Source organism: Pseudomonas sp. D2002 (genome assembly GCF_013385735.1).
Lineage (GTDB): Bacteria > Pseudomonadota > Gammaproteobacteria > Pseudomonadales > Pseudomonadaceae > Aquipseudomonas.
In genome coordinates this window covers 57185-114855 of the sequence record NZ_JACAPL010000013.1, presented here as the reverse complement: position 1 = coordinate 114855, position 57671 = coordinate 57185, and the positions used below count along the sequence as shown (strand labels likewise).

The window sequence follows — 57671 nt, the reverse complement described above, 5'->3', positions numbered from 1 at the left end:
TGAGCATGGCGCCGTGGCCGACCGGTGCGAGCGTCGCCAACAGCAGCGCAGTCAACGGCAGGCGCAGTGCGGGCCAGGGTTTGATCAGTACGATCACCAGCAGCAGGTTCAGCACCAGGTGCCAGACCCACACCTGGCCAAAGAAGGTTTTGCTCAGCACCAACTGCACGGTGGCCGGTTGCAGGGCCGCCGCCCAACTGCCGGCCATGCTGGCGGTGATCAACAACAGCCACGCCACGCCGGAGACCAACCCCAGCCAGGCCAGTACACGGGTGATACGTTGCAGGTGCCGGTCCAGCGCCGGCTGCGGTTCAGCGCCGAGCAGCCAGGGCCTGAACGCACAGGCCCCGAACATCAACAACACGACGATGAAATGCAGGAAGCGGCACAGAACCAGCAGGGTCGCCATGGGTTATTGGCCGACCTTGAAGCTGTATTCACCGTTGCTCTTGTGGGTGTCGACCGACACCGCGTTCCACACCACTTTGTAGGTGCCGGCCGCCAGCGGTGCGGCGGGCGTGACGACCAGGGTTTTCTTGTCGGCGTCCGGGGTTTCCAGGCCCTTGATCGCGACTTCGGTGCCGTCTTTGCTCAGTGACACCTTGGTGAAGGTGGCTTCGACGCCTTCGCTGAAGGTCAGGCGCAGGTCGGCGGGCGCGGCGACCGTGCTGTCAGCCGCAGGTGTTGAGCTTTTAAGGTGAGCATGGGCAAACGCCGCCGAAGCGCCGAGCAGGGACGCCAGCAGGGCGACGGTGGTCAGGGTTTTCTTGATCAACATTGTTCAATACCTTCAGGTTTAGAGAGTCGGTAAAGCCATGTGCAGCAAGGGAAAGGGTTTGCCTTCGCCATCCAGCGGCGAGCGCGCGACCTGGATAAAACCATAGTGCAGGTAGAAGCCCACGGCTTGCGGGTTTTGCTCGTTCACATCCACCGTCAGGGTGTCGTGGCGGGCGCGGGCGTGGTCGAGCAATTGGCGGCCAATGCCCTGGCCACGGCGGTCGGGGTCGATAAACAGCATTTCCACGTTGTGCCCGCCGGTGCCGATAAACCCGGCGATGCCTTGGCTGTCTTCGAACACCCAGACATCCAGTGCAGGCATCGGCAGGTAGGCGTCACGCACCAGGGGCAGCAGGCGCTGGATGTCATCCTCAGGGAGGAAGTCATGGGTGGCCCGCACCGAACGCTCCCACAGTGCTCCCAGCACTGGGTCGTCGGCGGCCACGCGAGGTCGGATAGTCATGGCAATGATCCTTCATGGGGATCGCGATCCTAACCAATCCGTTTTGCAGGGGAAAGGTTCGCGTAAGAAGTTTCATTATGCCCTGTCGCCGCGATCTAGAGCCGATGGTAGTCTTGAGGCCATGTTGTTGTCAGGGAGCCCTTATGGGCAATCACAAAATCGGAATTCGTCGGGTCAACGTCGAAAAGATCCTGCTGGCGGCGGAGAAAATCTTCGCTGAAAAAGGCTATGGCAGCACCGCCATGGCCGACATCGCCGAAGAAGTGCAACTGCCGCGCTCCAACCTGCATTACTACTTCACCACCAAAAGCGAGCTGTACAGCGCGGTGCTGTTCGACTTGCTGGAAGTGTGGAAGCAGGACGCCCTGAGCTTTGAAACCTTCGATGACCCACGGGTGGTGCTCAGCAGCTACATCCGCGCCAAGATGCAGCGCTCGCGCACGCGGCCGTATGGCTCGAAAGTCTGGGCCAATGAAATCATCCACGGCGCGCCGACACTCGGTGAGGCGCTGGATGAAAGCCTGTACGACTGGGCCAAGATGAAGGAAGCGAAAATTCGCCAGTGGGTGGAGGACAAACGCATCCTGCCGGTGGAGCCGTCGAGCCTGCTGTACATGATCTGGGCCTCGACCCAGCACTATGCGGACTTTGACCACCAGGTGAAGATTTTGAATGACCACCAGCCGTTGTCGGACATGCAGTTTGAGAAGGCGATTCAGACGGTGACGGGGGTGATTTTGCGCGGGATTGGCTTGGAGCCGTAATGATCGTTCCTACGCGTGATCGTTCCTACGCTCCGCGTGGGAATGCCTCACTGGACGCTCTGCGTCCGCTCTTGGGACGCGGAGCGTCCCTGGCTGCATTCCCACGCGGAGCGTGGGAACGATCAATCAAGCGCTACACCGCCTCCCGATACGGATTGCGCGGATCCTGGGTCCAATTCAAAAACGGCTTGCCCGTGTCCATCGGCACCATCTCAATGCAATCGGCCACCGGGCAGGTGATCTGGCACAAATTGCAGCCCACGCACTCATCGTCAATCACCTCGTATTTATGCGTGCCATCCGCCTGCTTCAAGCTCGCGATCGCCTGGTGCGAAGTGTCTTCACAGGCAATATGGCAACGCCCGCAACCAATACAGGCCGCCTGGTCGATCTTGGCGATCACCTGATAATTGATATCCAGGTACTTCCAGTCGGTGGTGTTGCCCACCGCGCGCCCGGAAAACTCCTGCAGGCTTTTGTAGCCTTGGCTGTCCATCCAGCGCGACAGCCCATCCTTCATTTCTTCAACAATGCGAAACCCATGCAGCATCGCCGCCGTACACACTTGCACTGCGCCGCAGCCCAGGGCGACGAATTCCGCTGCGTCGCGCCAGTTGCCGATGCCGCCAATCCCGCAGATCGGCAAGCCTTGGGTCTGCGGATCGCGGGCGATTTCCGCGACCATGTTCAAGGCGATAGGCTTCACCGCCGAGCCGCAATAACCGCCGTGGGTGCTTTGGGTGCCGACCACCGGCAGGGCGACCATGCGCTCCAGGTCCACGCTGGTAATGGAGTTGATGGTGTTGATCAGCGACACTGCGTCCGCGCCGCCGCGATACGCCGCACGCGCCGCCACACGGATGTCGGTGATATTCGGCGTGAGCTTGACGATCACCGGCAGCGAGCAGTACGTCTTGCACCAGCGCGTCACCTGCTCGACATATTCCGGCACCTGGCCGACGGCCGCGCCCATGCCGCGTTCCGGCATGCCGTGAGGGCAGCCGAAGTTCAGTTCGATGCCGTCGCAGCCGGTGGCTTCCACCAGCGGCAGGATGTTTTTCCACGACTCTTCCACGCACGGCACCATCAGCGACACGATCAGCGCGCGGTCGGGCCAATCCTTTTTCACCTGGGTGATTTCGCGCAGGTTGATCTCCAGCGAGCGGTCGGTGATCAACTCGATATTGTTGATGCCCAGCACTTCACGGTTGGCGCCATAGTGCGCGGAATAACGCGACGACACGTTGACCGCCGCCGGGTCTTCACCGAGGGTTTTCCAGACCACGCCGCCCCAACCGGCTTCGAAGGCGCGGACCACGTTGTAGGCCTTGTCGGTGGGCGGCGCGGAGGCCAGCCAGAACGGGTTGGGGGCTTCAATACCGGCGAATACAATCGAGAGATCGGCCATTACGCGGCCTCCACATTCAGCATGAGTTGGGCGTGCATGGCTTCGGCGGCCAGCTTGCCGTGTTGCACCGCCTGCACGGTGAGGTCCTGGCCGAGGCTGACGCAATCGCCGCCGGCGTAGACCCCTGGAATGCTGGTTTGCAGGTGTTCGTCGACGAAGATGCGTTCGCCCACGCGGTGCAGTTGTTGCGCCAGCGGGTCGTGCAGCGCTGCGTTATCGAAACCTTGGCCGATAGCCTTGAAGATCGCATCGGCGGCCAGTTCGAAGGTTTCGCCGGTGGGGTGCAGGCGACCGTTTTCCATGCGCGTGCGGGCGAAGCGCATGCCGCGCACACGGCCCTGGTCATCCAGCAGCACCTCTTCCGGTTGAGCCCAGGTCAGCAGGCGCACCTGATTGGCCTTGGCAATCTCCTGTTCATGCCCAGTGGCGCCCATGTCGGCGAGGCCACGGCGGTACACCAGGTTCACATCACGGGCGCCGAGGCGAGCCATTTGCACGGCCATGTCGATGGCGGTGTTGCCGGCGCCGAGCACGATGCAGCGGTCGGCCAAGGGCAGTTGAGTGAGGTCGTCGGCCTGGCGCAGTTCGCGGATGTAGTCGGTGGCGGCGAGCAAACCGGGAGCGTCCTCGTGCGGCAGGCCGAGCTGTTTGCTGGCGGCAAGGCCGAGGCCGAGGAACACCGAATCGAACTGCTGGTGCAGTTCGCTCAAGGTCAGGTTGTCGCCCAGGCGCTGGCCGTGGCGGATCTCGATGCCGCCAATCTGCAGGAGAAAATCCAGTTCCTTCTGGGCAAAGTCATCCACCAGTTTGTACTTGGCGATTCCGTATTCATTCAGGCCGCCGGCCTTTTCCCGCGCTTCGAAAATCACCACGTCATGACCGTGCAAGGCGGCGCGATGGGCACAGGCCAAGCCGGCAGGCCCGGCGCCGACCACGGCAATGCGCTTGCCGGTGGGCGCGGCGCGCTGGAACGGGTGTTCGCTGAAGTGCGCGTTGTCGATGGCGTAGCGTTGCAACAGGCCGATCAGTACCGGCGCGCATTCTTCGGCGTTGTTACGCACGCAGGCTTGCTGGCACAGAATCTCCGTAGGGCAAACCCGCGCGCAGCTGCCGCCGAGGATGTTCGCCGAGAGGATCTTTTGCGCCGCGCCTTGCACGTTGTCGGTGTGGATATTGCGAATGAACGACGGGATGTCGATTTCGCTGGGGCATGCATTTACGCACGGCGCGTCGTAGCAATACAGGCAGCGCGAGGCTTCCAGTTGTGCCTGGCGGGCGTTGAGTGGCGGCGCCAGGTCGGTGAAATGGCTGGCGAGGGTCGGCCCATCTTCATGGGGATGGGGGAGGTGGTTCAGGGTCTGGATCACGGTGTGGGCCTCACGGTTTTTTGGGGTGATCGTTCCCACGCTCTGCGTGGGAATGCCTCACTGGACGCTCTGCGTCCGCTTTTGAGGCGCAGAGCGCCCCTGGCTGCATTCCCACGCAGAGCGTGGGAACGATCATGTGCGCTGTATGTTCAGCGCTTTACAGCAGTGGGCCTGGAATGCTCCGCCCGCTTGCTCAACTGCTCAAACACCGCCGGGTACGCCGGCCGTTCCACATACCGCCCGGCCCCGCGTTCGGCGCGCAGGTCGCCATCGGCCCAGACCAGCTTGCCCTGACTGATGGTGTGACTCGGCACACCGCGCACGGTCTTGCCTTCGAAGATGTTGAAGTCGACTTTTTGATGGTGGGTCTTGGCCGAGATCGTCCGCGTGCCCGCAGGGTCCCACAGCACCAAGTCCGCATCGGCGCCGACTCGAATCGCACCTTTGCGCGGGTAGAGGTTGAAGATCTTCGCGGTGTTGGTGGAGGTCAGCGCAACGAATTCCTGCATCGACAGACGCCCGGTGTTGACGCCTTCGTCCCACAGCAGCGCCATGCGGTCTTCGATGCCGGCAGTGCCGTTGGGGATCTTGCTGAAATCGTCACGGCCAGCGGCTTTTTGCTCGGCGCAGAAACAGCAATGGTCGGTGGCGGTGGTGTGCAGGTTGCCCGATTGCAGGCCGTGCCACAGCGCTTCCTGATGCCCGCGCGGGCGGAACGGCGGGCTCATCACGTAGCCGGCAGCGGTTTGCCAGTCGGGGTGTTGGTAGACGCTGTCGTCGAGCAGCAAGTGGCCGGCGAGCACTTCGCCGTACACCGGCTGGCCCTTGCCACGGGCGTAGGTGATTTCATCCAGCGCTTCCTGGGTGGACACGTGTACCAGGTACAGCGGCGTGCCGATGGTCTCGGCGATTCGAATCGCCCGGCTGGCCGCTTCGCCTTCGACCTGGGAAGGGCGCGACAGCGGGTGCGCTTCCGGCCCGGTGATGCCTTGGGCCATCAGCTTGCGTTGCAGGTGATACACCAGCTCGCCGTTTTCCGCGTGCACGGTGGGCACTGCGCCCAGTTCCAGGCAGCGTTCGAAGCTCGCGACCAAGGTGTCATCGGCGGCCATGATCGCGTTCTTGTAGGCCATGAAATGCTTGAAGCTGTTGATGCCATGATGGCTGACCAGCTCGGCCATTTCCTCGCGCACCTGCTCGCTCCACCAGGTGATCGCCACGTGAAAGCCGTAGTCGGAAGCGGATTTTTCCGCCCAGCCGCGCCACTGGTGAAAGGCTTCCATCAAGGACTGCTGCGGGTTGGGAATCACAAAGTCGATGATCGAGGTGGTGCCGCCCGCCAGACCCGCCGCCGTGCCGCTGAAAAAGTCTTCGCTGGCCACGGTGCCCATGAAGGGCAATTGCATATGGGTGTGCGGATCGATGCCGCCGGGCATCAAGTACTGGCCGCTGCCATCGAGTATTTGAGTGCCGGCGGGAATATCCAGATTCGCGCCAATAGCGCGAATTAGACCGCCTGCGCATAACACATCGGCGCGGTAACTTTCATCATGGGTAATAACGGTGGCGCCACGGATCAACAGCGACATGTCGAGTTCCTCACAGGCTTGACCGGCTTGTGCCAGTTCTAAGTGTTGTAATGCGGCTTGCCGATGGTCGGTTAAATCCTGTCATCGGTGACAGGAATAGAAGCTAGCCCGAGTTTTTAGATTGAGCAAGCAGATTTTTCCTAAGCTTATAATGATTTTAACTTCATGATTTTTAACGATAAAAATAGTTAATCACCAAAATGTAGCGACCGCTCACCATTTTGACGCACTTGACAGGTTCTCGATTTGAGCAACATTTCTTATTGCAAATCAGACGCTTGAGACATGCCTCTTGACGGGGCCGCTAAATAAAAATAATTGTGTTGCACCAGATTGAGTCCTGAGGGTTCGGGAACTTGCGCGTTATTTAGCCTGAGTAAGGCGACAAGTACTGTAGGCACAATCGGAAAGCTGATTAACATCAGCACGTTAGTTAAGCGGTGCGGGTTAAAGTCGGGTGGTCGGCACGGTTATTGAGTGCAGTGGCGGCTGGCCGGGCCCGTGATGTCATGTTGTTTACGAGGTACTCCGGCCACCCTGCGCCAAGCGTTGGGTGAGCAACAATAATTCAAAAAAACCGTGGAGCGGCCATGCAACAGAACAGATCGCAAGTCATCGAACGCAACGGCCTGTACGAACTCGACGCCGGCCCCGACGTCCTCGACAGCCCTCGCTATAACCACGATATGGCACCCACCAAGGTGCACGAACGCACCTGGAACAAGTGGCACATCACCGCGCTGTGGGTCGGCATGTCGATCTGCGTGCCCACCTATACGCTGGGCGGGGTGCTCACCGCGTACTTCGGCTTGTCGGTGGGCGAGGCGCTGATGGCGATTCTGCTGGCCAATATCGTGGTGCTGATCCCGCTGACGCTTAACGCCTTTCCCGGCACCAAGTACGGCATTCCGTTTCCGGTGCTGTTGCGCTCGTCCTTCGGTATTCTCGGTTCCAACGTGCCCTGCCTGATTCGCGCGCTGGTGGCGTGCGGCTGGTTTGGCATCCAGACGATGTTCGGCGGGCTGGCGATTCACCTGTTTCTGGGCTCGATTTTTGACGGCTGGAAATCCCTCGGCGGCACCGGCGAAGTGATCGGCTTCATGATCTTCTGGTGCCTGAACTTGTGGGTGGTGTTGCGCGGCGCCGAGTCGATCAAGCGCCTGGAAACCCTGTCTGCGCCGCTGCTGGTGGCGGTGGGCATTGGCCTGCTGGTGTGGGCGATGCCGAATGTGTCGCTCAGCGAGTTGATGGCGATTCCACCCAAACGCCCCGAAGGCGCGAGCCTCACCGGTTACTTCATGGCGGGCCTCACCGCGATGGTGGGTTTCTGGGCGACCTTGTCGCTGAATATTCCCGACTTCAGCCGCTACGCCAAAAGCCAGAAGGACCAGATCCTCGGGCAGATTTTCGGCCTGCCGCTGACCATGTTCCTGTTCGCCGCCCTCGGCGTAATCATGACTGCTGCGTCGGTGAAACTGGTGGGCGTCAGCGTCTCTGACCCAGTGAGCTTGATCGGGCATATCCAGAGCCCGGTGTGGGTGGCCATCGCCATGGCGCTGATCATCGTCGCCACCTTGTCCACCAACACCGCGGCGAACATTGTCTCGCCCACCAACGACTTCCAGAACATCGCGCCCAAGCTGATCAACCGCACCACGGCGGTGATCCTCACTGGGCTGGTCGGGTTGGCATTGATGGGGCATGAACTGCTGAAAAAACTCGGGCTGATCGTCTCGGACGTGAGCCTGGAAACCGTGTATTCGAACTGGTTGCTGGGCTACTCCAGCCTGCTGGGGCCAATCGCCGGGATCATGGTGGTGGACTACTTCATCACCCGCAAACAGCAACTCGACCTGGCCGGCCTGTACCGCGATGACGTGTACCCGGCATGGAACTGGAGCGGGTTTATCGCGTTCGGCGTGCCGGTGGTGCTGACCTTGCTGTCGCTGGGCAGCGATGCGTTCAGTTGGTTCTACAGCTATGGCTGGTTCACCGGTTCGGCGTTGGGTGGGGTGTTGTATTACGGGTTGAATGCCAAACGCAGGGCCTTGCCGCTCGCAGTAAAAACACCCCTGTAAAAGGTTGAAATGCAATCCAAATGTGGGAGCGGGCTTGCTCGCGAATGCGGTCTTCCAGCCGACATTTGCAGCGACTGACACGGCCTCTTCGCGAGCAAGCCCCTTCCCACATTTCAGACCCCATTCCAACCGTTGGAATCGAGTCAATTCATAAGAACAGTAGCCTGAGGAGATCTCCATGAACGCTGCCACCGACGTTCTGCAATCGACCCATCAGCACATCAACCGCGACCGCCTGTGGCAGTCCCTGATGGACCTGGCCAAACTCGGCGCCACGCCAAAAGGTGGCGTGTGCCGCCTGGCCCTCACCGACCTCGACCGCAAGGCCCGCGACCTGTTCGTCAAATGGTGCGAAGACGCCGGTTGCACCGTGACCATCGACGGCATCGGCAACATCTTCGCGCGGCGCCCGGGGCGCAACCCCAACCTGCCACCGGTGATGACCGGCAGCCATATCGACACCCAGCCCACCGGCGGCAAGTTCGACGGCTGCTTCGGCGTGCTGGCGGGTGTGGAAGTGCTGCGCACGCTCAACGACCTCAAGATCGAAACCGAAGCGCCGCTGGAAGTGGTGGTGTGGACCAACGAAGAAGGCTCGCGCTTCCCGCCGTGCATGATGGGCTCGGGCGTGTTTGCCGACAAATTCACCCTGGCGGATACCTTGGCCAAGGTCGATGTGGACGGCGTCAGCGTCGGCGATGCGTTGAATGCGATTGGCTATGCGGGCACACGACCTGTCAGCGGCCACAAGGTGGGCGCCTATTTCGAAGCGCATATCGAACAAGGGCCGATTCTTGAGGATGAGAAAAAAACCATCGGCGTGGTGCTGGGCGCTCTTGGGCAGAAGTGGTTCGATCTGAAGCTACGAGGCGTTGAGGCGCATGCGGGGCCGACGCCGATGCATTTGCGCAAGGATGCGTTGGTAGGGGCGGCCGCCGTGGTGGCGGCGGTGAATGCGGCGGCGTTGGGGCATCAGCCGCACGCGTGCGGCACGGTGGGTTGCCTGCAAGCCTATCCCGGCTCGCGCAACGTCATCCCCGGCGAAGTGCGCATGACCCTGGACTTCCGTCACCTGGAACCGGCACGCCTGGATTCGATGATTGCCCAGGTGCGTAAAGTGATCGATGAGACCTGTGCCAAGCACGGCTTGAGTTTTGAAATGGAACCCACTGCGGACTTCCCACCGCTGTATTTCGACAAAGGCTGTGTGGACGCCGTGCGCGATGCGGCGAATGGGTTGGGCCTGTCGAACATGGACATCGTCAGCGGAGCAGGGCATGACGCGATCTTCGTCGCTGAACTCGGCCCGGCCGGGATGATCTTCGTGCCGTGTGAAGGCGGCATCAGCCATAACGAAATCGAGAATGCCGCCCCGGATGATTTGGCGGCGGGCTGTGCGGTGTTGTTGCGGGCGATGGTGGCGGCATCCGCTGCAATTGCCAGCGGAAAACTGGCTGCCTGACGATCATTGCCTGACGATCGTTCCCATGCTCTGCGTGGGAATGCCGCCCCAGACGCTCCGCGTCTGCCTTGAGGTCGTGACGCAGAGCGTCACAGGATGCATTCCCACGCGGAGCGTGGGAACGATCAGGTCAGGCGCCGGGTTGCCAGCCGCCGCCGAGCGCTGTCACCAGCCCCACGCTCGCCTGCAACTGCCGCGTCTGCACCGCCTGCAATGTCCTTTGTGCCTGCAACGCTGCTGTCTGCGCCGTTACCACATCCAGGTAACTTACGGCCCCGGCCTGGTAGCTGTTCATCGCCAGCGATTGCGTGTGCTGCGCCGCATCCGCCGCCGCCTGTTCGTCCTGCGCTTCCTGTTGCAAGTCTCGCAGCTGCGCGAGGTTGTCTTCCACCTCGCGCACGGCTTTGAGCACATGGCTGCGGTACTGCGCCGAGGCTTCTTCAAATTCGGCTTTGGCCTGGCGTTCATTGGCACTCAAACGCCCGCCGTCAAAGATCGGCAAATTCACCAATGGCCCCAGCGCCCAGTACCGATTGCTGGCGGACAGCAGGTTGCCAACTCCTTGCGTCTGCCCGCCGAGCAACCCGGTCAAGCTGAAGTCCGGATACCACGCCGCTTTCGCCACGCCGATATTCGCATTGGCGGCAAACACTCGCCGTTCCGCCGCTGCAATGTCCGGGCGACGTTGCAGCAGGTGGCTCGGCAACTGCGACGGAATCGCCGGCAGCGCAATCAATTGCTGGCTTGGCGGCAACGTAAAGTTGCTGGCTGCCACGCCGACCAATTCGCCAATCGCATGCTCGGTCAGGTTGCGCTGCCCGCGCACTTCATCCAGTTGCGCCTTGGCTTCGGCCAGTTGGTTTTGCGCGCGAGTCAGGTCCAGTTCTGAAGCGATCTGGCCTTCGTAACGGCTGCGGGTCAGTTGCAATGCCTGGCTGAAATCATCCAGTGAGCTGTTCAGAATCCGGCTCTGTGCATCCAGCCCGTTGAGCTGCACATACAGCGTCGCCAACTGGTGTTGCAGGCTCAGGCGCGCTACCGCCAAATCATCGCCGGAAGCTTGCGCCTGGGCATCACCGGCTGCGACCTGGTTGCGGATCTTGCCCCACAGGTCCAGGTCGTAGCTCAGCGAGAAACCTGCGGTATTGCTGTTGTACACCGACGGCTGTGTGTCGCCGCGCAGTGGTCGCGAGTCCGACTGCCGTTGGCGCAGCGGCTGCGCACTGGCGGTGATCTGCGGGAACAACCCGGCGTGCAGTTGGCTGGCATACGCCTGGGACGCATCGAAGTGCGCCAGTGCCGCCGCCAGGTCCGGGTTGGCCTTGAGCAGTTGCTGTTGCAGGTCGGTCAGGCGCGAATCGTTGTAGAGCTTCCACCAGTCGGGCGCCAATGGGTCGGACGGCTGCGCGCTGTGCCACGGGCCGTCGCTGGTCTGTTCGCGGTAGCCGGCGGGCAGGTCAACCGATGGCACCTTGTAGGTCGGCGCCATCGAGCAGCCCTGCAATAGCAGCAGCATCAACGCCGCCAGGGGTTTAAGCCTTGGGCGCATGCGCACCTCCGGCGTCGGCCAGTTGCACGGGGTCGCCTTCGCGCAGGGCGTCGGGCGGGTTGTCGACCACGCGGTCGGCAGGTTTCAGCCCCTGGTCGATGACCAGGCGTTCGCCGAGGTCGAGGCCGATGTGGATGGCTTGCAGGTGCACGTGGTTCTGCGCATCCAGCACCGCGACTTGGGTGCCTTGGGCGCGGAAGATCAGCGCGCTGGCCGGGATGCTCACGCCGTGGGTGTCGGCCGGAATCGGCAGGGTGGCTTCGGCGTAGTCGCCGGGCAGCAATTCACCGTTGGGGTTGTCGGCGACGAACTGCGCGAGCAGGGTGCCGGAGCGGCGGTCGATGGCAGTGGAGTCGCCGATCAGGCGCGCCTTGAAGTGCTCGCCGGGGTGCTCGGGCACGGTCAGCTCGGCTTCGAGGCCTGGGTGAATCACCGCCGCATAGTTCTGCGGCACCGGCACATACAGGCGCAACTGGTGGGTGTCGGCGATGTTGAACAGTTCTGGGTCGCTGTCGGTGTCGGCCTTGATCAACTGGCCGATATCGGTGTTGCGCGCGGTGATGGTACCGGCGAACGGCGCGCGGATGGTCTTGTAGCCTTCCAGCGCCGACAGCCGTGCGTAGTCGGCGGCGGCGGCTTCGGCGTTGGCCTTGGCAGCGGCAGCGTTGGAGGTTTTTTCATCCGCCTCCTGGCGCGACACCGAGTGGCTGGCCAACAGGTTTTGCCAGCGTGTGGCGGTGGTCTCGGCCAGGCGTGCATTGGCCTGTTCCTGCACCAGCCGGGCGTGGGTTTGCGCCAGTTGCTGGTCGAGGTCGGGGCTGTCGATTTCGGCAAGCACTTGCCCGGCTTTGACCTGAGTGCCGATATCGGCTTTCCAGTCCTTCAAGTAGCCGCTGACCCGCGCGTGGATCGGCGCCTTGCTCCACGCCTCCAGGTGCGCGGGCAGGCGCAGGGTGTCGCCGGCCACGTTCTGTTTCGGTTGGAACACCATCACTTGCGGGATGGCGGCGGTTTCGGTCCAGGCGCTGACCGATTGTTCGTGCATCGTGCGGGCGTGCAGGCCGTTGGCGACCAACAGGGCGGCCAGTGTCAGGCCGCCGACACCCATGAGCATCAGACGCTTGCGCGAGGGTTTGTGATCAGACGACATGTGAAGTTTCTCCAGCAGCTGCGCGAGTAGGGTGACGACCGTGGACCAGGCTGAAGACCACGGGTACAAACAACAGGGTGGCGATGGTGGCGAAGATCAAGCCGCCGATCACCGCCCGGCCAAGGGGCGAGTTCTGCTCTTCGGACAACGCCAGCGGCAACATGCCGATGATCATCGCCAGGGCCGTCATGCACACCGGGCGGAAACGCGTGTAACCGGCCTCCATCGCGGCCTTCAACGCGTCGCCATGTTCGGCCAGGCGTTCACGGCAGAAGCTCACCACCAGAATCGAGTTGGCCGTGGCCACGCCCATGCACAAGATGGCCCCGGTCAGGGCGGGCACCGACAGTGAGGTGCCGCTGAGGAACAGCATCCACACGATCCCCGCCAACGCTGCGGGCAACGCGGTGATGATCACAAACGGGTCGGCCCAGGACTGGAAGTTGACCACGATCAGCAGGTAGATCAGCACCACCGCACCGAGCAAACCAAAGCTCAAACCACTGAAGGCTTCATGCAGCGCATCGATCTGCCCATGCAGGCTGATCACCGCGCCTTTGGGGCGCATGGAAGCGGTGTCATCCAGCACTTTTTGCACGTCGCGGGCCACGCCGCCGAGGTCACGGCCTTGCACGTTGGCGTAAAGGTCCAGGGTCGGTTCGATGTTGTAGTGGGTTACCACGGCCGGGCTTTGCACGCGTTCGATGCTCGCCACACCGCCGAGGATTTGTGACTGCCCATCGGCGCCGGTGACCGGCAAGGCTTCCAGCGACGGCAGGCTGTCGAGGCGGTATTGCGGGGTTGCGGCGACGATGGAATATGACACGCCGTTGGCCGGGTTGAGCCAGAAAGTCGGCGCAGTCTGCGAGCTGCCCGCGAGGGAGGCGACCATGCTATTGGTCACGTCACGCTCGGTAATGCCCAGGCCATTGGCGCGCATGCGGTCGACGTTAACTTGCAGCGACGGGTAGCCGGTGGACTGCTGAATGCGCAGGTCGGCAATCCCCGGAATGTGCGACAGGCGCCGCTCCAGTTCCACCGCATAGGCGCGGTTTTCTTCATCGCTGCGCCCGGAGATTTTCACGTCCAAGGGGGCCGGTGCGCCGAAATTGAGGATCTGGCTGCTGATGTCCGCCGGCAGGAACGCGAAGTGGCTGCCGGGGAAACTTTGCGGCAAGGCTTCACGCAATTTTTTCACGTAGTCGGCGGTGGGCGCGTGGTCCTTTTTCAGCGTGACCTGGATGTCGCCATCCTGCGGGCCGATGGTGCCGCTGCTGCTGTAGGCCATGTCGATGCCGCTGAGTGGGATGCCGATGTTGTCGACGATGGTGTCGAGTTCTTCGGCGGGGATCACTTCGCGAATCCGCGCTTCAATCCGGTCGAAGGCGGCGGCGCTTTCTTCAATCCGCGTGCCCAGCGGCAAGCGTACGTGAAGGGCGAGGGCGCCGGCGTCGGTGGCCGGGAAGAAGTCCTGGCCCAGGCTTGGCAGCAGCAGGAATGAAGCCAGCACACAGGCCAGGAAACCGACGATAAAGCGCTTGCGATTGCCCAGCGCGAGGATCAGCAAGCCATGGTAAGTATCTCGGATATTTGAGAAGTGCCGCTCGAAGCCCTGCTGGAAATTCAGCACCGATTGCAGCACGGCATTGCGCGGTTTCTTGTGCTGCTCACCTTCATGGTGGTTGATGAATGCATCTTCCGGGTGGTGCCCCGCGCCTGGCTCCGGCGTGTGCGGCTTGAGCAGGAACATTGCCAGCGTCGGCACCAATGTCCGCGAAAGGATGAAGGAGCTGGCCATGGCAAAGATCACCGCCAGCGCCATCGGCCGGAACAGGTAACCGGCGATGCCTTGCAGCAGGAACATCGGCACGAACACGATGCAAATGCACAGCAGCGAGACGAACGCCGGGCCGACGATTTGCGCGGCGCCGTCGAGGATCGCGGTCTTCACCGCCTTGCCTTGTTCCAGGTGCCAGTTGATGTTTTCGATGGTCACCGTGGCGTCGTCCACCAGAATCCCCACCGCCAACGCCAACCCGCCGAGGGTCATCACGTTGAGGGTTTGCCCGGTAACCGCCAGCAGTGCGATGGCCGACAGCACGGCCAGCGGAATCGAGGCGGCAATGATCAGCGTCGAGCGCCAGCTGCCGAGGAACAGCAGGATCATCGCACTGGTCAGCAGTGCGGCAATGATGCCTTCCTGGGCCACGCTGCCCACCGATTGCTTGACGAACACCGAGGCGTCACCCAGCAGCGAAGTCTTCAGCGACGGCGGCACGGTTTCGTTGATGCGCGGCAGCATCTGGCGGATGCCGTCGATGATCGACAAGGTCGAGATGCTGCCGTTTTTCAGCGCCGGCATCAGCACCGCACGGTGGCCGTCGACGCGCACGATGTTGGTCTGCGGCGGCGAGCCGTCACGCACGTGAGCCACTTGGCCGATGGTGATCAACGCGCCGTCGACGGTCTTGATCGGCAGGTCGTTGAGCTCATCAATCGCCTTGGGGCTGTTGTTGAGCAGGATCGTGTATTCGTTGGGGCCGAGTTTGGCGGTGCCCACCGGAATGATCTGGTTCTGCAGCGCCAGGGCGTTGCCCACGTCCTGCGCCGACAGGCCTTTGGCAGCCAGGGCTTGGGGGTCGAGGTCGAGGGTGATCTGGCGCTGCTTGCCGCCCATTGGCGTGGGCATGGCCAGGCCGGGGAGGGCGCTCAACGGCAGGCGGATGTTGTTCTGCACCAGGTCGCGGATCTTGGCTTCCGAGAGGCTGGGGCTGGAGAACGCCATTTGCAGGATCGGCACCGTGGAGGCGCTGTAGTTGAGGATCAGCGGCGGCGTAATGCCCGGTGGCATCTGCTTGAGTACGGTCTGTGACACGGCCGTCACTTGGGCGTTGGCGGTGCGGATGTCCACGCCGGGCTGGAAGAAGATCTTGACGATGCCCATGCCGGGCAGCGATTGCGATTCGATGTGTTCGATGTCGTTAACGGTGGTGCTCAGGGAGCGTTCGTAGGTGTAGATCACCCGACCGGCCATGGCGTCCGGTGACAGGCCGTTGTACTGCCAGACCACAGCGACGACGGGAATGCCGATATCGGGGAAAACATCCGTAGGGGTTTTCAGGGCCGCCATCGGCCCGACGATACAGATGAATATGGCCAACACGATGAACGTGTACGGCTTTTGCAGTGCGGTCTTTACCAGCCCGAGCATGCGTGAACCTCCGGAGAACACAGGATTGCAAACCCCGGCAGTCTTGCCCGACCCACCTAACACGCACCTTTCAGCCAGGTGAAGGAACATTTAGTTAGCGGCTGAAGATCGTTTCATATGTATTCATTTGTTCTACAAAGGGTGGCTCTCCAAGCTTGTCATCCATCGGACGCGACACATTTGAACGTCGTCCAACGCTTTTAACCGATGCCCTTTGGAGCCCTGCCATGTCACTGAAACCCTTGTTGTTGATCCCTGCCCTTGGCGCTGTTTTGTTTTTGTCGGCGTGCGCCGGCCCGATCCCCAAGGCGGACCCGAGCGAAGCGTGGATTGGTTTGAAAGAAGAAGCGCCAAATGACCTGATGGCCGAGCGCGTCGATGGCAAGCGCGTGGATGACGGGCGCTTTTTTGAAGTGACGCCAGGCGACCATCGCCTGGACGTGACGCTGTTTGAAGAAGAGCCGGGCGATGACAACCAGCAAGACTGCCAGGGTCGCGTTGAGTACAAGCATTTCCAGGCGGGTGAGCACTACACCTTGGTTGAATCGAGCCTGGGCACCACCGTGCGCGCCGTCCTCAAGGACGGCCACGGCAAGGAAGTAGCGGCGACTCAAGACTTCAGTTGCATGCCTGGCTAGGCGTGGTGCACCGCAGCCTTGTGTGGCTTGGCCGGTGCAGCGGGTTTGACGTGGGGGTGATGGTGCCGACGGGTCACGCGCATGACCCCCCACAACATGGCGCCGGCGACTGCCAGCCAACCGCAGATCAACATTAAAATCGTTGTTGCAAGGCTCATTCGGGCCTCCTTTCGCCCCGCTCGGGGCACACTCAGTCTTCTCAATGGACAGTCTAGCTACCTGACGGTTGCCTGCTATTGACCAATGGTCGAGTCCCTCCAACTTGTTTGCTCTATCCCGGGCGTTTTACTAGCGCTTGAGGCTATACCCGCGTTCAAGAGCAACCTATGATCAGGGCCCTTACCGGCCGTTGATCAAGAGAGTCAAAAATTGCGCTCGAACGTTAAAACCTCCTTGTTGCTGGCGTGCGCCCTGGGGCTCGCGGCCTGTTCCGGGCACCCGTCGAAACTAGCGGGCCTGCCGGAGCGCGTCGAACTTAATGGCGTGCCGACCTTTCGCAGCGAGGCTTACCTCAGTGGCCCCTCGGCTTTAGCCAGCATGCTGTCGCAACAAGGCATTGTGATGACACCCGGTTTGCTCGATAAGCCCCTGCGCTTGCCAGGCGGCGAGGCGGACCTTGAGCGCAATATGCAGGTGCTGGCGCGCGAGTACGGGCTGATGGTGTATCCGCTGGATAACCAACTGACGGCAGTACTGGCGCAGGTGGCGGCGGGCTACCCGGTGATGGCGCGGATCAACCCGAGCTTCTGGTCCGGGACGCGCTATGTCGTGGTGGTGGGGTTCAATCAGCAGAAAAGTACGGTGCTGCTGCGCTCGGGTCTGGAGCGGCGGCTGGTGATGAGCTTCAGCGACTTTGAGTCGGGGTGGAAGAGCGCCGGCCATTGGGCGATCCTGACCCAGCGCCCGAGCCAGCTGCCGGCCAATGTCGATGCGCAGCGCTGGCGCGAGGCTGCTAACGCGACGGCGCAAGCCGGGCAAGAGCAGGCGGCGGCGCAGGCGCTCAAGGTGTTGGCGGAAAGGAAGTAAAACTGCACAACTTCTGAAAATACTCTGAACCTCATGTGGGAGCGGGCTTGCTCGCGAAAGCGGAGTGTCAGTCGATACATTCATGACTGACCTACCGCCTTCGCGAGCAAGCCCGCTCCCACATTGGAACTGTGGTGTTTAGCGACGCACTTCTGCGGCATTCGGGCGGTTCTTCAGGTTCTTGTCGGCCTTATAGCGCAGCGCGACGTCCGGCACTGAGCCGCTCTTGCCGGTCTCGACCCAATTGCGAATCCGCCCGGCATCGGCAAAATGGGTGAATTTGCCAAAGGCATCCAGAATCACCAGCGACACGGGGCGGTTACCCATGCTGGTCACCAGCACCAGGCAGTGGCCAGCCTGGTTGGTGAAACCGGTCTTGGTCAGTTTGATATCCCAATTGGCGCGGTTGATCAGGTGGTCGGTGTTGGAGAAACCCAGGGTGTAGTTGGGTTTGCGGAACGCCACGGTCTTCTCTTTGGTGGTGCTCAACTGGCTCAACATCGGAAATTTGCGCGCATAGGCCAGCAGCTTGCTCAAGTCACGGGCGGTCGACACGTTGTGAATCGACAGGCCGGTGGGTTCGACATAGTGGGTGCTGGTCATGCCCAGCGCCTTGGCCTTGGCGTTCATCGCCGCAATAAACGCCGGGTAGCCGCCCGGGTAGTGATGGGCCAGGCTGGCGGCGGCGCGGTTTTCCGACGACATCAGCGCGATCAGCAGCATTTCCTTACGCGGCATTTCGCTGCCGATTTTCACGCGGGAGAACACGCCTTTCATTTCCGGCGTGTCCTTGATGTTGATGTCGATGTATTCGTCCATGTTCTGCTTGGCTTCCAGCACGATCAGGCCGGTCATCAATTTGCTCACGGAGGCGATGGGCACCACGACATCGGGGTTGCTGGAATAGATGACTTTGTTGGTCTGCAAGTCCACCAGCATGGCGCTGCCGGAAGCGATTTGCAGTTTGCTGGTATCACGCGGGGCGAGGGCGGTTTCGCTGGCGTGCGCGAAGGTGCCTGTAAATGCAAAAAATAGGCTGACAAGAGAGAGACGAATTTTCACGCGGATGAACTCGCTAAAAAAGTAAGGAAATACCGTTCAGGAACGGTTTTTTGATAAATGCCGTTACATTTTAGGAGTATGGATCAGAAACTGTCGAATGTTCTTCTAGATCCGGACGAAAGTGCTTAAAAACTAAGAAAAAACAGGTTTTTTTGCGGCCAATAAAAAGCCCTGCGATAAGGCAGGGCTTTTTCAGTACGGCTGGTTATTAGCCGTGCAGGGTTTCTGCGGCGTACAGGGTATTTTCCAGCAGGCAGGCACGGGTCATCGGGCCAACGCCACCTGGCACCGGCGTGATCCAGCCGGCGCGGGGCAGGGCGGTTTCGTAAACAACGTCGCCGACCAGCTTGCCGTCTTCCTGGCGGTTGATGCCGACGTCGATGACGATGGCGCCTTCTTTAATCCACTCACCTTTGACCAGGCCCGGCTTGCCGGCAGCGACGACGACCAGGTCGGCACGGCCGACGTGGCCGGCCAGGTCTTTGGTGAAGCGGTGGGTGACGGTCACGGTGCAGCCGGCCAGCAGCAGTTCCATGGCCATCGGGCGGCCGACGATGTTGGAAGCGCCGACGACCACGGCATCAAGGCCGTACAGGTCGACACCGGTGCTTTCCAGCAGGGTCATGATGCCTTTCGGGGTGCACGGGCGCAGCAGCGGGATACGCTGGGCCAGGCGGCCGACGTTATAAGGGTGGAAACCGTCGACGTCCTTGTCCGGGCGGATGCGCTCCAGCAGTTTGGACGCATCCAGGTGTTCGGGCAGCGGCAGCTGGAGCAGGATGCCGTCGATGGCCGGGTCGTCGTTGAGGCTGTCGATCAGGTCGGTCAGGGCCTGCTGGGTGGTGTCAGAAGGCAAGTCGTAGGCTTTGGAAATAAAGCCGACCTCTTCACAGTCTTTACGCTTGTGCGAGACATAAACCTGAGAGGCAGGATCGCTGCCGACCAGAATCACCGCGAGCCCAGGCGTGCGCAAGCCTTGCTGGCTGCGCTCGGTGACTCGTTTGGCGATCTGCTGGCGCAGGCTGGCGGCGATTGATTTGCCGTCGATAAGTTGTGCAGTCATTACGCGTGATTAACCATCGAGAGGGAGAAGAAAAGTGCGCGCATTCTCGCACGCCAGGGCGTGAGGGCAAAGGCGCTTGGTCCGCAAATTGCCCTAACCCCTTAAATAAAATGAATTTTTTTCAAAAAAGATTTGACGGGTTTCCGGGGCGTCTATACTATTCGTCGCACTTGTCGGGCACAGCCTAGCACTGGTTAAGAAGGTCGAGCAGAATTGTTGTACTGCAAGGCTGGAAGCACTTAGTTTGTAATCCTCCAAGAGTACAGATTAATAAGGCGCCCGTAGCTCAGCTGGATAGAGCATCCGCCTTCTAAGCGGATGGTCGCAGGTTCGAGTCCTGCCGGGTGCGCCATTAGGCAGCTTTGGCACAAGTAGCGCTAGATGGTGGGCGTAGCTCAGTTGGTAGAGCACGGGATTGTGACTCCCGTTGTCGAGGGTTCGATCCCCTTCGTCCACCCCATATTTTGAAAGGCGCCAGATTAATCGTCTGGCGCCTTTGCTTTAAGAGCTGCAAGCGCGGATGTGGTGGAATTGGTAGACACACTGGATTTAGGTTCCAGCGCCGCGAGGCGTAAGAGTTCGAGTCTCTTCATCCGCACCAATTAAAACGCTGTACCGCCATCAGGCGAGGCAGGGTTCAACAAAGAAGATGTTCGAGTTCTTTGTTAATGCAATATGGTGGGCGTAGCTCAGTTGGTAGAGCACGGGATTGTGACTCCCGTTGTCGAGGGTTCGATCCCCTTCGTCCACCCCATATTCAGAAAAAGCGCCAGATCAATGATCTGGCGCTTTTTTTTGTGTCGGAAATTTGCGGTCCTTGTGCGGCGAATCTTGACGCCAAGAAAAAACAAGCATTCTCAATGCCTTGGCGTTAGAATCGTTGCCGGTTTTGAGCGTGTAGAACTGATCCGCGGCTTTATCAGGGTCAGTACAGCTATTTAATAGCGAATAACGGCGCAGTACCTGAAAAAGGGCTGTGCCGTTTTTGTTTAAGTGTTTTGAGTTTCCGGGGCAGGGCGTTTCGTCGTATTTGTGTTTCTCGATGCCGCCGCCGTGTCCTCCGACCTTGCCTGCGAGGTCGGTCGCCGAGGGTGTGTGCCCACGCGCTTCTATATATAGAAGGCTTGATGCAGAGCCCTGGTGAGATGAGCTGTATTTGCTAACAGGATGAGGTGCATGCGTGCACTTGAACCTATAAATGACCTGCTGTTTTTCCACCCGTTTTCAGTAGGGTGACTTCTTGAGTTTGACCCACTAGAATGCATGCCCTTGATTCTGGGGTCGGAAACGGCCGGCTAACGTCTGTGCAACGAGGAATATCCATGCAAGTTTCTGTTGAAAATACTACTGCTATCGAGCGCCGCCTGAGCATCACCGTGCCGGCAGAGCGTATTGAGACTGCGGTCAACAAGCGTCTGCAGCAGACTGCCCAAAAGGCCAAGATCGCTGGTTTCCGTCCAGGCAAAGTGCCAATGAGCGAAATCAAGCGTCGTTTTGGTGCCGATGCGCGTCAGGAAGCTGTAGGTGACGTGATCCAGGCTTCGTTCTACGAAGCTGTTGTCGAGCACAAGCTGAACCCGGCTGGCTCGCCTTCGATCGAACCTAAGTCCCTGGAAGCGGGTAAAGACCTGGAATACGTCGCGACTTTCGAAGTGTTCCCGGAATTCACCGTTGCCGGTTTCGAAGACATCGCCGTAGAGCGCCTGAGCGCTGACGTTGCGGATGCCGACCTGGACAACATGCTGGAAATCCTGCGCAAGCAGAACACTCGTTTTGAAGTGGCCGATCGCGCTGCCCAGAACGAAGACCAGCTGAACATCGATTTCGTTGGCAAGGTTGACGGCGAAGTATTCGCTGGCGGCTCCGCCAAAGGCACTCAGCTGGTGCTGGGTTCCAACCGCATGATCCCGGGCTTCGAAGACGGTCTGGTTGGCGCTAAAGCCGGCGAAGAGCGCGTTCTGAACCTGACGTTCCCGGCTGACTACCAGAACCTGGACCTGGCCGGTAAAACCGCCGAGTTCACCGTTACCGTCAACAGCGTTTCCGAGCCTAAGCTGCCAGAACTGAACGAAGAGTTCTTCGCTCAATTCGGTATCAAGGAAACCGGTATCGAAGGCTTCCGTACCGAAGTTCGCAAGAACATGGAGCGTGAGCTGCGCCAGGCCATCAAGTCCAAGGTCAAGAACCAGGTCATGGACGGTCTGCTGGCTGCCAACCCGATCGAAGTGCCTAAGGCTCTGCTGTCCAACGAAGTGGATCGCCTGCGCGTTCAAGCGGTTCAGCAGTTCGGTGGCAACATCAAGCCTGACCAACTGCCGGCCGAGCTGTTCGAAGAGCAAGCCAAGCGTCGCGTTGTGCTGGGTCTGGTCGTGGCTGAAGTGGTCAAGCAATTCGACCTCAAGCCTGACGAAGATCGCGTTCGTGAAATGATCCAGGAAATGGCTTCGGCCTACCAGGAGCCTGAGCAGGTTGTGGCGTGGTACTACAAGAACGACCAGCAGCTGAACGAAGTACGTTCGGTTGTGCTGGAAGAACAAGTTGTGGATACTGTTCTGCAGAAGGCTAAGGTGACCGACAAAGCGGTCTCTTACGAAGAAGCAGTCAAACCGGCGGAAGCAGCACAAGCCGACTGATTGTCCAACTCGTTCGAAATACAACCATAAGCCAGCCTCGCGCTGGCTTATGCGTTTTCAAGACATGACTATTTGGGAGTAACTGCAGAGCATGTTCCGTAATTCCTATATTCAGCAGAACTCTGATATCCAGGCCGCTGGCGGCCTGGTCCCGATGGTTGTCGAGCAATCTGCTCGTGGCGAACGCGCCTATGACATCTACTCGCGCCTGCTCAAGGAACGAGTGATCTTTCTGGTCGGCCCTGTAGAGGACTACATGGCCAACCTGATCTGCGCGCAACTGCTGTTCCTTGAAGCGGAAAACCCGGACAAGGACATCCATCTTTACATCAACTCCCCGGGCGGCTCGGTAACGGCAGGTATGTCGATCTACGACACCATGCAGTTCATCAAGCCAAACGTGTCGACGACCTGCATCGGTCAGGCCTGCAGCATGGGCGCATTCCTGCTCACCGCGGGCGCCGAGGGCAAGCGTTACTGCCTGCCTAACTCGCGCGTGATGATTCACCAGCCTCTGGGCGGCTTCCAGGGCCAGGCGTCGGACATCGAAATTCACGCCAAGGAAATCCTGTTTATTCGTGAGCGCCTCAACACGTTGATGGCCAAGCACAGCGGGCATACCCTGGAAGAAATCGAGCGCGATACCAATCGTGACAACTTCATGAGCGCCGAAGCTGCGCGCGCCTATGGGTTGATCGACGCAGTGATCGAAAAGCGCCCCGCTTAATATAAGCACCTCAAAATAGGGCTGGTCGGCGCGTCCGACCACCGCGGGCTTGAAAAAGCCCGCATAAGCCTTCATCTTGTGTTGCAAGCCTATCGGATTTGGATCGAACGAATGACTGACACCCGCAACGGCGAGGACAACGGCAAGCTGCTCTATTGCTCCTTCTGTGGCAAAAGCCAGCATGAAGTACGCAAATTGATTGCCGGCCCCTCGGTGTTTATCTGCGACGAGTGCGTCGACCTGTGCAATGACATCATCCGCGAGGAGGTGCAGGAAGCCCAGGCCGAGAGCAGCGCGCATAAATTGCCTTCGCCTAAAGAAATCAGCGGCATCCTTGATCAGTATGTGATTGGTCAAGAGCGTGCAAAGAAGGTTCTGGCCGTAGCGGTGTACAACCACTACAAGCGCTTGAACCAGCGTGACAAGAAAGGCGACGAAGTCGAGCTCGGCAAGAGCAACATCTTGCTGATCGGTCCTACAGGCTCGGGTAAAACCTTGCTTGCGGAAACCCTCGCTCGTCTGCTGAATGTTCCCTTCACTATCGCCGACGCCACCACCCTCACCGAGGCTGGCTACGTGGGTGAAGACGTCGAGAACATCATTCAGAAGCTGCTGCAGAAGTGTGACTACGACGTAGAGAAGGCCCAGATGGGTATTGTCTACATCGACGAAATCGACAAGATTTCGCGCAAGTCCGACAACCCGTCGATCACCCGGGACGTTTCCGGTGAAGGCGTGCAGCAAGCCCTGTTGAAACTGATCGAAGGCACGGTTGCTTCCGTACCGCCACAAGGCGGCCGCAAGCACCCGCAGCAGGAATTCCTTCAGGTTGATACGCGCAACATCCTGTTCATTTGTGGCGGTGCGTTCTCCGGTCTGGAGAAGGTTATTCAGCAACGTTCCACCCGTGGCGGCATCGGTTTCGGTGCGGAAGTGCGCAGTAAGGAAGAAGGCAAGAAGGTGGGCGAGTCCCTGCGTGAAGTCGAGCCTGACGATCTGGTCAAGTTCGGTCTGATCCCTGAATTCGTTGGCCGTCTGCCGGTCCTGGCCACGTTGGACGAGTTGGATGAGGCTGCGTTGATTCAGATCCTCACCGAGCCGAAAAACGCCTTGACCAAGCAATACGCCAAGTTGTTCGAGATGGAAGGTGTAGACCTCGAGTTCCGTACCGACGCACTCAAATCAGTGGCCAAGCGGGCACTGGAGCGCAAGACCGGTGCACGTGGTTTGCGTTCGATTCTCGAAGGCGTGTTACTCGACACCATGTACGAAATCCCCTCGCAGTCCGAGGTGAGTAAAGTGGTGATCGACGAAAGCGTTATCGAAGGCAAGTCCAAGCCACTGTATATCTACGAAAACAGTGAGCCGGCTGCCAAGGCTGCACCGGACGCGTAAGCGTTCAGCTGTCGCAGCACAAGCAAGGGGCCTTTTTAGGCCCCTTGTTTTTTTACAGCGGTTTTTCAGCAGTTATTTTAAATTCTCGTTTATTCATGCGTTTAACTGCTGGCATTGAGCTTGTTTTTTTTGCAAGCAGCCCCCATCTTGGTTTCAAGCTTACTTTTCAACTGTCATAGAGGCGAAATCATGAAGACAACCATCGAATTGCCTCTCCTGCCGTTGCGTGATGTCGTCGTCTATCCGCACATGGTTATCCCGCTGTTCGTGGGGCGCGAGAAGTCTATCGAAGCCCTCGAGGCCGCGATGACGGGCGACAAGCAAATCCTGCTGTTGGCCCAGAAGAATCCAGCTGATGATGATCCAGGCGAAGATGCCCTGTATCGCGTTGGTACAATTGCCACTGTTCTGCAATTGCTCAAGCTGCCTGATGGCACCGTCAAGGTGTTGGTGGAAGGTGAGCAGCGTGGTGCGGTGGAGCGTTTCATGGAGGTGGATGGCCACCTGCGCGCCGAAGTGGCGCTGATCGACGAAGTCGAAGCCCCTGAGCGCGAATCCGAAGTGTTTGTGCGCAGCCTGCTCTCGCAGTTCGAGCAGTATGTGCAGCTGGGCAAGAAAGTCCCGGCTGAAGTCCTGTCTTCCCTCAACAGCATTGATGAGCCAAGCCGCTTGGTCGACACCATGGCCGCGCACATGGCGCTGAAAATCGAGCAGAAGCAAGACATCCTCGAAATCATCGACCTGTCTGCCCGTGTCGAACACGTACTGGCACTGTTGGATGGCGAGATCGACCTGTTGCAGGTTGAGAAACGCATCCGTGGTCGCGTGAAGAAACAAATGGAGCGCAGCCAGCGCGAGTACTACTTGAATGAGCAGATGAAGGCCATTCAGAAAGAACTCGGCGACAGCGAAGAAGGCCACAACGAAATCGAAGAGCTGAAAAAGCGCATCGATGCTGCCGGCCTGCCCAAAGACGCCCTGACCAAGGCGACTGCCGAGCTGAACAAGCTCAAGCAAATGTCGCCGATGTCGGCCGAAGCCACCGTGGTTCGCTCCTACATCGATTGGCTGGTGCAGGTGCCGTGGAAGGCCCAGACCAAAGTGCGCCTAGACCTGGCCCGTGCCGAAGATATCCTCGACGCCGACCACTACGGCCTCGAAGAAGTCAAAGAGCGCATCCTCGAATACCTCGCCGTGCAAAAGCGCGTGAAGAAAATTCGTGGCCCGGTGTTGTGCCTGGTCGGTCCTCCGGGTGTGGGTAAAACGTCGCTGGCTGAGTCGATTGCCAGCGCCACCAACCGTAAATTCGTACGCATGGCCCTTGGTGGCGTGCGTGACGAGGCGGAAATTCGTGGTCATCGCCGTACCTACATCGGTTCGATGCCAGGAAGATTGATTCAAAAGATGACAAAGGTCGGCGTGCGCAACCCGCTGTTTTTGCTCGATGAAATCGACAAGATGGGCAGCGACATGCGTGGCGATCCGGCCTCGGCGTTGCTCGAGGTGCTCGACCCGGAGCAGAACCATAATTTCAACGACCATTACCTGGAAGTCGACTACGACCTGTCCGATGTAATGTTCCTGTGCACCTCCAACTCCATGAACATTCCGCCAGCGTTGCTGGACCGGATGGAGGTGATTCGTCTGCCGGGTTACACCGAAGACGAGAAGATCAACATCGCCGTCAAATACCTCGCGCCCAAGCAGATTTCGGCCAACGGCCTGAAAAAAGGCGAGATCGAGATTGGCGTCGAAGCGATCCGTGACATCGTTCGCTACTACACCCGCGAGGCCGGTGTACGGGGCCTGGAGCGCCAGATCGCGAAGATCTGCCGCAAGGCGGTCAAAGAGCATGCACTGGAAAAACGCTTCTCGGTGAAGGTGGGGGCCGACGACCTGGAACACTTCCTGGGCGTGAAAAAATTCCGTTATGGCCTGGCTGAACAGCAGGACCAGGTAGGGCAGGTGACTGGCTTGGCGTGGACCCAGGTGGGCGGCGAATTGCTGACCATCGAAGCCGCGGTGATTCCAGGCAAAGGCCAGCTTATCAAAACCGGTTCGCTGGGTGACGTGATGGTCGAATCCATCACGGCCGCGCAGACCGTGGTGCGCAGCCGCGCCAAGAGCCTGGGGATCCCCCTGGACTTCCACGAGAAGCACGACACCCACATCCATATGCCGGAAGGGGCGACCCCGAAAGACGGCCCCAGCGCTGGCGTAGGCATGTGCACGGCCCTGGTGTCGGCATTGACTGGCATTCCTGTGCGAGCCGATGTGGCAATGACGGGTGAAATTACTCTGCGCGGTCAGGTATTGGCCATCGGTGGTCTGAAAGAGAAATTGCTCGCAGCACATCGAGGTGGAATCAAGACGGTGATCATTCCTGAAGAGAATGTTCGCGACTTGAAGGAAATTCCTGACAACATCAAGCAGGATCTTCAGATTAAACCGGTTAAATGGATTGACGAGGTCCTGCAAATTGCGCTGCAATACGCGCCGGAGCCCTTGCCGGATGTGGCTCCGGAGATTGTCGCGAAGGATGAAAAACGCGAGTCTGATTCCAAGGAAAGAATTAGCACGCATTAATGCGATTAAGCCGGGTGGCTTCCTTGACAGCTTTTTAGAGCCCTTGTTATAAAGCGGCTCTTAAGTGTCTGTAGGCCATTCAGCACTGGTTTTTGCTTTCACCAAAAAACTTAGAATCATACTCAATAGATATATAAGGGGACTTAGAGTGAACAAGTCGGAACTGATTGATGCTATCGCCGCATCCGCTGATATCCCGAAAGCTGCTGCTGGCCGTGCGCTGGACGCAGTAATCGAATCCGTCACTGGCGCTCTGAAGGCCGGCGACTCCGTGGTACTGGTAGGCTTCGGTACTTTCTCTGTGACTGACCGCCCAGCTCGCACTGGCCGTAACCCACAGACCGGCAAAGCACTGCAAATCGCTGCTGCCAAGAAACCAGGTTTCAAAGCCGGTAAAGCCCTGAAAGAAGCCGTTAACTAAGCTTCGCTCAAGCCTTACCTACCCGGGTCAGACGCAGGTCTGGCCTGGCAGCGGAGCGGCAGCCGACCCAGTTATCCATCGGGTCGCCACGGCCTGGGGTGTTGGTTCAAACCCCCGTCCGCTCCGCCAGTTACGAGAAGGCGCATCCTCGGATGCGCCTTTCTTCTATCCGGACTCTACCCACGCTCCACGGTTGCCTAATTTTTGAAGATCAACCGTTTCTGGGGGACGCATGCTGCAAAATATCAGGGACAATTCACAAGGCTGGATTGCCAAGACCATTATCGGGATCATCGTCGCATTGATGGCGTTCACCGGTATCGAGGCCATTTTCCAGGCTTCGACCAACAACAAGCAGGACGTGGCCAAGGTCAATGGTGAAGAAATCACCCAAACCGAATTGAGCCAGGCCGTCGACATGCAACGTCGCCAGCTGATGCAACAGCTGGGCAAGGATTTCGATGCTTCCCTGCTGGACGAAAAACTGCTGCGCGATGCGGCCCTCAAAGGGCTGATCGATCGCAAACTGTTGCTGCAAGGCGCTGCTGATTCCAAGTTCGGCTTCTCGGAAGCTGCTCTGGATCAGGTGATCCTGCAGACTCCGGAATTCCAGGTGGACGGCAAGTTCAGCGCCGAACGCTTTGACCAGGTGATCCGTCAACTGGGCTACAGCCGTATGCAATTCCGTCAGATGCTGACCCAGGAAATGCTGATCGGCCAGGTTCGCGCAGGTCTCGCCGGCAGCGGTTTCGTCACCGACGCCGAGGTGCTGGCATTCGCCCGTCTGGAAAAACAGACCCGCGATTTCGCCACCGTCAACATCAAGGCCAACCCTGCGGCGGTGAAGCTCACCGACGATGAGGTCAAGGCTTACTACGACCAGCACGCCAAAGAGTTCATGACCCCGGACCAAGTCGTCATCGACTACCTGGAACTGAAGAAGTCTTCCTTCTTCGACCAGGTCACCGTGAAGGACGATGAACTGCAGGCTGCCTATCAGAAAGAAACCGCCAACCTCGCTGAACAGCGTCGTGCCGCGCACATTCTGATTGAAGTCAACGACAAGACCACCGACGCGCAAGCCAAGGCCAAGATCGAAGAAATCCAGGCACGCCTGGCCAAGGGTGAGAAGTTCGAAGCCCTGGCCAAGGAGTTTTCCCAGGATCCAGGTTCGGCCAACAATGGCGGCGACCTCGGCTTTGCCGGCCCGGGTGTCTACGACCCGGACTTCGAAACGGCCCTGTACGCCTTGAACAAGGACCAGGTGTCGGCGCCGGTGCGCACCACGTTCGGTTGGCACTTGATCAAACTGTTGGGCGTTGAAGCACCCCAAGTGCCATCGTTCGCCAGCCTGAAAGACAAGCTGACCCGCGAGCTCAAGACCCAGCAAGTTGAGCAGCGCTTTGTCGACGCCTCCAAGCAATTGGAAGATGCGGCATTCGAAGCCTCCGACCTGGCCCAGCCGGCGTCCGACCTGAAGCTGACCGTGCATACCTCCGCGCCATTTGGCCGTGAAGGTGGCGAAGGTGTTGCAGCCAACCGTGCTGTAGTCACCGCGGCATTCAGCCCGGAAGTCCTGGATGAGGGTGCCAACAGCACCGCCATCGAGCTGGACCCGGAAACCATCATCGTGCTGCGCGCCAAAGAACACTTGAAGCCTACGCAACTGCCACTGGAAAGCGTCTCTGCCGCGATCCGTACGCAGATGACCAAGGAGCGCGCCAGCGCGGCTGCCAAGGCTCACGCTGACGAGTTGATCGCCAGCCTGCGTGATGGCAAGACCCCGCTGAACCAGCCGATCGACGGCCAGGCCTGGAAAGTCACTGAAGCGGCTACCCGTAGCGCGGAAGGGATCGAGCCTGCGGTGCTGCAAGCCCTGTTCCGCATGCCTAAGCCTGCGTCCAAGGACAAGCCGACCTTCACCACGGTAACCCTGGCTGACGGTAGCCTGGTGATCGTGCGCTTGAACGGTGTCAACGAAGCCGCTGCGCCTACGGACGAAGAAAAGGCGCAATACCGCCGCTTCCTCGCTTCGCGTATTGGCCAGCAAGACTTCGCGGCCTACCGCAAGCAGCTGGAAACCAAGGCTGACATCAAGAAGTTCTGATTGATCGTTCCCACGCTCTGCGTGGGAACGCCGCCTTGGACGCTCCGCGTCCCGCTGTAGAGTGACGCGCAGCGTCACGGGATGCATGCCCACGCAGAGCGTGGGAACGATCAGCCCCCGGTCTGTAAAGGACCGGGGGCTTTTTTTTAGCTGCGTTTCAGGCTGCCGACCAAGGCCAACAGCATCAATAGCACGACCGCCCATGCAAAGGCGCCCACGCCCCAGCCTTGCAGCAATACCCCATCAAGTCGCCATGCCTCGGCAAAACTGCGCGTATTTATTGACCATATGGGCGCCGGGCTTTTTCCTGCAGGCGCCGTTCTGTAGGCCTGTGACGTTTTACCGACAGGAATGCGCGCGCCAAGGCCTCGTTCTGTTGCACAATACCGCCCGGACTGTTTTCCTCAGGATTTTCAATGTCGACATCATTTCACTTGCGTAGCCTCGGGCTGGCGCTGGTGCTGGCGGGCGCCGCGGGCTGCTCGTCACCCAAGACCGCTATTTATGAACATGAGAATTTCGACGACTCCGGTACGTTCTCCCGTGATTACCCGGTCAGCGATGTGGCGGCCTGTGAAGCGGCGCGACGTGCGCTGTTGAGCCAGGGTTACATCATCACCAGCAGCGACCCCAAGCTGGTGGTGGGTAACAAGAGCTTCCAGCAGACCGGCGAGACCCATTTGCAGATCAGCTTCAACGTGGTGTGTGCCAACGATGGCAAAGGCAATAACCACTCGACGATGTTTGCCAACGCCTTGCAGGATCGCTATGCGCTGAAGAAGGTCAACAACTCCGCGAGCCTGGGTGTGGGCGTGTTGGGCTCGGTGTCGATGCCGATTGGCTCCACCGATGACTCGATGGTCAAGGTGGCGAGTGAGACGGTTTCGGCGCCGAAGTTCTACGACCGTTACTTTGCGCTGGTGGATGTGTTCCTGCCGCAGGAAGTGAAGAAGGCCGAGCACATTCCTGAAAAGCCCAAGGCTGAGCTCGGGGTGCCGGAACCCAAGGCCGCTCCGGTTGCGGAGAAGGTCGAGGCACCGAAGGACGCAACGCCAGCGCCTGCCGCTGCACAACCGTTGGCACCGCCTGCGGAGGCCGCACCGATTGCGCCACAGGCCGAACCCGAACCGGCTCCGGCACCCGCTCCGACCACGCCGACCACGCCGACCACGCCGACCTTGCCGGCGCCGACAGAGGCGATTCCTCCGCTGCCGACGCCTGCGCAGTAACTCAGACCGCTACGGGGTTCGCCTTGTCGACGTTGATCCCGTAGCGGTTGATCGCTTCACTGACGTTATCGCGTCCGATCACGCCGTCATCCGCCAGCGCCTTTAAAGCGGCGAGGACGATGAAGTGGCGATCCACCTCAAAGAATTCACGCAAGGTTTCCCGTGTGTCCGATTGCCCGAAACCATCGGTGCCCAGCGCCACAAAGCGGCGGGCGTGGACGAAGGGGCGAATCTGGTCGGCGAATAATTTCATGTAGTCCGTGGCGACCACCACCGGCCCGGTGTGCCCGGCGAGGCATTCCTCGACGTAGCTGCTGCGCGGCTCGCTCAGCGGGTGCAGCAGGTTCCAGCGCTCCGCCGCGTGCCCGTCCCGGCGCAACTCGGTCAGGCTGGTAACGCTCCACACGTCGCTGTGTATGCCGAAGTCCTTGGCGAGCAAGTCGGCGGCGGCGATCACTTCGCGCAAAATCGAACCACTGCCCATCAGTTGCACCTGCGCTTGCGGATGGCGGCTCAGCGGATACATGCCCTTGAGAATGCCATCCTCCACGCCTTCGGGCATCGCCGGGTGCGGGTAGTTTTCGTTGAGCAGGGTGATGTAGTAGTAAATGTCCTCCTGCTCGACATACATGCGCCGCATGCCCTCGCGAATAATCACCGCCAGCTCGTAGGCAAAGGTCGGGTCATACGACACACAGCAGGGAATGACCGACGACAGAATGTGGCTGTGGCCGTCGTCATGCTGCAAGCCTTCGCCCATCAATGTAGTGCGCCCGGCCGTAGCGCCGAGCAGGAAACCACGCGCCCGCGCATCGCCGGCCGCCCACGCCAGGTCGCCGACTCGTTGGAAGCCGAACATCGAGTAGAAAATGTAGAACGGCACGGTCATCAGGCCGTGGTTGCTGTAGGACGTACTCGCAGCGATCCACGAGGAAATGGCGCCGGATTCATTCAGGCCTTCCTGCATGATCTGTCCGTCTTTGCTCTCCTTGTAGTAGCTCAGTTGCCCGGCATCCTGTGGGGTATAGAGCTGGCCTACAGCAGAGTGGATGCCGATCTGACGGAACAGGCTTTCCATGCCGAAGGTGCGCGACTCATCCGGCACGATGGGTACGATCAGCTTGCCCAGGTGCGGATCCTTGAGCAGCATGCCGAGGATGCGCACGAACGCCATGGTGGTGGAGATGGCGCGCTCGCCCGTGTCTTTCAGCTGGGTGGCAAAGGCGCTCAGTTCGGGGATCTGTAATGACTCGACGGCCGTGTGGCGCGCGGGTACATAGCCGCCCAAGGCCTGGCGCCTGGCGGCGAAATAACGCGCCTCTTCACTGTCGGCGGCGGGTTTGAGGTAGGGGATTTCGTCGAGTTGGTCATCCGCCACTTCCAGCCCGAAGCGGTCGCGGAAGGCTTTTACGGCCTCGGCGCCCATCTTCTTCAACTGGTGGTTGATGTTCTGGCCTTCGCCGGCTTCGCCCATGCCAAAGCCCTTGACGGTCTTGGCCAGGATCACCGTCGGCTGGCCCTTGTGGCGCACGGCGGCCGCGTAGGCGTTGTAGACCTTGTCCGGGTCATGCCCACCGCGTGAGAGTTTCCAGATTTCGTCGTCGGACATGTCCGCAACCAGTGCCAGCAACTCCGGGTATTTGCCGAAGAAGTGCTCGCGTACATAGGCGCCGTTCTGCGATTTGTAGTTCTGATAATCGCCGTCCACGCATTCCATCATGCGTTGGCGCAGCAGGCCGCTTTGGTCTTTTTCCAGCAGCGCATCCCAGCCACCACCCCAGATCACCTTGATCACGTTCCAGCCGGCGGCGCGGTACAGGCTTTCGAATTCCTGGATGACTTTGGCATTGCCGCGCACCGGGCCGTCCAGGCGTTGCAGGTTGCAGTTGACCACGAAGATCAGGTTGTCGAGTTTCTCGCGGCCGGCCACGGAGATCGCCGCCAGGGATTCCGGCTGGTCCATTTCGCCGTCACCGAGGAATGCCCACACTTTGCGGCCTTGGTGTTGCTTGAGGTCACGAAACTCCAGGTAGCGCATGAAGCGCGCCTGGTAGGCCGCGGTGATCGGCCCGAGGCCCATGGACACAGTAGGGAATTGCCAGAAGTCCGGCATCAGCCGTGGGTGCGGGTAGGAGGACAGCCCCTCGCCAGCGGCCTCGCGGCGGAAGTTGTCCAGTTGCGCTTCGCTGATACGGCCTTCCAGGTAGGCGCGGCCGTAGATGCCCGGCGAGGAGTGACCCTGGATGTACACCAGGTCACCGTCGAATGTGTCGGTGCGCCCACGGAAGAAATGGTCGAAGCCTACGTCGTACAGCACGGCGGCTGACGCATAGGTCGCGATATGCCCACCCACACCGGAATGTTTGCCTGCGCGCAACACCATGGCCATGGCGTTCCAGCGAATAAACGCATTGGTGCGCCGCTCGATGGCGAGGTTGCCAGGGTAGGGCAACTGGCGGTCAACCGGGATGGTGTTGACGTAAGGCGTGGTCACCCGCCCGTAGAAGTCTCCATGGCGCGCAACGTCGAAATCCAGCAACTGATCAATCAGGTAGTGGGCGCGCGGGCGGCCTTCGGTGGACAGCACCGATTCGATGGACTCCAGCCATTCGCGGGTTTCCTGTGGATCGTCGTCCAGTCTTACTGCGTTATTCGGGGTCATGTGAGGCTCCAGGGTAGGCGGATTTCAAGCGGCGAGCTTCTTGTGGGAGTAACGCCAATGTAGTTGCAATTGCAACGACATGCCTGAATCTAGCGCGGGATGAGCTACTATTGCAACCTTCTTGAAATTCCCCGGATGGTGTTGCATGTCGTCGAAAGAGCCTGATGTATGGTTCCGTTTTGTCAGGGCCCACAGGACGGTCATCCGTGAAATCGAACGCCGTTTGGCGCAGGCCGACCTGCCGCCATATGCCTGGTATGACGCCTTGTGGGGCCTGGAAAGTGGCCCCGATGGCACCCGCCGTATGCACGAATTGGCCGACGTGCTGGCGATTGAGCGCTACAACCTGACACGCCTGGTGGACCGCCTGGAAAAAGACGGCCTGGTGGTGCGTTCGCGTTCTGACGGCGACGGCCGTGCGGCGTTTGCCTCGATCACCGACGCGGGTCGGGTGTTGCGTAAAAAGATGTGGACGATCTACGAAAGCACCGTGGACGAGCTGTTCCTGTCGCAAATCGAGCCCGAGCAGCGCCAGCTGTTTGCCGACACCCTGGAGCGCACGGCGGGGCTGGCCGTCGAGGCGGGCGAGCAGGTTCGAGGTCGACGCAAGATTTAAGACCCAATGAAGATCCAATGTGGGAGCGGGCTTGCTCGCGAAGAGGGAGTGTCAGTCAAGACATGCGGAGACTGACACACCGCATTCGCGAGCAAGCCCGCTCCCACATTTTTGAGCGTATTCCAATTCAGTTGAGTGCATACCGATCCATCGCCTTTTCTACCTGCCGCGCATCAAGACATCCCTCATCCACCAACGCCCTCAACGCACACACCACAATCCAGTAACAGCTGGGCGCAGACGCCTGCACCGAACCCGCGCCGAGCGCGACAAACCGCGCCTCCACATGCGCCGCCAGCTGATCGACAATCGCCTGCGGATAACCGGTGACGGCAATCACCGGCGCGCTGCTGCCGCTCAGGCACTCACGTAAATGGCAGCTCTGCCTGGGCGCTGTGGGGTGCAGTCGATTCCAGCGTTCGGCGGCGGCCGCTTCGCGCGCCAGTCGTGTGTAGCTGGGGCAGCTCCACAGCTGCGCCGTGATGTTCCAGTCCTGTTCCAGCAACTGTGCAGCCTCGGCAACTTCCACCAGCGCCCGGCCGGCACCCAGCAATCGCACCTGCCCTTGGCGACGTTGGATCGGGTACATCCCCTTGAGGGCATCGTCGCGATCCTGCGCATCCAGCGTCACCGCGCTGTCCTGGTCGTGCAGCGCCAGGTAATAAAACCCAGGCTTGCCCTCGACATACAGCGTGCGCAAACCCGCCAGCACAATCGCGCGGGCTTCCGCGCCGGACGCCGGGTCATACGGCGTGCAGCGCGGGTGGGTGGCCAGCCATAACGGCAGCGACGGTTGCGTGCCCCTGGGCCATGCAGACGGTTGGTTTTCGATGTCGTTGCACAGGATGCCGCGCTGCGCGGTCTCGTCCGACAGTGCACATAACTGCGCCGACGACGCCGCGCTGTGCAGGTACAACATGGGTTTTTCAGCGGTGTTGCGTGCGAACCAAACCGGCCAGCCGCCCACACGGCGGGAGCGTGACTGACCGCGGATCACCCAGGCCTGGCGGCTGAGTTCCAGGGTGTTGGCCATGGTCATGACGGTGTACAGCGGCGAACTGCTTGAGTGCGCAGCCGTGCTGAGTGCGTCGATACAGCGTTGGGCGGCATGGGCGGTAGAGGCGGGCATGGGACGAGCTCCTTGCAACAGAGGTTCGTACCCTAATGGAAATGTTGTTGCAATTGCAATGATTGCAATCGCACCTCAACACCCAGGTGCTAAATCTAGGCAACGCTGCTACGTTTTATCCTGAAGTGCAGGAACGTCATGGCGCCGACATTTTTTCGTCATCACGGCACTTTAGGCTGGCTGTGCAGGTCATTTATTGGCAGCTGCTTTAAACCCACAAGGAGTCCACCATGGACGATTACCAAGAAGAACTGCTGGAGTACCACGCGTTTGAGTTGGATCCGCTGGATCCGGTTGATGACGCTACCGAGCTGTAACACCGACTTCAGGCGGAATGCCGCTGACTGCGGCGAAATTCCCCTGGGGTCTGGTTGTTCCACCGCCTGAACGCCCGTTGAAACGCCTGGGCTGAGGCAAACCCGAGCAAGTAGGCGATCTCGCCGAACGCCAGCTCCGTATCGCGAATGTAGGTCATGGCCAAGTCGCGGCGGGTGTCGTTGAGAATCGCGCGAAACTGCGTGCCTTCATCGGCCAGTTTGCGGCGCAGCGTCCAGGTCGGCAGCTTCAAGCGTGCCGCCACTTCTTCCAGGTCGGGTTCCCGGCCACCATTGAGCATCGGCCCGAGCAAACGGGTAATGCGCTCGCGCAAGCTGCGGGTGCGGGTCAACTGCTCCAACTCTGCTTCACACAACTTCAACAACAGCTGCCAGGTACTCGGGCAATGCTGCGGGTTACGCAGTGCCAACGTGTTTTGGCTCAGGCGCAGTTGATTGGCCTCGGCGCCGAAGCTCACCGGGCTGTCGCCCAGCACGCTGTAGTGTTCGCTGTACTCGGGGGCTTCAAATTCGATGTCGATGCGCTGCGCCTGCACCGGTTGCAGCGCCACGCTGGATAACTGCTGCAGCCAGCCGGCGATGATCGAATCCACCACAAAGCGGTTATAGGCGTTGTACGGGCTGATGGAATAAAACCGCAGCCAGGCGCCTTCGGCATCCTCGTGAAAACTCGATTGCCCGCGGTAATTGGAGCCGTACAGCGCTTCAAAACGGGTCAAGGCACGCGCCGCTTCACGCACGTTGGGCGCTTGTGCGGCGGTGACGCCTGCCAGACCTGCCTGACTCAAACGGCTGAGCTGGCCCATGCGCAGGCCCAGGCCTGGGTCGCCGGTGAGCTGGATGGCTGCGTGGCCCAGGCGCATATAGCGCGGGATCGACAAGCGCGCGCCGGCTTCGGCCAGGCGTGCCGGGTCAAGGCCGTATTGCAGGAGCAGCGGTTGCGGGTCCAGGCCGTGGCTTTGAATAGCATCCGCCAAGGTGTGCACGAAACCCACCGACAGATCGCCAAGACGCACAGGCTTCAAGACGCTACAACCAGATATTCAGCAGGCGCGCGCCACGGGCACCGCTGTCGGCATTGATTTGCCCATTGCTGCTGAGAAAGCTGTGCCCGGCAGTGCCCAGATCCCAGAACTGCCCGCGCAGGAACACGCTCATGCCGGCAGTGGCCTGGCTGATCGGTTGCTGGCTGATCAGCGTGAGGCGACGCCAGGCTTCGCCTTCGCTGAGTTCTTCGGGTTTGAGGCTGATTTCGGGCGGCGTCGAAACGCTTTTGAAACCGCGCCATGGGCGGTCCCACGTCTCGCGGCCGGTCACAAACGCAGGCACGGCGACCAATTGCGCGCCTTGCTCGTTGAGTTTGCGGTAGTTGTCCGGGTACCAGCTGTCGCTGCCGATCAGGATGCCCAGGCGCCCGGCCGGGGTATCGACCACGCTGACGAGGTTTTCATCGCCCGGCTCGATAAAGCCGCGCTCATCGTAGATCGGATAGAACTGGCGCTGCGGCTGGCCCACCGGCAAGCCATCGGCACCAAACACCAGGCTGGCGTTGTACAGCGCACCATGGCCAATGTGCAGTTGCCCTTGTTCGACGGTCGGGTTGGGCAGGGCGATGGAGCCGGCCACCAGCGTCACGCCAAACTCTTTGGCCAACCCGCCGAACAGCACCTGATAGTCGCGGGCCATGGCGGGCGCTTTCATACGCAGGTAGGCGTCTTCCATGCGGTTATCGCCCTTGGCGCTGATCCACGCGCGTGCGAACTGCAGCGGGTTGCTGGCTGACAGCCAGTTCATCGCGTCCTTTAAATGGACCGCCTGATACAGCTCGTTCTTCTCGCCGCTGAGCATCAGCCAGGTGCCGATGTGTTCCGGCAGCACGACGATGGTCTTGCTGTTGATCAACCCTTGGTCCCGCGCCTTTTGCAGATAAGCCGCCAGCTTCAGGTGCAGGCGTTCCAGGCTCTGATAATCGGCGGGGAACAGCTCCGGCTGGATACCCAACAAGTTGCCACGATCAGCGGGCTGGCCTTCATTGACGGCCAAAGTGATGCGCAGGTCCGACAGGTAATGCGCCACAGGGCGCTCCTGGGTCCAGACCAGATACGCGGTGGTGGCGGCAACCAGGGCCATGACGAGGGTGAAGGCTAGAAGTTTACGCATGGGGCAACAGACAACAGACCGTGTGCAGGGTTCGTCGACTAGGGTAGGGCCCATGCACCGGCTTGCCAAGGGGCGCTGTGCATTTGGATCAATAAGTTGTCAGTTTCAGTCATTGAGCGGTAGTCCGCTGCCTCTTAGTCTGTGGGACATAAACCGATGGCAGGCCATTTCGAGCCTTCCACGTCCCGTGATGATCCGTTGTGGAGCTGTACCATGACCGCTGCTGCCTACCCGCACCTGCTGGCCCCGTTGGACCTGGGCTTTACCACCTTGCGCAATCGCACCCTGATGGGTTCGATGCACACCGGCCTTGAAGAAAAACCTGGCGGTTTCGAGCGCATGGCCGCCTATTTTGCCGAACGCGCCCGGGGTGGTGTCGGCCTGATGGTCACCGGCGGTATTGGCCCGAACGATGAGGGCGGCGTGTACGCCGGTGCCGCCAAGCTGACCACCGACGAAGAAGCCCAGAAACACAAGATCGTGACCCAGGCCGTGCACGCAGCGGGCGGCAAGATCTGCATGCAGATCCTCCACGCCGGGCGCTATGCCTACAGCCCCAAGCAGGTCGCACCGAGCGCGATCCAGGCACCGATCAACCCGTTCAAGCCCAAGGAGCTGGACGAGGAAGGCATCGAGAAGCAGATTCAGGACTTTGTCACCTGCTCGCTGCTGGCCCAGGTCGCCGAATACGACGGCGTGGAAATCATGGGCTCTGAAGGTTATTTCATTAACCAGTTCCTCGCCGCCCACACCAACCATCGCACTGATCGTTGGGGTGGCAGCTACGAAAACCGCATGCGCCTGGCGGTGGAAATCGTGCGCCGAGTGCGCGAGGCTGTCGGCCCGAACTTCATCATTATCTTCCGCCTGTCGATGCTTGACCTGGTGGAAGGCGGCAGTAGCTGGGAAGAAATCGTGCAGTTGGCCAAGGCCATCGAGCAGGCGGGTGCGACCCTCATCAACACCGGTATTGGCTGGCACGAAGCGCGTATCCCGACCATCGCCACCAAAGTGCCGCGTGGTGCGTTCAGCAAAGTCACCGCCAAGCTGCGCGGTGCGGTGCAGATTCCGCTGATCACCACCAACCGCATCAATACGCCGGAAATTGCCGAGCAGATCCTCGCCGAGGGCGATGCCGACATGGTCTCGATGGCGCGGCCGTTCCTGGCCGACCCCGACTTCGTCAACAAGGCCGCTGAAGGTCGCGCCGATGAAATCAACACCTGCATCGGCTGCAACCAGGCCTGCCTGGACCACACCTTCGGCGGCAAGCTGACCACCTGCCTGGTCAACCCGCGTGCGTGCTACGAGACCGAGCTGAACTACCTGCCGGTCAAGCAGATCAAGAAAATCGCCGTGGTCGGTGCCGGCCCCGCAGGCCTGGCGGCGGCCACCGTGGCGGCGGAGCGCGGCCATCAAGTGACCTTGTTCGACTCGGCCAGTGAAATCGGCGGCCAGTTCAATATCGCCAAGCGCGTGCCGGGCAAAGAGGAGTTCTTTGAAACCCTGCGCTACTTCAAGCGCAAATTGCAGACCACCCACGTCGAGGTATGCCTCAACACCCGTGTGGATGCCGCGCAACTGGCGGCGGGCGGTTACGACGAGATCATCCTGGCGACCGGCATTGCGCCGCGTACCCCGGCGATTCCGGGGATCGACAACGCCAAGGTGCTGAGCTACCTGGACGTTATCCTTGAGCGTAAGCCGGTGGGCAAGCGCGTGGCAGTAATTGGCGCTGGCGGTATCGGCTTCGACGTCTCCGAATTCCTCGTGCATGCAGGCGTGTCTACCAGCCTGGACCGTGAGGCGTTCTGGAAAGAGTGGGGCATCGACACCCAGCTGCAAGCCCGTGGCGGTGTGGCCGGTATCAAGCCTGCGCCGCATGCACCGGCCCGTGAAGTGTTCCTGCTGCAACGCAAGGCCTCCAAAGTTGGCGACGGCCTGGGCAAGACCACCGGCTGGATCCATCGCACGGGCCTTAAGAACAAGCGGGTGCAGATGCTCAACAGCGTCGAATACCTGAAGATCGATGACCAAGGCTTGCACATCCGCATCGGCGCCGACGGTGAGCCGCAAGTGCTGGCGGTGGACAACATCGTCATCTGCGCCGGCCAGGACCCGCTGCGCGAACTGCAGGATGGCCTGGTCGCCGCAGGCCAGAACGTGCACCTGATCGGCGGCGCCGATGTGGCAGCCGAACTCGACGCCAAGCGCGCCATCAACCAAGGCTCGCGCCTGGCGGCCGAGCTGTAAAACGCCAAAAGGGGCGGTGTTAGACTACCGCCCCTTTTTTCATTCAGATGCCACCCGATGGGCCCTTTCGACTGGCTTCCCCACGCACCGCTCGAACCTTTGCAGCTGGATTGGCTGAACGGCGTCGAGTTGGCTGTGCTGCGCCTGGACCGCATCGACCCGCTGATCAGCGGCAACAAGTGGTTCAAGCTCACCGAGCATCTGGCCCAGGCACGAACCGCCGGTGCCAGCGGGATCATCAGCCTTGGCGGCGCGCACTCCAACCACCTGCACGCCCTGGCGGCAGCAGGCAAACGTTTCGGTTTCCCCACCGTCGGCCTGTTACGCGGCCACCCTCAAGACACGCCCACTGTTCTCGACCTGAACACCTTCGGCATGCAGCTGCATTGGCTGGGGTATGGCGGCTATCGTGCGCGGCATGAGGCGGATTTCTGGCTGTCGTGGCACGCACAGTATCCGCAGTTCCATGCCGTGCCCGAAGGCGGCGGTGGAATAGCGGGTGCCTTGGGCTGCGCGGTACTGGTCGAGCAGGTGCGCGAGCAGTTGGGCAACCTGGGTTGGGCCGATTACGACGCGTGGTGGCTGGCGGCAGGCACCGGCACCACCGTGGCCGGGCTGGCGCTGGCAGAGGCGGGCGCGCACCCGGTGTACGGCGCAATGGCCGTGCCGGACGATCACGGCGTTGAGCGAAACGTGCAGGCCATCGTGCAGGGCGGTTATCAACTGCTGGACGCCAGCCGAGGTGGCTTCGCCAAAGTCGATCCGCTATTGCTCGCATTTATTGAGCACACCGAACAAGCCTCCGGCATGCCGTTGGAGCCGCTCTACACCGGCAAGGCCCTGCTGGCGCTCAAACACCAGATCGAGGCCGGACGCTTTGCCCCCGGCACCCGCCTGATCTTCGTGCACACCGGCGGCCTGCAAGGCCGCCGAGGGTTTGAAATCTAGCGATGCTCCCCTGTGGGAGCGGGCTTGCCCGCGATTGCGGTCTATCATTCAACAGATTTGGTGACTGACCCGCCGCCTTCGCGAGCGAGCCCGCTCCTACCCGGCATCATGCGCAGCGCCGTGTTATCGCGCAGGATGTAATGGTGAATGATCCCCGCCAATGCATGCAGCCCAATCAGCCAGTAGCCGATCTTGCCGAACAGCACGTGCCAGCCTTCAATCTGCTTGGCCAGCGCCTTGTTCTCAGCGATCAACGGCGGCAACTCGATGCCGTAGAACATCACCGAATGCCCCTCGGCGCTGACGATCAACCAACCGGCAATCGGCATGCCGATCATCAATGCATACAGCGCAACATGCATCAGCGTGGCCAGCAGGCTTTGCCATTGTGGCGGCGTCGGCACGATTTTCGGTGCCACCCCCAGGCTGCGTGCAAACAGGCGCAGCCACACCAGCACGAACACGGTCAGGCCGAACATAAAGTGCATTTCGACGATCAACGTTCGCGCGCCACTGCCTTTGGGGAATTGGCCGCGTAACTCTATGCAGGCGTAAACCACCGCCAGCAGCACCACCATCAACCAGTGCAGCGCAATCGACATGGTGCTGTAGCGCGTATCGGAGTTTTTCCACGGCATCGCTGTGTTCCTCACTCATCAGGGCAAACCTCCATTCTTTAGTGACGGAGTCCTTTAACTGTATGCCGTTTTTGAGCGATTCGCCTGGCGTAAGTGCCGTTGTTTTGACCTCAATCAGTGGCTTTGTGGCATTTCACCGCGGGCCAGGCGCTGGTTGATGTCGGTGATCACTGCAGGCAGGTCGTTGATAGTGTCGATCAGGTAGTGCGGGCGTGAGCCTTCGAACAGTTTCTCGATGCGTTTGCGCTCGCTGTTCAGAGTGGCGGCGTCCAGGTCGCGGAATTGCTCATAGGTCAGGCCCAGCGCATTGCCCGAGCAGGTGAGGGCGACGGTCCACGTGCCGGCGCGGCGGCCTTCGAGGATGCCCGGCACGGTGTCGTCGACCTTTACGCAAGCCGCCACATCGTCAATGCCCAGCGCAATCACGTTTGCCAGCGCCTGGGCTGGCCATGGGCGGCCGTTGGGCACTTCGTCGGTGGCGACCACGTGGTCGGCGAAGTAGCCATTGGTGGCAGCCAGGGCGACGACTTTGTCCATGACCTGCTTGGGGTAGCCGGAGCAGGAGCCGATCTTGATGCCCTGCACACGCAGGCGCGCAATGGTGTCGAGGGCGCCGGGAATCAGCGCCGAGTGCTCGGCGATTTTCTCGATCTGCAATGGCATGAAACGCTGGTAGATAGCGGTTACGTCGTCATCCGTCGGCAAACGGCCAAAGGCCTTGCGATAACGCTCGGCCACCTGCGGCTGGTTGCAGAGCGTGCGGATATGGTCCCACTTGCCCATGCCCATCGGGCCACGGGCTTCGTCGATGGAGACTTGCACGTCGAACTCGGCGAAGGCTTCGACGAAAATCTGCGTGGGGGCGAAGGAGCCGAAATCGACCACGGTGCCGGCCCAGTCGAGGATAACGGCCTGCAGGGTGTTGGGGTTTTGATAGTTCATGGCTGCGATCCAAACGATGAAAGGTTGATGTGCAGGGCGTGCAACGCCTGGGCGATGGCGGCGACGGCGGCGCGCATGTCGGCGGCGTCGACATGGCCGATGCAGCCCACGCGGAAGGTGTCGACTTCGGTCAATTTGCCGGGGTAAAGGATGAAACCCTTGGCCTTGACCCGTTCGTAGAAGTCCTTGAACTGGTAACGCGGGTCTTGCGGCGCATGAAAGGTCACGATGATCGGCGCCTGGATCGCCGCTGGCAGAAAACTGCGCAGGCCCAGTTCGGCCATGCCGTCCAGCAGCGCCTGGCAGTTGGCGGCGTAACGCTGATGGCGCGCGGGCAACCCGCCTTCTTCGTGATATTGCAGCAGGGCTTCGTGCAACGCGGCGACCACGTGGGTCGGCGGGGTGAAGCGCCATTGCCCGGTCTTGGCCATGTAGCGGTGCTGGTCGAACAGGTCCATGGCCAGGGAGTGGCAGTTGCCTTCGGCGGCGGCCAGTGCCTGCTTGTTGGCGAACACGAAACCCATGCCCGGCACGCCTTCCAGGCATTTGCCGGACGCTGCGATCAGCGCGTCGAACGGCACTTCGCGGGCATCAATCGGCAGCGCGCCGAAGGAGCTCATGGCGTCGATGATCAAGCGTTTTCCGTGGGTTTTAACCACCTGGGCGATGTCCGGCAGCGGGTTGAGAATGCCCGTGCTGGTTTCGCAGTGGATCAACGCCACGTGGGTGATGGCCGGGTCGGCGTGCAGCAGGCGGTCCACAGCGGCCGCAGTAGTGGGCTCATCTTCGGCGGTTTCAAAGGTGCTGAAATCGCGGCCGAGTACTGCGCAGATCTTCGCCAGGCGCTTGCCGTAGGCGCCGTTGATCAGCACCAGTACCTTGCCGTCACGCGGCACCAGCGTGCCGATGGCGGCTTCGACGGCGAACGTGCCGCTGCCTTGCAAGGGCACGCAGTGGTGACTGTCGGCGCCGTTGAGGATCGCCAGCAACTGCTCGCAGACACTCGCGGTGAGTTGGTTGAAGCGCTCATCCCATGAACCCCAGTCCACCAGCATGGCCTGGCGCGTACGGGCCGACGTGGTCAGCGGGCCGGGTGTGAGCAGGATCGGCGCGGCGGTGGTCATCTCAAGTCCTCGCAAGTCTCGGGGTTGAATCTACGGCGCCTAAATTGCAGTTTGGCTTGTTATCAATCAAATTGTTTGTTGTTATGCGAGCTATCAGTGAGGCCGATAGCTATGAACCTGTTTCAATTGCGTGCATTCGATGCAGTGGCCCGCGAGGGCAGCTTTACCCGAGCGGCCGCACGGCTGTTTATCAGCCAGCCGGCGGTGACCGGGCACATCAAGGCGCTCGAAGAGCACTACCAGATTCCGCTGTTGCGCCGCACAGCCCGGCGGGTGGAGTTGACCGAGGAGGGCACCCGCCTGGCGGCGATCACCCGCGCGATTTTCGGGCTGGTGGATGAGGCGCAGACCTTGCTGGAGGCCAATCGCCAATTGCTCACCGGGCGCCTGGAAGTCGCGGCGGATGGCCCGCACCTGGTGATGCCGATGATCGCCCGCCTGCGCGCGAGTTACCCCGGCATCACCGTCAACCTGCGGCTGGGCAATGCCCAGGACACGCTGGCAGCGTTGTTGTCGGAACACGCGGACGTGGCGGTGCTTACCGAGGTAGAACCGCGCAATGGCCTGCACCTGCAAGCGCTGAGCGAATCGCGGATCTGCGCGTTGGTGCCGACAGGGCACCCGTGGCTCGCCGACCCGGCGGGTATTCGCCTGGAGCAATTGCACGAGGTGATCATGGTGCTGCGCGAGCCCAGTTCGATTACCCGGCGCACCTTCGACAGCGCCTGCGCCAGCGCCAACGTGCAGCCCAGGGTGTTGCTGGAGCTCGACAGCCGCGAGGCGGTAACCGAAGCCGTCGCCGCTGAACTGGGCGTGGGCGTGGTGTCGTCGATGGAGGTCAGCCGCGACCCGCGCGTGCATGCGATCGCCCTGCAGGGTGACGGCCTGGTCAACCGGCATATGCTCGGTTGTCTCGAGCGACGCCGCTCATTGCGCTTGATCCAGGCGTTTTTCGAGTTGGCGTCTTGACGGTTTTTTGCTGGAACGATTTTTTTTTGCCCTATAAACTCTGCCCCCAAAGCGCCGGCCAGTAGACGTCTCGGCGCGATGGACAGAAGAGAGTGAGTCATGGGCGCACAGTGGAAAGTCAAACATAAAGAAGCGGCATCGAATGCCAAGGGCAAAATCTTCGGCAAGCTGGTGAAAGAAATCACCATCGCCGCCCGCAATGGCGCCGACACCGCGACCAACGCCCACCTGCGTCTGGTGGTAGAACAGGCCAAAAAGGCCTCGATGCCCAAGGAAACCCTGGAGCGCGCCATCAAAAAAGGCGCCGGCCTGCTGGGTGAAACCGTGCAGTACCACCGCGTGACCTACGAAGGGTTCGCCCCGCACCAGGTGCCGCTGATCGTTGAGTGCGTGACCGACAACATCAACCGTACCGTGGCGGAAATCCGTGTGGCATTCCGCAAGGGACAACTGGGCGCTTCCGGCTCCGTGGCCTGGGACTTCAACCATGTCGGCCTGATCGAAGCCTCGCCGGACACCCCGGATGCCGACCCGGAAATGGCCGCAATCGAAGCCGGCGCCCAGGATTTTGAAGACGGCGAAGAAGAGGGCACCACCCTGTTCATCACCGAAACCACCGACCTCGATGCCGTGCAAAAAGCGCTGCCGGAGCAGGGCTTTACCGTGCTGTCGGCCAAGCTGGGCTACATCTCGAAGAACCCGGTGAGCGGTTTGACCGACGAGCAGATGGCTGAAGTCGAAGCCTTCCTGGAAGGCTTGGACAACCATGACGACGTGCAGGATATGTTCGTTGGCCTGGCTGGCTGATTTATAACTGACTAGAACGCGGTAAAAAATGTGGGAGCGGGCTTGCTCGCGAATGCGCAGTGTCAGTCACTGATTGGGTGACTGACACACTGCATTCGCGAGTAAGTCGAATCGTCGCACCGCCGCTCCCACATTTGATTAGTGGTGCGGCAGAGCTTGCAGCAAGGTGTCGATGTCTTCAAAGCTCGGCCGCGCCAACACATCAGGCTGGCAGCAGCTGTTCTGCAGCGCGACCAACGCTTCGTCGTTGAACGGCGTGTCGACGCGCTCCAGCAACTCCCCCAGCAACACTCCAAACGCCCGCACTTCAATGCGCTGCAACGCCCTGGTTTCCACGGTATCCGCCGTGGCATGGAACGACGCCGCGCCAAAGTCGCCGAGCAGGCAGTCGCCATCGGCGTTCCACAGAATATTGTGACCGTACAGGTCGCCATGGGTGATGCCGTGCCGGTGCAAGTGCGCCGCCACCGAGGCAATGCCCCGCGCCATGTGCAAGGCCACTTCAGGGCTGAAACGCGTGCTCGGTGCGTAGATGTCCCGCGTGCACGACGCCAGGCTCGGCAAGGCGGCGAGGTTGCGGTAGCTCGGGTCGATCAGGTCCATCACCAGCGCGGCTTGATCTTCGGGATGGCCCACCACGCGGCCTTCCACCTTGATCAGGTTGGGGTGCAGGCCAGCGGCGATGCAGGCCTGCATTTCATGCAACGGTGAACCATCGCTGGTGATCGCGCCTTTGTACAGTTTGACCGCCACAGGCAAGGCCTGCGGCTTCCATAGCGCCTTGCGGATGATCCCCGAGGCGCCTTCGCCGAGCACATCGCCCAGTTCCAGGTCCGCCCAGGCAATGTTCGGCGTTGCGTCATCGACGGCTAATTCCACCGCCATCTCCACCGGGTTACCGGCATAGGCCAGCCAGGTCAGGCTCGGCAGCGTCAGCAGCCACTCGGGCAATTGGGTCAGGCGGTTGGAGGCGATGCGGATCAGCTCCAGGTTGTGGCAGTTGATCAGGCTGTGCGGCAGTTCCGTCAGTTGGTTGCCGGCCAGCATCAGTTTTTGCAGCAGCGGCCGCTCGCCCAATTCGCTGGGCAATTGGCTGATGCGGTTATCGGTGAGGATCAGCCAGCGCAACTGCGGCGGCAGTGCGGCGGCGGGCACGTGGCTGATCTGGTTGGCCTTGAAGCCGATCATGCTTAGCTTGGCGCACTGGCCCAGGCATTCCGGCAACGCGGTGAAGGCGTTGTCCGAGCAAAACAGCACGCGCAGGTGCGACAGGCGATGCAGGTCGTCGGGCAGGCTGCTCAGGGCGTTGCCCGTGAGGTTGAGGATTTCCAGCGAGTCGGCCAGTTCGAAGATTTCCCGCGGGAATTCGGTCAGCCCGCAGGACAGGTCCAGGCGCGTGGTGCCTGCCAATTGGCCGGCCTTGAGTTGGGCGAGGGTATTCATGAACGGCGCGGTCACTCGGCAAGAGGGCGTAAAAGGCGCTCATGATACCGGGTGATGCGCGGGTTGCGGGCACAGGCTTTGCAATTCGGCGGTTTGTAATTGATGCAGGCGGCTGGCCGTGCGGGCAAGGTCGATGGCTTGGCCTTCCAGGCAGTGCGCCAGCGGCTGTTGACCGATCAGCGTCAGGCGTTTGTCCTGGTCGTAAAGCACGTCCACCAGGTTGATAAAACGCTGTTGCACGGCGATTGGGCATTCGGCCAATTGCGGCAGCCCGTCGATGATCCAGTGGTCGAAGTCCTGACACAGCAGCAGGTAATCCATCACGGCCGTGAGCTGTTCGCAAAGGTCGTTGAAGGTGAAGACGATGGTCGGCGCCTGATGGCTGCGACACCGCAACTGGCGGTTGCCGACTTGCAGGGTCTGCGCCGGGCCATCCACGACGGGCAGCCCCAGCGCTTCACGCTGGGCAGCTGTGCCGGGCCATACATACTGACCGGCGCTGAAGCGTTGCTCGGTATGCGCCTGGGGCAGGCTGCGAAAGTCTTGGGGCGAGCTGACTTCCAGCACGTCCATGCGTGCGGCGATCAGGTCGATCACCGGCTTGAACCGTTCGTGGTACAGCGGGTTGGGCAGCAACCCCTCGGGGGCATAGTTGGAGGTCACCAGCACCCACACGCCACGTTGGAACAAGGCCTTGAACAGCCGGCTGATGAGCATGGCATCGCCGATATCGTGCACATGGAACTCGTCGAAACACAGTACTCGGCAACCTGCCAGCAGCTCGTCCAGGGTGACACCCAAGGCATCGTCGTGCTCGCGGTGCTGGAACATGCCGCGATGCAGGCGCGCAAAAAACGCGTGGAAATGCACGCGCTGCTTCTCGGCAATCGGCAACGCCTGGAAAAAACCGTCGAGCAGCCAGCTTTTGCCGCGCCCCACCGGGCCGTGCAGGTACAGGCTGCGCGTCGGCGTGGCGGTGAGCAGGTGCTCGGTCTCGCGGGCCAGGGCGGCAATCGCCTGGGTTTGGCCGGTGCTGAGGGTGTAGCCCTGCTGCTCGGCTTTTTGCTTGAAGAACGCCGGGATAGGCGAGGGGCCCGAAGGTGCGGTGGTTTTACCGAGCAGGCGCCGGATCAGGGGAAGCACAGCCAATGCAAGTCACTCTGTAGTGCGGTGGTTGCTCACTTTAGGGCGCCCGTCACGTTTTGACCAATAGAGAAGGGCGCTGCCAGCTATCTCGAAACAGCATGTCGCAGCTGTAATCCTGTCCAGACTGGCAGTTTCCCCCTGAGTGACTAACCTCCTACACAGCAATTACCCCTGTACAAAGGATTGGGTGCAGTGAAGGGACGAGTGGTATTGGCAGTCATGGGCACGATGCTCTGCAGCACGGTTTACGCTGCGCAGCTCCAAGTGGAGGTGCGCATCGACGTGCAGCGGGGCTGCCAGCTGGTGGGCACCACCCGCAGTGCTGGCATCGAGCAGCTTGGCGTTTTGGATTTCGGCAGCGGCCCGCGTCTGGATGACCCGGCCGGCCCCTTGAGTGCGGCGCTGATCAGCCAGCGCCAGCCACGCCTGGAATGCAACCCCGACACTCCCTATCAAATGCGCGTCGACGGCGGCCTGCACGGCGGCGTAGGCGAAGTACGCTACCTGAGTGCCGCAACCCCTTCGAGCAAACCCATTCCCTATCGTATTTACGCCGATGCAGCGCGGCGAATTCCGTTGTCCGTGAATGAACCGCTGAGCGGGCGCGTGCCGGACTCCGGCTCGGTCGACCTGCCGCTGTATGGCCGCATCGAACCGCTCAAAGACATCCCCGCCGTCGGCCGCTACACCGACCTGCTCAAGGTCACGGTCACATGGTAAGCCGGGTTTGGGCCCTTGTGGCCATGGGCGGCCTGTTGCTGCTGGCGGATGACGCCCAGGCGGCAGCGGTCAACGGGCAGATCCACGCGCGCTTGGTGATCACCGCCAGTTGCGAAGTCAGTAAAGGCGTAGAAAGCGCACCGGTCAGCCCCACGGGCGGCACCGCGTTGCTCGACTTCGGCAGCCAGGGGCCGACCTGGAGCAACCCCTTGGGCGCAGGCGTGACCGACGGCAGTAAGGCGCCGCTGTCGGTGTCGTGCAACCCCTCGGTGGTCAGCAGTTTCACCGTGACCATCGACGGCGGCGCCAACGGCGACGGTACCACACGGCGCCTGAGCAACGGGCGCCAGACCATTCCCTATCGGCTCTCGGCTGACCCGCTGGGCCACAGCGACTACAGCATCGGCCAACAACGCAATTTCGTCGTGACCAAGGGCACACAAGTACCGATCCCGGTATTCGGCTCGGTGGTGGCGAATACCAGGGCCCTACCGGCCGGCATCTACACAGACACCCTGACGGTGACTCTGGATTGGTAAACCATGAGGATGAACATCATGCATGCACTTGTATCGAAAGCGGTTTTTCCATTGATGGCACTGGTGTGGGTGTCGGGGGCGCAGGCGGCGACCGTGGCCGGCACCGTCACCGCGACGCTGGTGCTGACCAGCAGTTGCCAGGTCAATGGCGCGGCGGCGACCGGCGGGATGAGCTTCGGTAACTTGAACTTCGGCACGGCCAACAGCCTGTTCACCGAAGCCGACGGCCAGGTGCTGGGCGGCGGTGGCGGGGCGTTGTCGATTCTGTGTTCGGCGGGCACTTCGCCGACGCTGACCGTGTCCGCCGGCGCCAATGACGGCAAATCCACCGGCGGCGCCCGCGCGCTGTACGACGGCGTTGCCAACTACGTGCCGTATGACTTGTACACCGACAGCGGGCATTCGCAGCTGCTGGCCATCGGCGGCGTGATCAACCTGGCGCCGAGTACGGGTGTTGCCCAGGCCGTAAATATTTACGGTAAGGCCAATGGCAAGGCTGGGCTGCCGGCCGGTACGTATACCGACACGGTCAACGTGACCCTGACGTTCTAAGGGCCATGAGCCGGGCAGGGTGGGCGGCGTTGGCGGTGTGCTTCGGCTGGGGCATGCCGGTGTCGCTGCTGGCGGTGACCAGCCAATCGTTCCAGGTCAGCGCGACGATCACGCCCGGTTGCCTGGTGGTCGGTGGCGGAACGAACTACGGCAGCCTGGTGTTCGGCACGTATTCGGCACTGGCGACCAGCACGGCGTCGGTCGCACTCACCGGCGGCGTGACCCTGCAATGTACGCCGGGGGTGGCGCTGAACATGAGTGTCGATGGCGGTTTGCACAACAACAGCGGCCGGCGGATGCAGCTCAATAGCGGCACCGCCCAAGTGGCGTATCAGCTGTTTCGGGACGCGGCGTTCAGCCAGAGCCTGGGCATCAGCCAAAGCGTGAGCGTGACGTACGCCAACGCCGCCAGCATCACCTTGCCGATTTATGGGCGAGTGCAGTTACCGGGTAATACGCCTGGGGGGACGTACAGCGACACGTTGCAGGTGCAGCTGTCGTGGTAAGGCGATTGGCAATAAGGAGTGAGACCTATGTATGCAGCTTCCCGGCAGTGGTGGGCAGCGGGTTTAAGCGCGGTGTTGGGGTTGGCGGCGTGGCAGGCCCAGGCGGCCAGCTCGGTGCTGATTTGGCCGATTGACCCGGTGCTGGAGGCCGATCAACAGGCCAGCGCATTGTGGCTGGAGAACCGTGGCACCGAGACCGCTAACCTGCAAATCCGCGTGTTTGCCTGGACCCAGAGCGGCTTTGATGAGCAGTACCAGAACCAGCGCGACGTGATTGGCAGCCCGCCGGTGGCGAAAATCGAGCCGGGGCAGAAGCAGTTGGTGCGCCTGACCCGTACCAAAGAGGTGCCGCCGGGCCAGGAATTGGCCTATCGCATCATCATCGATGAGATCCCCTCGGCCACGCCGCCCGCCGCCCCGGCCGATGGCAAGACCGCCGCCGCGGTGCGTTTCCAGATGCGTTATTCGGTGCCGCTGTTCGCCTATGGCCCAGGCCTGTGGAGCAAGGTCGATGGCACCCGCGATCGTGACCCGAAGGGCGCCGGCAAGCCGGACCTGAGCTGGAAAAAAGTCAACATTGGCGGGCGCAACTACGTCGAGATGCGTAACCAGGGCGCCGTCCACGCGCGTTTGACCGATGCCACCTTCAAGCAGGGCGGCCAACCGCGGCCACTGGTGGAAGGTCTGATGGGCTATGTGCTGCCGGGCGCGACCATGCGCTGGGCGGTGCCGGATGGGCTGCCGGCGGATCAGCCGTTGCAGGTACGTGTGAATGGTGCGACGCAACTGGAGAGCCTCGCGCCAGGGCGATAAAACAGTGCGGTAGGGCATGGAGCATGCCCCTGGTGTTAACGGATGGAGATGTCCATTGATGGACACAAAGCCTTGGTGAGCCATGGTCGGGCTCGATATCTATGGCGATCGGTGTGGGTGGTGAGTGGCTTGTCCGGTCTGGCGTTTGCGGCGCCGAGTCTGGCCGCGCCGTTGCCGCCCCCTCCCAGCAGTATGGAGGCTGTTGCCGATGCTCAGTTGTTTCTGGAACTGGTGGTCAACCAGATGGACACCGGGCGCGTGGTCGCCGTCAATCAGCGCGCCGGGCAATTGTTTCTGCCGGCCTCGGTGTTGCAGGAGATCGGCATGAAGCTGCCAGGCGAGGTGGGCGCCGAGGTCGCGCTGGAAAACCTGCCGGGCCTGCACACCGATTACGACAGCCAGGGCCAGCGCCTGATGCTCACGGTGCCACCCGCCTGGTTGCAGGAGCAATTTATCGGCAGCCGCAATAACTACCCGCGAACCCAGGCGCTGACCAGTTTCGGCGCGTTGCTCAACTATGACGCCTACCTGAACGACACGGATGACGCCGGCACTTACCTCGGCATCTTCAACGAAGTCAGGCTGTTCGACAGTTGGGGCACGCTGTCCAACACCGGCCAGTACCGCACCACCATTGGCCGGGAGACAGCGGGCAGCAGCCTCGACAATGGCTATCGCCGTTATGACACCACGTGGCGCTTTTCCGACGATGAGCGCCTGCTGACCTACGAAGCGGGCGACGTAATCAGTGGCGCCTTGCCCTGGAGCACCTCGGTACGCCTGGGCGGCGTGCAGGTATCCCGCGACTTTGGCGTGCGCCCCGATCTGGTCACTTACCCCTTGCCACAGTTCGCCGGGGAAGCGGCGGTGCCGTCGTCGGTGGACCTGTTTATCAACGGGTACAAAACCAGCAGCGCCGACCTGCAGCCGGGCCCGTACACCCTCACCAACGTACCGTTTATCAACGGCGCGGGGGAGGCGGTGGTGGTCACCACCGATGCCCTCGGCCGGCAGGTGTCGACCACGGTGCCGTTCTATGTCACCAGCACGCTGTTGCAAAAGGGCTTGTCGGATTTCTCGGTGGCAGCGGGTAACCTGCGCCGCGATTACACCGTGCGCGATTTCGGCTACGGCCCCGGCGTGGCCAGTGGCACCTTTCGCTATGGGCTCTCGGATGCGTTTACCCTGGAAAGCCACGCCGAAGCCTCCGGCGACCTTGCCTTGGGCGGTGTCGGCGGCAACCTGCGCATGGGCAATTTCGGCGTGCTCAACACCGCCGTCAGCCAAAGCCAGTTCGACGGCCGCACCGGCCAGCAGTTGAGCCTGGGCTACCAATACAGCAATCAGCGTTACAGCCTGTCTTACCAACGCGTGGAACGCCGCGATGAATACGCCGACCTGAGCCTGGTCGATACGCCGTATGCCAGCCTCAGCAAGCGCAGCCAGCAAGCCACCTTGAGCCTGAACCTCAACGATTTCGGCAGCCTCGGCGTGGGTTATTTCGATGTGCAGGCGGCGGACGACTCGCGCACGCGCCTGGTGAATATGACCTGGAGCAAATCGTTGTGGCGCAACAGCAGTGTTTACCTGTCGGCCAACCATGAAGTCGGCGACAGCAGTTGGGCCGTGCAGGCGCAAGTGGTTATTCCCTTCGACGTCTACGGCAGCCTCAGCGTGGGCAGCGAACGCAGCAAAACCGGGCAAAGCCTGCAGCGCGTCAACTACAGCCGTGCGGTGCCCGCCGAGGGTGGCGTGGGCTTTAACCTGGGTTACGCCAGCGGTGATGGCCCGGCTTATCGTCAGGCCGACCTGACCTGGCGCCTGCAGTCGGTGCAATTGCAGGCGGGCGTGTACGGCACCAGCGACGCCGAAACCCGCTGGGCGGATGCCAGCGGCTCGCTGGTGTGGATGGACAACCAAGTGTTCGCCGCCAACCGCGTCAACGATGCGTTTGTGGTGGTGAGCACCGACGGCGTCAGCGGCGTGCCGGTGCGCTACGAGAACCAGGTGGTCGGCGAAACCGACCGCAACGGCCACCTGCTGGTGCCGTGGACCAGCGCCTACTACCGCGCCAAATACGAGATCGACCCACTGAACCTGCCGGCCAACGTACAGGTGCCGAATGTCGAGCAACGCGTTGCCGTGCGCCGGGGCAGTGGGTATTTGCTGGAGTTCCCGGTGCGCCGGGTGCTCGCCGCGAGCATCACCTTGGTCGATGCCCAGCATCAGGATCTGCCCCTGGGCAGCCAGGTGCGCCATGAACAAAGCGGCGCGTTGGCGGTGGTCGGCTGGGACGGTCTGGTCTACCTGGAAAACCTCGCGGCGCATAACACCTTGCAGGTCACGGTCGGCGACGGCCAGACCTGCCAGGCCACGTTCGAGCTCGATACAACACAGGAGCAGGTGCCGCTGATCGGGCCACTGGTGTGCCAATGACATAAAGGAGTGTGCGTGTGCGGGTCAAGGAATGGCTGTTGCGGTTACTGCTGTTGGTGGGCCTGGGCGTGTCGGCGCAGGTGCAGGCGGTGTGCTCGGTGGCCGCCACCGTCCCGGCCAGCTTTGGCACGACGGTGAGTTCGATGACCGTGCGCACCACCTCCCAGCCCAGTTCGACCACCAACGGTGGCTTGAGCTGCACGCCCGCCGTACTGTCGGTATTGACCTCCAGCGACCATTTCTATGCAACCGTTACCGGCTCTTCACAAGGCGGTTTGGTCGGGCCAACCGGTGACGTGATCAACTATACGGTTTACGCCAACAACACCACCGCGTTCCCGATGACACGCGGCACGGCGTTCGATTTCGGCGGCAGTGGCGGGATTGCCGCATCCCTTGGCCTGGTATTCGGGCCCGGCACAAAAGTCGTGCCGTTGTACTTCGCCACCACCATTGGCAGCAACGTGGCCGCAGGTGTGTACAGCGAAACCCTGAGCATTTTCTGGAACTGGAACTATTGCTCCGGCATCGGCATCGGCGGGGTATGCCTGGGCCGCGAGGTCAACAGCGGCACCACCACGCTGAACGTGAGCATGACCGTGGTCAATGACTGCCAGATCACCACACCGCCCATCGCGTTCGGCAGTGCGCCGGTGGTCGGGGCGTTTTCCACCGTCAGCGGGCAGGCCAGTGTGGCGTGCACCAAGGGCAGCGCCTATACCGTCGGGCTCAGCGATGGGCAGAACCCCGTGAGCGTTGGCGGGCGGCGGCGCATGGTGTCCGGGAGTAATTTTCTCGCCTACGACATCTTCCAGGGGGCCGGCACCACCCGCTGGGGCAGCGTGGGCGCGGCGCGGCGGGCCAGCTCCACGGCCGAGATCAACCCCGGTAACGGCCTGGGCACCGGCAGCCAGGTGTTCAACTACAACGCCAAGGTCTACACCGACCAGACCACGCCGCCCGCTGGCACCTATATCGACAACGTGGTGCTCGATGTCGGCTTCTAGAACTTCAACGTAGTCGGCTGACCCACCGGGCTGACCACGGCGTAGTTGTAGCCGCTGCCGGACCAGTACTCGGCCTGCAAGCCATCGGCGCTGCGGCTGCCGCGCGGCAGGAAGCCGTTTTCCGGGCCCGGTGGGCGGATGTAGAAACTGATGCGCCGACCTTGCCCGTCTTCGTACAGCACCATGGCGGCAGCGCCTTGCTCGGTGGTGAGCAAACGCCCGCTCACCGGTTTGAAGCCCGATTGGCTCAAGTCCGGCAGGCGATGGGCCTGGTTGAAGTAGCGGTCCAGCCAGGCCTGCATGCTGCCGCTGTCCTCGGCGTTGTAGTCGGCGGGCATGATGCCGTCCTGGGCAAACAGGCGGAACGCCTGCATCGCGTCGGCCATCGGCAGCGTCGCCGGTTGCGTGGCTTCACGGGCGTGCCAGCCGCCAATGCCGCCCAGGCTGATTGCGATCAGCAGCACGGCGGCGCTGGCGAAGTGGCGGCGCGACTGATGCTTGATGCGCTGGCGAATCAGTGCCGGGTCCAACTCGGGGTTCGCGGGTTGCTGCAACGCGCCGCTCAGTGACGCGCGCAGCGCCTGCGCATCCTGTTGCCAGGCGTGCACCTGGGCGGCGACTTCCGGGTGGGCAGCCAAGTAGGTTTCAAGCACGCGGCGGTCGCTGTCCAACAGTTGGTGATCGACGTAGGCATGCAAATCGCGTTCGCTGGGGGGCAGGCTGATCATTTGAGTATCCGCAGGGAAGGGCTGGCAATTTCACCATCGCTGAGTTGACGCAAGGCTTGGCGCGCCCTGGACAGGCGCGACATGACGGTACCCACTGGCACCTCAAGGATAGCGGCAACCTCCTTGTAGCTTAAGCCTTCGACCGACACCCAGAGCAGCAAGGCGCGCTGTTCGGTATTGAGTTGATCGAAGGCTTGCAGGGCCGATTGGGCCATCACCGTGCGCTCCACCGACGGTTGCGCGTCGTCACGGCCGGTGAAGAAGTCGAGCATGCGCGCGTAGCGGCGACTGCGGCGATGGGCGTCGAGGAACTGCCGGTAGAGAATCGAGAACAGCCAGGCGCGCAGATCGCCTTCGATGCGTTTGTCGGCCCAACTGATGATCGCTCGCTCAAGGGTCGACTGCACCAGGTCGTCGGCGCTGCTGGCGTTACGGGTCAGGGACACGGCAAAGCGCCGCAGCCTGGGGATGACTTCACGTAACTGTTCGTCGAGTTCGTGCATGGGGCTGGTGTCTGGCTAAGTATGTAGGTGGGGGACGCCGGCCATCGTAGGTTATTCCATCAGCGGCTGTAGGAATGCTGAATTTTTACGTAAGAGATATCGGTAATGTCGATGGGCCTGTAATACCCCTCACGCCGCTCAATCAACCCTCGTACCTGCCGGAAACCCTTCGGCAGTGACCGAATGAGGGTGTGTTCATGAGTGTGTCACCAACCGATAAAGCAGCTTTTTCCCTGAATGCGCTCGGTCATCTGCCCGCCGAACAACAGGGTAAATTTGAGCATTGGGGGCGTGGGGTCTCTGCCACGCCAAGTCATGGCTGCGTGCATCACGCTATCGAAATGCAGGTAGCGCTCACACCTCAGGCGGTAGCCGCCGAATGGGCGGGCCAGCGTATCAGCTATGAACAGCTCAACCGCCAAGCCAACCGACTGGCCGCGCATCTGATCGAGCAAGGCGTGCGGCGCGGCGACACGGTGGCGTTGTTCGTTGAACGTTCGATTCCCATGCTGGTGGGGTTGCTGGCGGTGTTGAAGGTCGGTGCCGCGTATGTGCCGCAGGATGCCCGGATCGTACCGCCATTGCAGTTGGCGAGGGTGCTTGAGTCATTGAGCAGCCCGCTGGTTCTGACCCTGTCGAACCTGAAAGATTGCCTGCCCTCGGCCGCCATGCAGAGTCACCTGTGCCTTGACGAGTTCCTCGCTGAAGAGCCCTGGGTGGCGCAGGACAATAACCGGCCGTTTTCTCCCGCTGACACCGATGACCTGTGTTTTGTACTGTTTACCTCCGGCACCACAGGGCGCCCCAATGGCGTGCGCGTAAGCCACCGCAACCTGTGCAACGTGCTGCTGACGGAACCTGGGCGGATGGGAATGGCGCCCGGCCGTAACGTGGGGCAGATTCTCAATATCGGTTTTGATATGGCCGCCTGGGAAATGCTCGGCTGCCTGGCGCAGGGCGCGACGCTGCTGATCCGCGGTAAGGACTTTGCGCAAACGGCTGCGCGCTGCCATGTGTTGATCGCAACACCCTCGATATTGGCGACGCTGGCGCCCGAGCAGTGTCCTGATCTGAAGGTGGTCGCGGTCGCCGGTGAGCCCTGTTCCCAGGCGCTGGCTGACCGTTGGGCAGGGCATTGTGAGTTCTATAACGGTTGCGGGCCCACCGAAACCACCATCGTCAACACGTTGCATCGGCATGCGCCTGGCGCCGCGTTGACCATCGGCAGGCCAACGCCCAACAACACCGTGTATGTGCTCGATGCCGAAGGCCGCGCCTGCGAACTGGGTGCAACGGGTGAGATGTGGGCCGGTGGGGCAGGCGTGACCGCCGGTTACCTGAACAATCCGGCGCTGACCCAGGAGCGTTATCGTCCGGACCCGTTTCTGGGCGGGGATGCACTGATGTTTCGCACGCGCGATCTGGGGCGCTGGACGTTTGATGGGCAGCTCGAACACCTGGGACGGGTCGATGATCAAGTCAAGGTGCGCGGGTTTCGCGTGGAACTGGACGCGGTGTCCCGTGCGCTGGAGGCTGGCGAAGGCTGTACGCAAGCCGTCACGCTCAAGCTCGACGACCGCACCCTGGTGGCCTTTGTCGTGCCGGTCAGCGCCAATGTTGATGACTGCAAACACCAGTGTGAGCAGCAGTTGGCGTACTACTGTGTGCCCTCGATGATCTGCGCGGTGGAGCATTTCCCGCTCACTGCACGGGGCAAGATCGACAAGGCATTGCTGCTGCAGCAGGCGCGCAAACGCCACGTTGCCAGGCTTGCCCTGCCGGCAGTGGAGGCCATGTATGTTTGATCGGCTGGCCCAAATTGTCGTGCCGCCGAAGCGGCCACTCTGGCGGCGCTGGCGCGCATTGCCGATATTTTCCTATTACAACCGTCTCGTTGCGTCAGTGTTGCTGGGCAATATCGCGTTCGTGCTGCTCGGGCTGGATTGGCAAACCCCGTCCGTGCAGACCCTGTCGCAGATGGTGTTGATCA

General features: G+C 61.2%; 49 protein-coding genes, 4 tRNA genes and 1 pseudogene (2 of these 54 running past the window's edge). 30 read left to right on the top strand and 24 right to left on the bottom strand.

All coding sequences use genetic code 11. From position 1 onward, the window contains the following. From copD to HX783_RS23850, 3 genes and pseudogenes are all read right to left on the bottom strand, one after another. Positions 1–409: pseudogene (gene copD, locus HX783_RS23860) on the bottom strand (copper homeostasis membrane protein CopD) (its annotated part extends 443 nt beyond the left edge of the window); the annotation flags it as partial. Between the two features lie 3 nt (positions 410–412). Continuing rightward, on the bottom strand, positions 413–778 hold the full coding sequence (gene copC / locus HX783_RS23855) for a copper homeostasis periplasmic binding protein CopC (protein ID WP_159957812.1): 366 nt from the start codon (positions 776–778) through the stop codon (positions 413–415). Positions 779–796: 18 nt separating this feature from the next. Then, entirely contained in the window at positions 797–1240 is a 444-nt protein-coding gene (locus tag HX783_RS23850) for a GNAT family N-acetyltransferase (protein ID WP_177018456.1), read from the bottom strand. Between the two features lie 143 nt (positions 1241–1383). On the opposite strand from HX783_RS23850, the gene HX783_RS23845 reads away from it, so the two are divergent. Then, positions 1384–2004, top strand: a complete 621-nt coding sequence (locus tag HX783_RS23845) for a TetR/AcrR family transcriptional regulator (protein ID WP_049709047.1) — start codon at positions 1384–1386, stop codon at positions 2002–2004. Between the two features lie 133 nt (positions 2005–2137). On the opposite strand, the gene preA is transcribed toward HX783_RS23845, so the two are convergent. The 3 genes from preA to hydA form a co-directional block, all read right to left on the bottom strand. Continuing rightward, the gene (preA, locus tag HX783_RS23840) at positions 2138–3412 is read right to left on the bottom strand and encodes an NAD-dependent dihydropyrimidine dehydrogenase subunit PreA (protein WP_177018455.1); all 1275 of its coding nucleotides are present in this window, start codon (positions 3410–3412) and stop codon (positions 2138–2140) included. Next, entirely contained in the window at positions 3412–4779 is a 1368-nt protein-coding gene (locus HX783_RS23835; RefSeq protein WP_177018454.1) for an NAD(P)-dependent oxidoreductase, read from the bottom strand. The genes preA and HX783_RS23835 overlap by 1 nt, the downstream gene beginning before the upstream one ends. Before the next feature lie 149 nt (positions 4780–4928). Continuing rightward, positions 4929–6368 (bottom strand): dihydropyrimidinase, encoded by a 1440-nt coding sequence (gene hydA, locus HX783_RS23830; protein ID WP_159957804.1) that lies wholly within the window; start codon positions 6366–6368, stop codon positions 4929–4931. Positions 6369–6958: 590 nt separating this feature from the next. On the opposite strand from hydA, the gene HX783_RS23825 reads away from it, so the two are divergent. Both HX783_RS23825 and HX783_RS23820 read left to right on the top strand, forming a co-directional pair. Beyond that, entirely contained in the window at positions 6959–8446 is a 1488-nt protein-coding gene (locus HX783_RS23825; RefSeq protein ID WP_177018453.1) for an NCS1 family nucleobase:cation symporter-1, read from the top strand. Between the two features lie 178 nt (positions 8447–8624). Then, entirely contained in the window at positions 8625–9908 is a 1284-nt protein-coding gene (locus tag HX783_RS23820) for a Zn-dependent hydrolase (RefSeq protein WP_177018452.1), read from the top strand. 130 nt (positions 9909–10038) lie between these two features. Here HX783_RS23820 and HX783_RS23815 read toward each other — a convergent pair whose 3' ends face one another. From HX783_RS23815 to HX783_RS23805, 3 genes are read right to left on the bottom strand one after another with little or no spacing between them, the layout of a single operon-like run. Beyond that, the gene (locus HX783_RS23815) at positions 10039–11457 is read right to left on the bottom strand and encodes an efflux transporter outer membrane subunit (RefSeq protein WP_177018451.1); all 1419 of its coding nucleotides are present in this window, start codon (positions 11455–11457) and stop codon (positions 10039–10041) included. Then, on the bottom strand, positions 11441–12607 hold the full coding sequence (locus HX783_RS23810) for an efflux RND transporter periplasmic adaptor subunit (RefSeq protein ID WP_159957796.1): 1167 nt from the start codon (positions 12605–12607) through the stop codon (positions 11441–11443). Before HX783_RS23810 ends, HX783_RS23815 begins: the two co-directional genes overlap by 17 nt. Beyond that, entirely contained in the window at positions 12597–15818 is a 3222-nt protein-coding gene (locus tag HX783_RS23805; RefSeq protein WP_177018450.1) for an efflux RND transporter permease subunit, read from the bottom strand. The genes HX783_RS23810 and HX783_RS23805 overlap by 11 nt, the downstream gene beginning before the upstream one ends. Positions 15819–16045: 227 nt before the next feature. Here HX783_RS23805 and HX783_RS23800 point away from each other — a divergent pair, with 227 nt between their 5' ends. Next, positions 16046–16456, top strand: a complete 411-nt coding sequence (locus HX783_RS23800) for a hypothetical protein (RefSeq protein ID WP_177018449.1) — start codon at positions 16046–16048, stop codon at positions 16454–16456. On the opposite strand, the gene HX783_RS23795 is transcribed toward HX783_RS23800, so the two are convergent. Beyond that, positions 16453–16614 carry a hypothetical protein gene (locus tag HX783_RS23795; protein ID WP_177018448.1) on the bottom strand — a complete coding sequence of 54 codons (162 nt, stop codon included), beginning with the start codon at positions 16612–16614 and terminating at the stop codon, positions 16453–16455. The two genes, HX783_RS23800 and HX783_RS23795, sit on opposite strands and share 4 nt — an antisense overlap. Positions 16615–16825: 211 nt before the next feature. On the opposite strand from HX783_RS23795, the gene HX783_RS23790 reads away from it, so the two are divergent. Further along, entirely contained in the window at positions 16826–17482 is a 657-nt protein-coding gene (locus tag HX783_RS23790) for a peptidase C39 family protein (protein ID WP_256347269.1), read from the top strand. 138 nt (positions 17483–17620) lie between these two features. On the opposite strand, the gene pbpG is transcribed toward HX783_RS23790, so the two are convergent. Both pbpG and folD read right to left on the bottom strand, forming a co-directional pair. Beyond that, a complete protein-coding gene (gene pbpG, locus HX783_RS23785) occupies positions 17621–18544 on the bottom strand; it encodes a D-alanyl-D-alanine endopeptidase (protein ID WP_177018447.1) in 924 nt (307 codons plus the stop codon). 208 nt (positions 18545–18752) lie between these two features. Next, complete coding sequence (folD, locus tag HX783_RS23780; protein ID WP_124528853.1) at positions 18753–19607, bottom strand: bifunctional methylenetetrahydrofolate dehydrogenase/methenyltetrahydrofolate cyclohydrolase FolD; 855 nt, start codon at positions 19605–19607, stop codon at positions 18753–18755. Positions 19608–19882: 275 nt separating this feature from the next. Between folD and HX783_RS23775 the strand changes: the two genes are divergently transcribed. From HX783_RS23775 to HX783_RS23760, 4 genes are all read left to right on the top strand, one after another. Further along, positions 19883–19959: transfer RNA gene (locus HX783_RS23775), tRNA-Arg, on the top strand. A 32-nt stretch (positions 19960–19991) separates the two neighbouring features. After that, positions 19992–20067, top strand: a tRNA-His gene (locus HX783_RS23770). A 56-nt stretch (positions 20068–20123) separates the two neighbouring features. Then, positions 20124–20208, top strand: a tRNA-Leu gene (locus HX783_RS23765). A 77-nt stretch (positions 20209–20285) separates the two neighbouring features. Then, positions 20286–20361, top strand: a tRNA-His gene (locus HX783_RS23760). Positions 20362–20381: 20 nt separating this feature from the next. On the opposite strand, the gene HX783_RS23755 is transcribed toward HX783_RS23760, so the two are convergent. Continuing rightward, complete coding sequence (locus HX783_RS23755) at positions 20382–20825, bottom strand: hypothetical protein (RefSeq protein ID WP_177018446.1); 444 nt, start codon at positions 20823–20825, stop codon at positions 20382–20384. Positions 20826–20929: 104 nt separating this feature from the next. On the opposite strand from HX783_RS23755, the gene tig reads away from it, so the two are divergent. The 7 genes from tig (at position 20930) to HX783_RS23720 (ending at position 30705) form a co-directional block, all read left to right on the top strand. After that, a complete protein-coding gene (tig, locus tag HX783_RS23750; protein ID WP_177018445.1) occupies positions 20930–22240 on the top strand; it encodes a trigger factor in 1311 nt (436 codons plus the stop codon). A 91-nt stretch (positions 22241–22331) separates the two neighbouring features. Next, a complete protein-coding gene (clpP, locus tag HX783_RS23745; RefSeq protein WP_083357884.1) occupies positions 22332–22967 on the top strand; it encodes an ATP-dependent Clp endopeptidase proteolytic subunit ClpP in 636 nt (211 codons plus the stop codon). 111 nt (positions 22968–23078) lie between these two features. Further along, positions 23079–24362 carry an ATP-dependent Clp protease ATP-binding subunit ClpX gene (gene clpX, locus HX783_RS23740; protein ID WP_017136464.1) on the top strand — a complete coding sequence of 428 codons (1284 nt, stop codon included), beginning with the start codon at positions 23079–23081 and terminating at the stop codon, positions 24360–24362. A 189-nt stretch (positions 24363–24551) separates the two neighbouring features. Continuing rightward, a complete protein-coding gene (gene lon, locus HX783_RS23735; RefSeq protein WP_159957784.1) occupies positions 24552–26948 on the top strand; it encodes an endopeptidase La in 2397 nt (798 codons plus the stop codon). 148 nt (positions 26949–27096) lie between these two features. After that, positions 27097–27369, top strand: coding sequence for an HU family DNA-binding protein (locus tag HX783_RS23730; RefSeq protein WP_003174819.1), 273 nt, complete (start codon positions 27097–27099; stop codon positions 27367–27369). A 232-nt stretch (positions 27370–27601) separates the two neighbouring features. After that, entirely contained in the window at positions 27602–29476 is a 1875-nt protein-coding gene (locus tag HX783_RS23725) for a SurA N-terminal domain-containing protein (protein WP_177018444.1), read from the top strand. Positions 29477–29892: 416 nt separating this feature from the next. Next, positions 29893–30705: a DUF2242 domain-containing protein gene (locus tag HX783_RS23720; protein WP_177018443.1), complete on the top strand. Its 813-nt coding sequence runs from the start codon at positions 29893–29895 to the stop codon at positions 30703–30705. A 1-nt stretch (position 30706) separates the two neighbouring features. Here HX783_RS23720 and aceE read toward each other — a convergent pair whose 3' ends face one another. Further along, the gene (aceE, locus tag HX783_RS23715; protein WP_177018442.1) at positions 30707–33367 is read right to left on the bottom strand and encodes a pyruvate dehydrogenase (acetyl-transferring), homodimeric type; all 2661 of its coding nucleotides are present in this window, start codon (positions 33365–33367) and stop codon (positions 30707–30709) included. Positions 33368–33512: 145 nt separating this feature from the next. On the opposite strand from aceE, the gene HX783_RS23710 reads away from it, so the two are divergent. Further along, positions 33513–33983, top strand: coding sequence for a MarR family winged helix-turn-helix transcriptional regulator (locus HX783_RS23710; RefSeq protein WP_177018441.1), 471 nt, complete (start codon positions 33513–33515; stop codon positions 33981–33983). Positions 33984–34110: 127 nt separating this feature from the next. On the opposite strand, the gene HX783_RS23705 is transcribed toward HX783_RS23710, so the two are convergent. The 3 genes from HX783_RS23705 to HX783_RS23695 form a co-directional block, all read right to left on the bottom strand. Further along, positions 34111–35112, bottom strand: coding sequence for a pyruvate dehydrogenase (locus tag HX783_RS23705; protein WP_177018440.1), 1002 nt, complete (start codon positions 35110–35112; stop codon positions 34111–34113). 325 nt (positions 35113–35437) lie between these two features. Then, positions 35438–36472, bottom strand: a complete 1035-nt coding sequence (locus HX783_RS23700; protein ID WP_159957772.1) for an AraC family transcriptional regulator — start codon at positions 36470–36472, stop codon at positions 35438–35440. Between the two features lie 4 nt (positions 36473–36476). Then, entirely contained in the window at positions 36477–37607 is a 1131-nt protein-coding gene (locus tag HX783_RS23695; protein ID WP_159957770.1) for a carbon-nitrogen hydrolase family protein, read from the bottom strand. Between the two features lie 213 nt (positions 37608–37820). Between HX783_RS23695 and HX783_RS23690 the strand changes: the two genes are divergently transcribed. Continuing rightward, positions 37821–39860, top strand: a complete 2040-nt coding sequence (locus HX783_RS23690) for an NADPH-dependent 2,4-dienoyl-CoA reductase (RefSeq protein ID WP_177018439.1) — start codon at positions 37821–37823, stop codon at positions 39858–39860. A gap of 57 nt (positions 39861–39917) precedes the next feature. Continuing rightward, positions 39918–40808, top strand: a complete 891-nt coding sequence (locus HX783_RS23685) for a 1-aminocyclopropane-1-carboxylate deaminase/D-cysteine desulfhydrase (protein WP_177018438.1) — start codon at positions 39918–39920, stop codon at positions 40806–40808. Positions 40809–40852: 44 nt separating this feature from the next. Here HX783_RS23685 and HX783_RS23680 read toward each other — a convergent pair whose 3' ends face one another. The 3 genes from HX783_RS23680 to HX783_RS23670 all read right to left on the bottom strand — a co-directional run bounded on the left by HX783_RS23680 (position 40853) and on the right by HX783_RS23670 (position 43512). Beyond that, entirely contained in the window at positions 40853–41446 is a 594-nt protein-coding gene (locus tag HX783_RS23680; RefSeq protein ID WP_159957764.1) for a cytochrome b, read from the bottom strand. 114 nt (positions 41447–41560) lie between these two features. After that, entirely contained in the window at positions 41561–42388 is an 828-nt protein-coding gene (phnX, locus tag HX783_RS23675; protein WP_177018437.1) for a phosphonoacetaldehyde hydrolase, read from the bottom strand. Then, positions 42385–43512 carry a 2-aminoethylphosphonate--pyruvate transaminase gene (locus tag HX783_RS23670; RefSeq protein ID WP_177018436.1) on the bottom strand — a complete coding sequence of 376 codons (1128 nt, stop codon included), beginning with the start codon at positions 43510–43512 and terminating at the stop codon, positions 42385–42387. The genes phnX and HX783_RS23670 overlap by 4 nt, the downstream gene beginning before the upstream one ends. A gap of 111 nt (positions 43513–43623) precedes the next feature. Between HX783_RS23670 and HX783_RS23665 the strand changes: the two genes are divergently transcribed. Together HX783_RS23665 and HX783_RS23660 are read left to right on the top strand one after the other, a co-directional pair. After that, complete coding sequence (locus HX783_RS23665; RefSeq protein ID WP_177018435.1) at positions 43624–44481, top strand: LysR substrate-binding domain-containing protein; 858 nt, start codon at positions 43624–43626, stop codon at positions 44479–44481. Between the two features lie 99 nt (positions 44482–44580). Beyond that, complete coding sequence (locus tag HX783_RS23660) at positions 44581–45288, top strand: YebC/PmpR family DNA-binding transcriptional regulator (protein ID WP_090402660.1); 708 nt, start codon at positions 44581–44583, stop codon at positions 45286–45288. A 138-nt stretch (positions 45289–45426) separates the two neighbouring features. Here HX783_RS23660 and HX783_RS23655 read toward each other — a convergent pair whose 3' ends face one another. Further along, complete coding sequence (locus HX783_RS23655; RefSeq protein ID WP_177018434.1) at positions 45427–46731, bottom strand: protein kinase; 1305 nt, start codon at positions 46729–46731, stop codon at positions 45427–45429. A 39-nt stretch (positions 46732–46770) separates the two neighbouring features. After that, positions 46771–47880: a cell division protein ZapE gene (gene zapE, locus HX783_RS23650; RefSeq protein ID WP_177018433.1), complete on the bottom strand. Its 1110-nt coding sequence runs from the start codon at positions 47878–47880 to the stop codon at positions 46771–46773. 225 nt (positions 47881–48105) lie between these two features. Here zapE and HX783_RS23645 point away from each other — a divergent pair, with 225 nt between their 5' ends. Genes HX783_RS23645 through HX783_RS23615 form a run of 7 tightly spaced genes read left to right on the top strand, consistent with a single transcriptional unit; the run spans position 48106 to position 54450 of the window. Beyond that, the gene (locus HX783_RS23645) at positions 48106–48597 is read left to right on the top strand and encodes a spore coat U domain-containing protein (protein ID WP_174245681.1); all 492 of its coding nucleotides are present in this window, start codon (positions 48106–48108) and stop codon (positions 48595–48597) included. Then, positions 48591–49136, top strand: coding sequence for a spore coat U domain-containing protein (locus HX783_RS23640; RefSeq protein WP_159957750.1), 546 nt, complete (start codon positions 48591–48593; stop codon positions 49134–49136). The genes HX783_RS23645 and HX783_RS23640 overlap by 7 nt, the downstream gene beginning before the upstream one ends. A gap of 18 nt (positions 49137–49154) precedes the next feature. Continuing rightward, positions 49155–49688 (top strand): spore coat U domain-containing protein, encoded by a 534-nt coding sequence (locus HX783_RS23635; protein WP_159957748.1) that lies wholly within the window; start codon positions 49155–49157, stop codon positions 49686–49688. A 5-nt stretch (positions 49689–49693) separates the two neighbouring features. After that, entirely contained in the window at positions 49694–50194 is a 501-nt protein-coding gene (locus tag HX783_RS23630; protein WP_256347267.1) for a spore coat U domain-containing protein, read from the top strand. 27 nt (positions 50195–50221) lie between these two features. Continuing rightward, entirely contained in the window at positions 50222–51007 is a 786-nt protein-coding gene (locus tag HX783_RS23625; protein WP_177018432.1) for a molecular chaperone, read from the top strand. A gap of 42 nt (positions 51008–51049) precedes the next feature. Further along, positions 51050–53443: a fimbria/pilus outer membrane usher protein gene (locus HX783_RS23620; protein ID WP_177018431.1), complete on the top strand. Its 2394-nt coding sequence runs from the start codon at positions 51050–51052 to the stop codon at positions 53441–53443. A gap of 17 nt (positions 53444–53460) precedes the next feature. Beyond that, positions 53461–54450 (top strand): spore coat protein U domain-containing protein, encoded by a 990-nt coding sequence (locus HX783_RS23615; protein WP_371317707.1) that lies wholly within the window; start codon positions 53461–53463, stop codon positions 54448–54450. Here HX783_RS23615 and HX783_RS23610 read toward each other — a convergent pair. After that, entirely contained in the window at positions 54447–55178 is a 732-nt protein-coding gene (locus HX783_RS23610; protein ID WP_177018430.1) for an anti-sigma factor, read from the bottom strand. The two genes, HX783_RS23615 and HX783_RS23610, sit on opposite strands and share 4 nt — an antisense overlap. Then, on the bottom strand, positions 55175–55681 hold the full coding sequence (locus tag HX783_RS23605; RefSeq protein WP_159957738.1) for an RNA polymerase sigma factor: 507 nt from the start codon (positions 55679–55681) through the stop codon (positions 55175–55177). Before HX783_RS23605 ends, HX783_RS23610 begins: the two co-directional genes overlap by 4 nt. 197 nt (positions 55682–55878) lie before the next feature. Between HX783_RS23605 and HX783_RS23600 the strand changes: the two genes are divergently transcribed. Together HX783_RS23600 and HX783_RS23595 are read left to right on the top strand one after the other, a co-directional pair. Further along, on the top strand, positions 55879–57486 hold the full coding sequence (locus HX783_RS23600) for an amino acid adenylation domain-containing protein (protein ID WP_177018429.1): 1608 nt from the start codon (positions 55879–55881) through the stop codon (positions 57484–57486). Further along, on the top strand, positions 57479–57671 hold the 5' end (the start) of the coding sequence (locus HX783_RS23595) for a hypothetical protein (RefSeq protein WP_177018428.1). It continues 1106 nt past the right edge of the window; 193 of the gene's 1299 nt are visible here — the first part of the coding sequence; the start codon lies at positions 57479–57481; its stop codon lies off the right edge, out of view. The genes HX783_RS23600 and HX783_RS23595 overlap by 8 nt, the downstream gene beginning before the upstream one ends.

Bases quoted from the DNA above. Each gene is read 5' to 3' on its own strand.
- folD (WP_124528853.1), bottom strand. From the start codon at position 19,607: ATGACTGCACAACTTATCGACGGCAAATCAATCGCCGCCAGCCTGCGC.
- HX783_RS23795 (WP_177018448.1), bottom strand. From the start codon at position 16,614: ATGAGCCTTGCAACAACGATTTTAATGTTGATCTGCGGTTGGCTGGCA.
- lon (WP_159957784.1), top strand. From the start codon at position 24,552: ATGAAGACAACCATCGAATTGCCTCTCCTGCCGTTGCGTGATGTCGTC.
- tig (WP_177018445.1), top strand. From the start codon at position 20,930: ATGCAAGTTTCTGTTGAAAATACTACTGCTATCGAGCGCCGCCTGAGC.
- HX783_RS23625 (WP_177018432.1), top strand. From the start codon at position 50,222: ATGTATGCAGCTTCCCGGCAGTGGTGGGCAGCGGGTTTAAGCGCGGTG.
- HX783_RS23630 (WP_256347267.1), top strand. From the start codon at position 49,694: ATGAGCCGGGCAGGGTGGGCGGCGTTGGCGGTGTGCTTCGGCTGGGGC.
- HX783_RS23620 (WP_177018431.1), top strand. From the start codon at position 51,050: ATGGAGATGTCCATTGATGGACACAAAGCCTTGGTGAGCCATGGTCGG.
- HX783_RS23705 (WP_177018440.1), bottom strand. From the start codon at position 35,112: ATGCCCGCCTCTACCGCCCATGCCGCCCAACGCTGTATCGACGCACTC.
- preA (WP_177018455.1), bottom strand. From the start codon at position 3,412: ATGGCCGATCTCTCGATTGTATTCGCCGGTATTGAAGCCCCCAACCCG.
- phnX (WP_177018437.1), bottom strand. From the start codon at position 42,388: ATGAACTATCAAAACCCCAACACCCTGCAGGCCGTTATCCTCGACTGG.
- HX783_RS23600 (WP_177018429.1), top strand. From the start codon at position 55,879: ATGAGTGTGTCACCAACCGATAAAGCAGCTTTTTCCCTGAATGCGCTC.
- HX783_RS23655 (WP_177018434.1), bottom strand. From the start codon at position 46,731: ATGAATACCCTCGCCCAACTCAAGGCCGGCCAATTGGCAGGCACCACG.
- HX783_RS23645 (WP_174245681.1), top strand. From the start codon at position 48,106: ATGCTCTGCAGCACGGTTTACGCTGCGCAGCTCCAAGTGGAGGTGCGC.
- HX783_RS23815 (WP_177018451.1), bottom strand. From the start codon at position 11,457: ATGCGCCCAAGGCTTAAACCCCTGGCGGCGTTGATGCTGCTGCTATTG.
- HX783_RS23680 (WP_159957764.1), bottom strand. From the start codon at position 41,446: ATGCCGTGGAAAAACTCCGATACGCGCTACAGCACCATGTCGATTGCG.
- clpX (WP_017136464.1), top strand. From the start codon at position 23,079: ATGACTGACACCCGCAACGGCGAGGACAACGGCAAGCTGCTCTATTGC.
- aceE (WP_177018442.1), bottom strand. From the start codon at position 33,367: ATGACCCCGAATAACGCAGTAAGACTGGACGACGATCCACAGGAAACC.
- HX783_RS23805 (WP_177018450.1), bottom strand. From the start codon at position 15,818: ATGCTCGGGCTGGTAAAGACCGCACTGCAAAAGCCGTACACGTTCATC.
- HX783_RS23810 (WP_159957796.1), bottom strand. From the start codon at position 12,607: ATGTCGTCTGATCACAAACCCTCGCGCAAGCGTCTGATGCTCATGGGT.
- HX783_RS23720 (WP_177018443.1), top strand. From the start codon at position 29,893: ATGTCGACATCATTTCACTTGCGTAGCCTCGGGCTGGCGCTGGTGCTG.
- HX783_RS23725 (WP_177018444.1), top strand. From the start codon at position 27,602: ATGCTGCAAAATATCAGGGACAATTCACAAGGCTGGATTGCCAAGACC.
- HX783_RS23670 (WP_177018436.1), bottom strand. From the start codon at position 43,512: ATGACCACCGCCGCGCCGATCCTGCTCACACCCGGCCCGCTGACCACG.
- HX783_RS23850 (WP_177018456.1), bottom strand. From the start codon at position 1,240: ATGACTATCCGACCTCGCGTGGCCGCCGACGACCCAGTGCTGGGAGCA.
- HX783_RS23800 (WP_177018449.1), top strand. From the start codon at position 16,046: ATGTCACTGAAACCCTTGTTGTTGATCCCTGCCCTTGGCGCTGTTTTG.
- clpP (WP_083357884.1), top strand. From the start codon at position 22,332: ATGTTCCGTAATTCCTATATTCAGCAGAACTCTGATATCCAGGCCGCT.
- HX783_RS23660 (WP_090402660.1), top strand. From the start codon at position 44,581: ATGGGCGCACAGTGGAAAGTCAAACATAAAGAAGCGGCATCGAATGCC.
- HX783_RS23635 (WP_159957748.1), top strand. From the start codon at position 49,155: ATGCATGCACTTGTATCGAAAGCGGTTTTTCCATTGATGGCACTGGTG.
- HX783_RS23640 (WP_159957750.1), top strand. From the start codon at position 48,591: ATGGTAAGCCGGGTTTGGGCCCTTGTGGCCATGGGCGGCCTGTTGCTG.
- HX783_RS23665 (WP_177018435.1), top strand. From the start codon at position 43,624: ATGAACCTGTTTCAATTGCGTGCATTCGATGCAGTGGCCCGCGAGGGC.
- HX783_RS23825 (WP_177018453.1), top strand. From the start codon at position 6,959: ATGCAACAGAACAGATCGCAAGTCATCGAACGCAACGGCCTGTACGAA.
- copC (WP_159957812.1), bottom strand. From the start codon at position 778: ATGTTGATCAAGAAAACCCTGACCACCGTCGCCCTGCTGGCGTCCCTG.
- HX783_RS23710 (WP_177018441.1), top strand. From the start codon at position 33,513: ATGTCGTCGAAAGAGCCTGATGTATGGTTCCGTTTTGTCAGGGCCCAC.
- HX783_RS23690 (WP_177018439.1), top strand. From the start codon at position 37,821: ATGACCGCTGCTGCCTACCCGCACCTGCTGGCCCCGTTGGACCTGGGC.
- HX783_RS23605 (WP_159957738.1), bottom strand. From the start codon at position 55,681: ATGCACGAACTCGACGAACAGTTACGTGAAGTCATCCCCAGGCTGCGG.
- HX783_RS23685 (WP_177018438.1), top strand. From the start codon at position 39,918: ATGGGCCCTTTCGACTGGCTTCCCCACGCACCGCTCGAACCTTTGCAG.
- hydA (WP_159957804.1), bottom strand. From the start codon at position 6,368: ATGTCGCTGTTGATCCGTGGCGCCACCGTTATTACCCATGATGAAAGT.
- HX783_RS23610 (WP_177018430.1), bottom strand. From the start codon at position 55,178: ATGATCAGCCTGCCCCCCAGCGAACGCGATTTGCATGCCTACGTCGAT.
- HX783_RS23845 (WP_049709047.1), top strand. From the start codon at position 1,384: ATGGGCAATCACAAAATCGGAATTCGTCGGGTCAACGTCGAAAAGATC.
- HX783_RS23820 (WP_177018452.1), top strand. From the start codon at position 8,625: ATGAACGCTGCCACCGACGTTCTGCAATCGACCCATCAGCACATCAAC.
- HX783_RS23695 (WP_159957770.1), bottom strand. From the start codon at position 37,607: ATGCGTAAACTTCTAGCCTTCACCCTCGTCATGGCCCTGGTTGCCGCC.